Consider the following 47,796-nt stretch of genomic DNA (forward strand, 5'->3'; position numbering starts at 1 on the left):
GTAGTCGGTGATGGTGTCGCCGGCGCGCGTGACGCGCTTGCCGTTGCTTTCCATGTCGAGCTGCTGCAGGTAGGCCGGGAAGCGGTTCAGGTCCTGGTGGTAGGGGGCGATCGAGACCGAGGCGCAGTCGAGGAACTCGCGGTTCCAGAAGCCGACCAGGGCCAGGATCATCGGCAGGTTCTGCTCGATCGGGGCGCTGCGGAAGTGCTCGTCCATGGCGTGGGCGCCGGCCAGGAAATCGCTGAAGTAGCCGAAGCCCACGCACAGCGCGACCGGCAGGCCGATCGCCGACCACACCGAGTAACGGCCGCCGACCCAGTCCCAGAACGGGAACATGTTGGCCGGGTCGATGCCGAAGGTCTTGATGGCTTCGACGTTGGTCGACACCGCCACGAAGTGCTTTGCCAGCGCTTGTTCAGCCGACTGAGCCGGCGCGTTCTGCAGGAACCAGGCGCGGGCCGTGTTCGCGTTCATCATGGTCTCGGCCGTGGTGAAAGTCTTCGAGGCGATGATGAAGAGGGTGGTTTCCGGGTTCACGCGCGACAGCGCCGCGTCCATGTCGTGGCCGTCGACGTTGGAGACGAAGTGCATGCTCAGGCGCGGATGGGCGAACTGGCGCAGCGCCAGGCAGACCATCTTCGGGCCGAGGTCGGAGCCGCCGATGCCGATGTTGACGACGTCGGTGATCTCCTTGCCGGTGTAGCCCTTCCACGAACCGTTGCGCACGCTGTCGCTGAAGGTCCGGATATGGTCCAGCACGGCGTGCACGTCGCCGGTCACGTCCTGGCCGTCCAGCGTGAAAGGCTTGTTGCGCGGCGCGCGCAGGGCGGTGTGGAGGACGGCGCGGTTTTCCGTCAGGTTGATCTTCTCGCCGGCAAACATGGCGTCGCGCAAACGCTCGACGCCGCGCTCGCGCGCGAGTTGCGCCAGCAGTTCAAGCGTGCGCCCGTCCAGACGGTTTTTTGAATAGTCTAGGAACAGCCCGGCGGCCTCGCAGGAGAGGCGTTCGAAGCGCTGCGGATCCTGTGCGAACAGCTCGCGCATCTGCCACTCCCGGGCCTGGGAAGCATGGTTACGGAGCGACTGGTAGCTGGTGGTGCTGGTGAGAAGAGGTTGGCGCATAGGTAGTGGTGACGACGGACGGTATGATGTCATTTTGTGCAGGTTATCGAATCATACAGGAAGTGGGCGTAAAATCACTACAAATTGTGTTCGAAGTTGCGTGAACGTGGTGCTCACCCTACGGCAGGGTGGGCACACCGTGCCCGCGATCAACACCCGAATTCCCGAAGGCTGCAATTGAAAGCGGGGCGCCAGCATGCGCCCGCTCGCATTTTGTAGTAAAATTTCAGAAATCCAATTCATAAGGAACGATCATGGCGGTGCATCCCATAGTAGAGAAGGTGACCCAACGCATCATCCAGCGTAGCCGGCCCTCGCGCCAGGCTTACCTGGCGCACCTGGACGCGGCGCGCGTCAAAGGTGTCCAGCGCGGGACGCTGGCGTGCACGAACCTGGCGCACGGCTTTGCGGCATTCCCGGCCAGCGACAAGCTCAAGCTGCGCGAGCAGAAGCAGCCGTCGGTGGCCATCGTTTCCTCGTACAACGACATGCTGTCGGCCCACCAGCCCTTCGAGTACTTCCCGAAAGTGATCAAGGACGCGGTGCGCGACGTCGGCGCGGTGGCCCAGTTCGCCGGCGGCGTGCCCGCCATGTGCGACGGCATCACGCAAGGCCAGCCGGGCATGGAACTGTCGCTGTTCTCGCGCGATACCATCGCGATGTCGACCGCCATCGCGCTGTCGCACAATATGTTCGACGCCTCGCTCTACCTGGGCATCTGCGACAAGATCGTGCCGGGCCTGCTGATCGGCGCGCTGCACTTCGGCCACATCCCGGGCATCTTCGTGCCGGGCGGCCCGATGACCACCGGTATCTCGAACAAGGAAAAGGCGGCGATCCGCCAGCGCTATGCGAAAGGCCAGGCCACCCGCGAAGAGCTGCTGGAAGGCGAATCCGCGGCCTACCACGGCGCCGGCACCTGCACCTTCTACGGCACCGCCAACAGCAATCAGATGCTGATGGAGATGATGGGCCTGCACCTGCCGGGCGCCGCCTTCATCACCCCGGGCACCCCGCTGCGCGATGCGCTGACCCGCGCCGCTGCCCAGCGCGCCGTCAAGATCTCCCAGCAGGGCGGCGAGTACATGCCGATCGGCCACATCGTCGACGAGAAGAGCATCGTCAACGCGATCGCCGCGCTGCACGCGACCGGCGGCTCGACCAACCACACCATGCACCTGATCGCGATCGCGCGCGCAGCCGGCATCGTGGTCGACTGGAACGATTTCGACGAGCTGTCGAAGGTGGTGCCGCTGCTGGCGCGCGTCTACCCGAACGGCGATGCCGACGTGAACCACTTCCAGGCCGCCGGCGGACCGACCTTCGTGATGCGCGAACTGCTGGATGCCGGCCTGGCCCACGACGACGTCAACACCATCCTCGGCCGCGGCTTGCGCGCCCACTGCAAGGAACCCTTCCTGGACGGCGACCAGGTGGTCTGGAAAGACCTGCCGGAACAGAGCGGCGACGAGGCCGTGCTGCGCAAGCACACCAACCCGTTCAGCCCCGATGGCGGCCTGATCCTCGTGCAGGGCAACCTGGGCCGTGCCGTGATGAAGGTCTCGGCCGTCAAGAAGGAACACCACATCGTCGAGGCGCCGGCCAAGACCTTCGATTCGCAGGAAGACTTCATGCATGCGTACAAGGCCGGCCATCTGAACACCGACTTCGTCGCCGTGATCCGCTTCCAGGGCCCGCGCGCCAACGGCATGCCGGAACTGCATGCGCTGACCCCGGCGCTGTCGAACCTGCAGGACGCCGGCTACCACGTGGCGATGGTCACCGACGGCCGCATGTCGGGCGCGTCCGGCAAGGTGCCGGCGGCGATCCACGTGTCGCCGGAAATCCTGGCCGGCGGTCCGCTGGGCCTGGTGCGCGACGGTGATATCATCCGGGTCGATGCGACCGCCGGCACGCTCGAGGCGCTGGTGCCGGCCGACGTGTGGGCATCGCGCAAGATGGCCACGGCCGACCTCAGCAGGAGCCACATCGGCATGGGCCGCGAGCTGTTCGAGGTGTTCCGCAAATCCGTCACCGCAGCCGAGGAGGGCGCCGCCCACTTCCCGCTGCCGTCGCTGATCGACACCACCGTCCCTCTGCACGAAGGCACCGACAGCGGTGAAATCATGCCGGGTTCCGACGAAGATTTCCTGTTCCGCAAATCCACCGCCAAGTGAAAGCAAACGATGAGTACTGATATGAGCCTGCTCGACATCATGAAGTCGGCCGTCGTGATCCCGGTGATCGCGATCGACGATCCGGACCACGCCGTTCCCCTCGCCAAGGCGCTGGTCGCCGGCGGCATCCGCGTGCTCGAGGTAACCCTGCGCACCAGGCACGGCCTGGAGGCGATCCGCGCGATGGCCCAGGTCGAAGGCGCGATCGTCGGCGTCGGCACCCTGACCCAGCCGGAAGAATTCGCCGCTTCGCGCGATGCCGGTGCAGTGTTCGGCGTGTCGCCGGGCCTGACCCCGGCCCTAATCGATGCAGCGAAGAAGAGCGGCCTGCCGCTGCTGCCGGGCTGCATGACGCCGTCCGAAGTGATGGTGGCGCGCGAAGCCGGCTTCAAGCAGCTGAAGCTGTTCCCGGCGGTGCCGGCGGGCGGCGTCGGCATGCTGAAGGCGATCGGCGGCCCGCTGCCGGACGTGAGCTTCTGCCCGACCGGCGGCATCTCGATCGAAACCGCGCCGCAGTTCCTGGCGCTGAAGAACGTGGCCTGCGTGGGCGGCTCCTGGCTGACCCCGGCGGACGCGATGAAGGCTGGCGACTGGGACCTGATCACCGACCTGGCCAAGTCCGCGTCGAGCCTGCGCGCCGCTGCTTAAGGTCCGGTCCGGGTCCGCATGGCGCGCGGGTTGACCCCGGGCGAGATCGCGATGGCGTCGCTGCTGTTCGGCGGCGCCATCGACTACGGCCGCGTGCGGGTCCACGACCGCCGCTACCTGCCGCTGCAGCCGAAGAACTGCGCGATGTCCCCCAACGGCAGCATCTACTTCCACCGTTCCTGCTTCCTGCCCGACTACAGCCTGGGCAATCCCACCGTCATCCACTGGTTCATGCATGAGATGGTGCACGTGTGGCAGCACCAGCTCGGCTACCCGGTCCGCCTGCGCGGCGCGATCCGCCTGGGCCTGTCCTACCACTACGAACTGCGCGATGGCGCCAGCCTGGCCGACTACAATATGGAAGCCCAGGGCGAGCTGCTGGCCGATTATTTCGCACTGAAATTCCTGCAACTGCCGCGCATTGTGCGCCAGCGCAGGCATGCGCATCAGCTGGGGTTGTACGAACATGTGCTGGCCGGATTCCTGTCCAACCCGAGGGACCGCGATAACCTCCCAAAGGGCCGGGCCCGCAAGTTCATACGTCGTCCCCGCGAAGGAGGGGATCCAAGTTCATAGCGCCGCCACCAGCCCAGGCAAACCCCACTTGTGCCCAATCAACCCCCAGGCGAGCCCGCCAACGTAGGCTTTCCCGCGTACGTTCGTTCCCAGGCGAGACCGTCATGCGATTCCCACCCCTTCTCTGCGTGCTGTGTATCCTCGTGCCGGCTGCGGACGCCGCGGCCCGCATCGGCGCGGCCGAGGTGCGTGAGGGCCCGCGCGGCGGTCCGTGCTTCACCATCAGTCCGCGCGAAGACCGCGAAGGAACGCCGGACTTCCACTCCGTCACCGTTTCGGACGGCCAGCGCCCGCTGTGGAAGATGACCATGCCGCCCGAACGCACCTTCCCGCTCCGTTTCTCGATGTGCGTGCCCTACGGCGGGCAGGTCGCGTCCCTGCCGCGCACCAGGGCGGCCACGCTGGAGCCGGGCAAAGTCTATTACCTGCGCATCGAGGCCAGGCCCGGCAAGCTCCGCGGCACCGTCCAGGCCTACGAGGCGCGCTTTTGCCTGGCAAAGCAGCGCGACGGCAGCGCCGCCGTGCACCAGATCTGGGATGGCGAGCGGCCGGGCAAGCGCCTGTTCGGCTGTCTGCCGCCGGAGTAGTGACTAGTCTTCGGTACGTCCGTCCGGGCGGTCGTATTCGTAATGCCTGGCGAGGGGAAAAGGCGGCAGCCAGGATTCGCGGCTGACGGTCCACAGTTCGTAGGTCGGCCTGAACTGGTCCGGCTTGTCCAGCGCCCTCAGGTAGACCTCGATTTCTTCCCCGCTTTTCGCGAACACCAAAGAGCCGCAGTGCGGGCGGAAATGCCTGCCGCCATAGGCGCGCTTCGCCTTCGATGTCCACCGCCTGTTCCGGGAAGATCGCGGATGCGTGAAAGACGGCGCCGTGATGCTTGCGGCAGTCGAGGCAGTGGCAGAGGCCGACACGGTAGGGGCAGCCGCCGGTGAACTGGTCCACGATGTGTCTCCTGTATCTCGCCCGATCCCTCAGGGGCTTCAGGGCTTCCGGACTTCCTCGTAGGTGCTTAAACGGATCTGGAGGAAAGCCAGGATGAGGACGATCGTCATCTCCCAGAAAATATCCAGGTCAATATGGATATGAAAGAGCAATCCCATCAAGCTCCGGCTCATGAAATAGGCCGGCAGGATGAAGTTGGTCAGCTTGATTTTCACCTTCAGCTCGGCAGCGCAGGTGGGGCATTTGACCCGGCCATCGAATGGCGGAGACAATTGCGTCGCACCCGAGATCGACAGGTCGCCGCAGTGCGGACAGCGATACATGGTATCTCCCTTGGTGGGTTTTCAGGGAACCGGCTCCCATCCGGTTTTCGTCCAGCGCAGCAGCTCCGGCGAGAGCGGCGCCGGCACCTTTTTCATGACGTCGTTTACCAGGGCGCGCAGGGCGTCGATGGCTTGCGGCGACTCTTCACCGACATAAAAAATAACATCCCGCGCGGGCGCCGCAACGATCAGGGTGCCGCCCTGCGCTTCCGCCAGCGGCGCCTAGCTGTCGTGCAAGGCCAGGCGGCTGGATTCGTAGGCGTCGCCGGTGAGGTCGCCGATCTGGCCGTGTTTCGCCACGCGCGCCTGCGTCATCAGGGGCGCGAGGGTCCGGACCAGATTGTCTCGTCCGAGCTGGAGGACCTGCTCCGCGCTCAGCCCCAGTTTCTTGAAGTCGTCCTCGTTCAGGGAACGGGTGGTGCGGGGCGAATCCAGCACGGGCATGACCACCAGGCCGCCGCTCAGGGGCCAGCTCCGCACGTTTTTTCCGGTGGCCGCGGCCGACTGCTGCAGGTACGAGCTCGGGCGAACGGCAAGGCGCACGTCTTCCTTGCGGGGCGGCGCATTCATATCCTTGATGACTTGCGCGACGCCCTGCACGTAGCGGTCGATCTCGCCCTGGCAGGCTGCGGCATTCGCGCCGCAGAAACCGAAAACCCGGTCCAGATTGGCCTGCAGATCCCCTACCTTCAGGGTCAGCGGGCCTTTGATCGTGACCGCCTGGCCGGCCAGGGGCTGCAGGCGCACTTGCGCGGCGACGTATTCCGTGAACGCGGCTTCAGCGGTCGGGATTTGCTGTGCAAACGCATTCGCCGTCGCCGCCAGCGCGGCCAGCAGGATCGCGGGTTTCCAGTTTCCGATCATGAGCAGCTCCAGTCGGCCTGCCTCAGCCCCGCCGCGCCGCCTCGATGGCCGCGACATCGATCTTCACCATGCCCATCATCGCTTCGAAGGCCCGCTTGGCCGCCGCCGGGTCCGGGTCGACGATGGCTTCGGACAGCACGCGCGGCGTGATCTGCCACGACAGGCCCCATTTGTCCTTGCACCAGCCGCAGGCGATTTCCTGGCCGCCGTTGCCGACGATGGCATTCCACAGGCGATCGGTTTCTTCCTGGTCTTCGGTGGCGATCTGGAAGGAAAAGGCGTCCGTGTGCGGGTGGCCCGGACCGCCGTTCAGGCCGAGGCAGGGAATGCCGGCCACCGTGAACTCGACCGTCAGCACATTGCCCTGTTTGCCGGCAGGGTAGTCGCCCGGCGCGTGATGGACCGCCGTGACCGCGCTGTCCGGAAAGGTGGCGGCGTAGAACTGCGCCGCTTCCAGTGCATCCTTGTCGAACCACAGGCAAATCGTGTTCTTGCTGATCATCCTCGTCTCCTCAGGGGTGAAAAATGCCGGCTGGGTAGGGTGCTTCTTGTGTTATTGTTGGCAACAATTCATGGCACGCCAGTCTAGCAGTCTTCTGTCCGGCAAGGCACTGTAAGTTCTTGCAGGCCGGCGTGTTCGAGGTATCACGGTTCCCTTACCTGGAGAGCAGGGTGGCGCAGCAGTTCGGCATGGATGGACATCAGGATTGGCTGCACGGCCTGGCGGAAGCGCGCAGCGAGGCCGCCTTGCTGGACCTGCTGGCAAAGGCGGCCGGGGAACTCGGCTTCGATTACTGCGCGTTCGGCATGCGCCTGCCGCTGCCGTTCTCGAACCCGCGCACCATCATGGTGAACAATTACCCGCAAGCCTGGCAGCTGAGATACCAGTCCGAGCATTACATGAAGGACGATCCCACCGTGGCCCACGGCATGACGTCGACCCGGTCCCTGCTGTGGTCGGAGGCGCTGTTCGCGTCCAGCCGCGCGCTGTGGGAAGATGCGCGCGCCCATGGATTGCAGATCGGCTGGGCCCAGCCGACGCACGACCTCAAGGGTGTCGCCAGCCTGCTGACGCTTGCCCGTTCGGGCGAACCCATCGCGCACAGCGAATACCAGGCGAACTCGCAGAAGATGCACTGGCTGGCCCAGGCGGCGCATGCGGCGCTGTCGAACATCCTGGCCGCCAGGCCGGATGGCGCGGCCTCGATCAGGCTGACCGAGCGCGAGGTCGAGGTGCTGCGCTGGGCCGCGGACGGCAAGACGGCCTCGGAGTCCGCCGAGATCCTGGCGATCTCGGAGCGCACCGTAATCTTCCACATCGATAACGCGCTGCGCAAGCTGGGCGCGGCCAACAAGACGGCGGGTGTGCTGAAGGCGGCGATGCTGCGGCTGATCTGAGCTTCGCCCGCATCCGGTAGAATGGCGGCATTTCTCACCTACCAACAACACCATCATGACTCAGGACGAACTCAAGCAGGCGGTAGCCCGCGCCGCCATCGACTATGTGGTCGACGGCGAAATCATCGGCGTCGGCACCGGCTCGACCGCCAATTACTTCATCGACGAACTCGGCAAGATCAAGCACCGCATCAAGGGCGCGGTCGCGTCTTCGGAAGCCACCGCCGCCCGCCTGCGCAGCCACGGCATCGAAGTGCGTGACCTGAACGAGGTCGACTCGATCTCCGTCTACGTCGACGGCGCCGACGAGATCGACGCCTCCGGCGCCATGATCAAGGGCGGCGGCGCGGCCCTGACGCGCGAGAAGATCGTCGCCTCCGTCTCGAAGAGCTTCGTGTGCATCGCCGACGGCTCCAAGCTGGTCCAGACCCTGGGCAAGTTCCCGCTGCCGGTCGAAGTCGTGCCGATGGCGCGCGCGTCGGTGATGCGCAAGCTGGCGGCCCTCGGCGGCCAGCCTCGCCTGCGCACCAAGGCGGGCAGCGATGAAGCCTTCGTCACCGACAACGGCGGCCACATCATCGACGTGGCCGGCCTGTCGATTACCGATCCGGTGGCGCTGGAAACGGAAATCAACCAGATCGTCGGCGTGATCGCCGTCGGCCTGTTTGCCCAGCGCGGCGCCAACGTCTGCCTGCTGGGCATGGCGGAAGGCGTCAAGACCCTGAGCTTCTGATCCGGAGCGCGGCATGAAGCGTCTGCCATGCATGATCTTCCTTGCCGCGCTGCTGGGCGGCTGCTCGATGTTCCACAAACCGATGCCGCCCGTATCCGCGGCGGCGGCGGTGCCGGCCAGGCCTGCCGGGCCGGTCGACGCGGACGGCACGCCGATCCAGAAGCTGCCGTTCCGCCTGGGCGTCTCGTCGAACACCGTCGAGAAGCTGGCCAGGCAGCAGGCCTGCACGGGCGGGCAGGGCGCGGCCCTGGTTACCGAGCCGGGGCCGGTCGAGGTCTACCGCATGCAATGCGATAACGGCAAGGTGTTCATGGCGCGTTGCGAAATGCGCCAGTGCCGCCAACTGTGAGGCGAGAGGGTTCGCCGCGCCTGGCCTTCGCCATCCAGCTGGCGCTGATCCTGCTGGTCCTGCTGGTGTCGAAGCCGGACAAGGCGGGAGATTTCTTCGAATACGGCGTGACCACCGTCGCGATCGCCAGCCACGGCACGCCCGAGCTGCGTGTGGAGGATGCCGCGCTGGCCGCCGCCTTGTCGCCCGAGCCCGGCTATCGCGCGCTGTTCCTGTCGATGCGTGACAAGATCGCGCGCGGCGAGCAGATACCCATGCCCGGCCTCTACCGCGGCAGGGATGGCATCTACACCATCCACTTCTTCGCCTACCCGGTGCTCGCCGCCCTGCCTTTCCGGATGTTGCTGGAAGCCGGCGCCGCCAATCCCTTCAAGGCATTCCAGATCGTTAATTTCGGTGCCCTGTGGCTGCTGGGCATCGTGATGTTCCATTTCTTCGGCTCCGGCAGGCGCGCCTTCGCGGCCCTGGGGCTGGTGCTGCTCAGCGGCGGCATCTTGTACGGCAACTGGTGCAGCCCCGAGATGGTCACGGCGGCGGCCCTGCTGGCGGGCATGATGTTGTTCGTCCAGGGGCGCCCGCTTGCCGGCGGCCTGCTGGCCGGCATGGCGGCCATGCAGAATCCTTCGCTGGCTTTCTTTTCCGTATTCGCGCCCTTGTTCGCCCTGCTGGTTGCGCGCGGCGCGGAGAGGGACGTCCAGGCGCCGCACTGGGGGCGTTTGCTGGCTGGTGCCGTCCTGCAGGGCGGCCTGGCCCTGCTGCCTTTCGCCTTTGGGCAATGGCAATGGGGAACGCCCAGCGTCATCGCCCTGTATTCCACCGACCGCCATCTGGTCGGGCTGGCGCGCCTCTGCTCGTATTTCTTCGATCTCAACCAGGGCATGATCCTCGCCATCCCCGGCATGCTGGTCCTGCTGGCGGGCGCCTTCCCGCGGCGCCGGCGCGGACTGGCACTGGCGGCGGGGATGCTCACGGCGCTGTTCATGCTGGCGCTGGCATTTCCGGCGCTGTCGGCGGTGAACTGGAACGCCGGCGGACAGGGCGTCCTGCGCTACGCCTTCTGGGGTGCGATGCCGCTGCTGTTCCTGGCCTTCTGGTGGCTGCGCGGCCGCGCTCACTGGCCGCGTGCGCTGCTGGGCATGGTCTTCCTGCTGCAGGCCGGCGCCATGGTCCACGCCAAGAAATACGCGTACACGCAATTCAGCCCGCTGGCGCGCCATGTGCTCGACCACGCTCCCGCTCTCTACAATCCCGATCCGGAGATTTTCTTTGAACGCAGCCGCAACGTGGACGGCGGCATGGACCTGCAGGCAACTGCCGTCTATCCACAGACCGGCCAGCCGCGCAAGGTGCTGTTCAATGCCGGCAGCGACAGCGTCGACCGCCTGCTGTGCCCCGCGGGCCAGCGCCTGGCGCCAGGCCTGCCCGTGGTGGAGCTGCGCGGCGGCTGGCGTTACCTGAACGCCGCCCCCGCCTGCCTGCCGCGCTGACGCTGCGGCGTCATTCCGCGTTTGTGCGGGCGCCGTCGCGCGCTCGGCGCTTTTGTGTGCTTTTCGTTCATCCAATCGTGCGCATGCATGCTTGCGCAGTGCACCATGCTATCGTCTTGACATAAATTTACCAATTCTTACAGTTCATTTGCATTTCGCATGGCTGATTCCCCATAGAATTTCCGCATCGTCTTCAGTGCAAGGTCGGAATATGAAACCAGCAGGTGAGCAATCCATCGGGCTCGATACCTGGCGCAAGCATGCCGCCAAGCCCGCTTTCGCCGGGCCTTATGTTGTGCCGCAACCATCGGGATTCGATGCCGTCCGTCCTTTTCCTCCGGCCATGCAGGCCCCGCTGGTCGCTCCCGCACTGCTGCGGCAAGCCGACAAGATCCTGTTCATCGCCCACCTGGCCATCGGCGACTTCACTTACCTGCAGGCCTGCTTCCAGGCCTTCGCCCAGGCCCATCCCCACCTGAAGATCCACCTGTGGGTCGACGAGCGCCGCCGCACCTCCCGTTCTTCGGAATGGGAGCAGCTCCGCAAGTATGCCTTGTACGACTGGCTGGCCGAATGCTCCTGCATCCACAAGGTCTACGACGAAACCTACAGCCCCCGGCTCTACCGCGAATCGCTGGAAGCGGCGCGCCGGGAAGACTATCCGGTCGTGGTCTCGCTCGCCGTGCTGGAGCGCCACAAGTACGCCAGCCTGGCGCGCAGCATCAGCCCGCAGGGCTTCGTGGTCGGGCAGAAGAAACGGGTGCGGCCCTACGACCTGCCCAAGCGCCTCATCTACCGCAAGCTGGATGCCTTCATTCCGGCCTACACGGCGGCTTCCCATGCCGGGCAGCACATCAGCGACATCTACGCCGGCTGGTTCACCCAGCTGTTCGGCATGGAGATCCCGCCGTCCGCGCGCTTCCCGGTGCTCCAGGTGGCGGACAAGTGGATGGCCTATGCGCGCAGGCAGTTCGCGGACTGGGGCTTCATGGGCGTCGACGGCAAGCCGTCCCGCGTGGTTTTCGTCAACGCGTTTTCCAAGTCGGTGGAACGCAGCTGGCCGCTCGAACGGGTCATCGGGCTGATCCGGACCATGCGCTGCGAGGCGGACTGGCGCGACGCCGGCTTCGTCGTCAACGTGGTGCCCGAGGAACTGGGGCGGGCCCGCGAGCTGTTCGCCGCGGCCGGGCTGGAGCGGACCTGGCTGTTCAGTGCGGAAGACAACTTCTTCCAGCTGCCGGCCGTGTTGAGCCTGTGCGAGCTGGTCATCTCGGTGGAAACGGCCGTGATGCACCTGGCGAATGCCGTCCACGTGCCGGTGATCGCCCTGATGCGGCAGAACAATCCGGAATGGGCGCCGATCGATCGGGCCAACAGCACCGTGATCACCGCCCCCCAGCGCGGCGACTGGGTCGACAGGATAGTCGTGCAGGATGTGATGGCGGTGCTCAAGGCTTGAGCTCACCCTGAGCGCTTCGTCTTGCGGAAACGACAACGGCGCCAGATCTGGCGCCGTTTTGCTTTGCTGCGATGCGGACGATCAGGCCGTCGGCGGCACGTAACCGGCCGCCTCATCGGCGCCTTCGCCAAAGAAATGGCGCTCCATCTGGGTCGCCAGGTATTTGCGGGCGCGGGCGTCGGCCATGTTCAGGCGGTTTTCGTTGATCAGCATGGTCTGGTGCTTGAGCCAGCCCTGCCACGCTTCCTTCGACACGCTTTCATAGATCCGCTTGCCCAGTTCGCCCGGGTAGGGCGGGAAGTCCAGGCCTTCGGCTTCCTTGTTCAGTTTGATGCAGTGGACGGTGCGCGCCATGTTCTTGCTCCTGGTTCGAAATTCGAAAGCGACAATTATAAGGTCTTGATGAAAATCTGCGACCGGCGCTGCCAGTTATACATGTGGGCGCGGTCCTTCGGCAGGTCGTCCACGGTGGCCGGCACGAAGCCGCGCTTCTTGAACCAGTGCGCGGTGCGGGTGGTCAGCACGAACAGCCTGGTCAGGCCGGCGGCCCTGGCGCGGTTTTCGATGTTCTTCAGGATGCGTTCGCCGTCGCCCTGGGTCTGGGCGTCCGGGCTCACGGTCAGGCAGGCCATCTCGCCCATCTTCTCGCCGGGGAAGGGGTAGAGCGCGGCGCAGCCGAAGATCACGCCGTCGTGCTCGATGACGGAGAAATGGTCGATCTCGCGTTCGATCAGCTCGCGCGGACGCTTGACCAGGGTGCCGTCGGCTTCCAGCGGCTCGATGAGCTTGATAATTCCGCCGACGTCCTCAATTGTGGCCTGGCGCAGGCTCTCCAGGTTCTCGTGGCTGATCATGGTGCCCACGCCGTCGTGGGTGAACAGTTCGAGCAGGGCCGAGCCGTCCAGTTGGAAGGGCACGATGTGGGAGCGGTCGACGCCGCTGTTGCAGGCCTTGATCGCATGCTGCAGGTAGAACGAGGCGTCGTTCGGCAGGAAACCCGCCTGCAGCACGGCTTCGGCCTGGTGCGAGGACAGTTCGCGGATCTCGGCGCCGGCGGCGTCGAGCATCATCGGCGTTTCCGTGATGAAGATGAGCTTTTCGGCATGCAGGGCAATCGCCGCCTGCGAGGCCACGTCTTCCATGGTCAGGTTGAACACCTCGCCGGTCGGCGAGAAGCCGAGCGGCGACAGCAGCACGATATTGTCCTCGGTCTGCAGGATCGGGTGGATCTTCTCGGCCGCGATCTTGCGGGTGACGCCGGTCAGTTCGAAGTCGATGCCGTCGATCACGCCCAGCGGACGCGCGGTCACGAAGTTGCCGGAGACGATGCTGATGTGGGCATTCGACATCGGCGTGTTCGGCAAACCCTGGCTGAAGGCAGCCTCGATGTCCAGGCGCAGTTCGCCGGCCGCTTCCTTCGCGCATTCCATCGCCGCGCCGTCGGTGATGCGCACGCCGTTGTGGAAGCGTCCCTCGACGTTACGCAGGGCGAGCTGCTCGGCGACCTGGGGCCGCGAGCCGTGCACCAGCACCACGCGGATGCCGAGGCCGACCAGCAGGGACAGATCCTGGGCCAGCACGGGCAGGGCGCCGGCGGCGACCAGCTCACCTGGGAAGGCGACGACGAAAGTCTTGCCGCCGAACGCGTGAATATACGGTGCGACCGAGCGCAGCCACTGGACGAATTGGGTAGGGTTTTCCATTTGCCGCATTATAATTGGCTGCGCGACTTGCGCACCAAATACCTTGTAAAAATCAATGTCAGAACAGAGTAACAAGCCTTCGCCGAGCCCGGCGCGCGCCGCTTCCACCGACCGCAATCCAAGCCCGTCCCGCCAGGACGCGGGCGGCGCCGACACGCGCGCGCCGCTGACGAAGACGCCGGACCTGCAGGCCAAGCCGGAACGCGTGCACCGCGAGGCCGGCGAGCGCCGTGGTGGCGATGGCCGCCAAGGTGGGGGCCAGCGAGGTGGACGCGATGGTGCGCTGGCGAATGCGCTCGCGCAGGCGAAAGCGCGTGCGCCCGCAGCGACGCCGCAAGACGGCGAACGTGCGCAGCCACGCAAGGAGCCGGGACGCAGCGAGCAGCCGCGCGCCGAACGCAAGCCGCCGATGCGCACGCCGCTGCCCGTCATCACCTTCCCCGAAGACCTGCCGGTCTCCGGCCGCCGCCGCGAGATCGCCGAAGCCCTGCAGAAGCACCAGGTCATCATCGTCTCCGGCGAAACCGGTTCCGGCAAGACGACCCAGCTGCCGAAGATCTGCCTGGAACTGGGCCGCGGCGAGAAGGGCATGATCGGCCACACCCAGCCGCGCCGTATCGCGGCTTCAAGCACCGCCAAGCGCATCGCCCACGAACTGGGCACGCCGCTGGGCGAGCACGTGGGCTACAAGGTGCGCTTCAACGACACCCTGCAGCCTGGCGCCTGGGTCAAGCTGATGACCGACGGTATCCTGCTGGCCGAGACCCAGACCGACCCGCTGCTCAAGGCCTACGACACCATCATCATCGACGAGGCCCACGAGCGCAGCCTGAACATCGACTTCCTGCTGGGCTACCTGAAGCAGATCCTGCCGCGTCGCCCGGACCTGAAGGTGATCATCACCTCGGCGACCATCGACGCCGAGCGCTTCGCGCGCCATTTCGGCAGCGAGACCAAGCCGGTGCCGGTCATCGAAGTCTCCGGCCGCCTGTACAAGGTCGAGGTGCGCTACCGCCCGGTCGACCGCGACCCGGTCACGGCCGGCGCGCCCGCAGAGGGCAGGCAAGATGCGGGCAAGTCGGTGTCGAAGGCCCAGGCCGCGCGCGACAAGCGCGACCTGATCGACGCCGTGGTCGACGGCGTGGATGAGCTTTGCCGCCTGGGACAGGGCGACGTGCTGGTCTTCCTGCCCGGCGAGCGCGAGATCCGCGACTGCGCCGAAGCCTTGCGCAAGCAGCATCCGCCGCACGTCGAGATCCTGCCGCTGTTCGCCCGCCTGTCGGTGGAGGAGCAGGATCGCGTCTTCAAGACCACCAATGCGCGCCGCATCGTGCTGGCGACCAACGTGGCCGAGACCTCGCTGACCGTGCCCGGCATCCGCTACGTGGTCGACTCCGGCCTGGCGCGCGTGAAGCGCTACAGCTACCGCAACAAGGTCGAGCAACTGCAGGTCGAGCCGATCGCGCAGTCGGCGGCCAACCAGCGTGCCGGCCGCTGCGGCCGCGTGGCCGACGGCGTCTGCATCCGCCTGTATGAAGAACAGGATTTCCTGCAGCGCCCGAAATTCACGGAGCCGGAGATCCTGCGTTCCTCGCTGGCGGCCGTCATCCTGCGCATGAAGTCGCTGCACCTGACGGACGTGGAGACCTTCCCGTTCGTGGAGTCGCCGCAGGGCCGCGCGATCGCCGACGGTTACCAGCTGTTGCAGGAGCTGGGCGCGGTCGACGATGCCAACGAACTCACCCCCATGGGGCGCAAGCTGGCCAAGCTGCCGCTCGACCCGCGCGTGGGCCGCATGATCCTGGCCGCCGTCGACAACAACTGCCTGACCGAGATGCTGATCATCGCGTCGGCGCTGTCGGTGCAGGACCCGCGCGACCGGCCGATGGAATACCAGCAGCAGGCCGACGAGAAGCACAAGAAATTCGCCGACGAGAAGAGCGAGTTCCTCAGCTACGTGAAGATCTGGCGCTGGTTCGAGCAGGCCATCGAGCACAAGAAAACCAACCGCCAGCTGCAGGAGAACTGCCGCGAGAACTTCCTCTCGCAGGTCCGCCTGCGCGAGTGGCGCGACGTGCATTCCCAGCTGCTTACCATCGTCAGGGAGCAGGGCTGGCGCATGAACGAAGCCCCGGCCACCTACGATCAGCTGCACATGGCGCTGCTGACCGGCCTGCTGGGGAACATCGGCTACAAGATGGAAGACGACTCCGGGGCTTACCTCGGTGCGCGCGGCATCAAGTTCCACATCTGGCCCGGTTCCTACCTCGGCAAGAAGGCGGGCAAGTGGGTGATGGCGGCCGAACTGGTCGAGACCACGCGCCTGTACGCGCGCACCCTGGCCCAGATCCAGCCCGAGTGGGTCGAGAAGATCGGCGGCCACCTGCTGAAAAAATCGTGGGGCGAACCGCGCTGGGAGAAGCGCAGCGCCCAGGTGACGGCCAGCGAGCGCGCGACCCTGTACGGCATCGTCGTCTACAGTCAGCGCCGCATCAACTACGCCAACATCAATCCGGCCGAATCGCGCGAGATCCTGATCCGCGACGCGCTGGTGGCGGGCGACTACGACACCCGTGCGCCCTTCTTCGCCCACAACCACAAGCTGATCCGTGAAATCGAGAACCTCGAGCACAAGTCGCGGCGCCTCGACGTGCTGGTCGACGACCAGCTGATCGCGGCCTTCTACGACAAGGAGATCCCGGGCGACATCGTCAACGGCGCCGGCTTCGAGAAGTGGTACAAGGACGCGTCGCGCGACAACCCGAAGCTGCTCTTCCTGAACAAGGAGGAGTTGATGCGCCACGAGGCGGCCGGCGTCACCACCGAGCTGTTCCCGAAGACGATGAACGTCACCGGCATCGAGATGTCGCTGAGCTACCACTTCGAGCCGGGCAGCCCGCGCGATGGCGTCACGCTCACCGTGCCGCTGTTCGCGCTGAACCAGATCCCCTCAGCGCGTCCGGGCTGGCTGGTGCCCGGCATGCTGAAGGAAAAAGTGCAGCTGCTGCTGAAGTCCCTGCCGCAGAAGCTGCGCCGCCACTGCGTGCCGCTGCCGGACTACGCGGCCGGCTTCTTCGAGCGCAACCAGGACCCGGTGCGCTTCGGCAGAGGAGATCTCATCGATGCGCTGATCGCCGACATCCACCAGCACACCAGTGCGCGCGTGCTGACCACCGACTTCAAGCTGGAGACCCTGCCGGCCCACCTGTTCATGAACTTCAAGGTGGTCGACGAGCATGGCCGCCAGCTCGACATGGGCCGCAGCCTGGCAACCCTGCAGGCGGAACTGGGCAGCCAGGCGCGCCAGAGTTTCCAGCGCATGGCGGAATCCACGCCGGCGGCCGTGGCCAGCGGCCAGGCGAAGGCGCAGGCGGCGTTCGGCAAGCCCGCTGCGGCATCCGGCTCGGCGTCCGGCACGGCTTCCGCTCCTGCTGCCGCTGCGAATGCGCCGGCGGCGAAAGGCAAGGAAGCGGCAGCGGCACCGGCCAGCACCCCGGCGTCGGCCACTACCAACATCACCAGCTGGACCTTCGGCGAGCTGCCGGAACTCCTGGAGATCAACCAGGGCAAGCTGACCCTGATCGGCTTCCCGGCCCTCGTCGACAAGGGCACGCACTGCGACCTGGAGGTCTTCGACGACCCCAACGTGGCCGCGCGCACCCACCGCATCGGCCTGCGCCGCCTGTTCGCGCTGCAGTTCAAGGACCAGCTCAAGTTCGCCGAGAAGAACATTCCCGGCCTGCAGCAGATGGGCATGCAGTTCATGTCGGTCGGTTCGTCCGACGACCTGCGTGAGCAGATCGTCAACAAGGCCATCGACATCGCCTGTCTGCAGGATCCGCTGCCGATTGATGCCGCGTCCTTTAACAAGCGCAAGGACGAGGGCAAGGGCCGCATCGGCCTCCTGATCAACGAGATCGCGCGCCTGGTGGGACAGGTGCTGGCCGAGTTCCACGGCATGCCCAAGCGCCTGCAGAACCTGCCGCAGGCGGTGGCCGCCGACATGCAGGCGCAACTGAAGGAACTGGTGCACAAGCGCTTCATCGCCGACACCGAGTACAGCCAGCTGGCCCACTTCCCGCGCTACCTGAAGGCGATGAACGTGCGCCTCGAAAAGCTGCGCACCAATACGGCGCGCGACGCCCAGCTGATGGCGGAATGGCAGACGGCGGCGACCCAGTTCCAGCGCACCATCAAGAACCAGCCGCTGAAGAACCTCGATCCGCGCATGACGGACTTCCGCTGGATGCTGGAAGAGCTGCGCGTCTCGCTGTTCGCGCAGGAGCTGAGGACGCCGATGCCGGTGTCCAGCAAGCGCCTGCAGAAGGTGTGGGAGTCGATGCTGCGCTGAGCCGCGCGGCTATGCCGCCGACGCGGATGCCGCGGCCTGCGCCGCCCGCGCCTGGATTTTTCGCACGGTGAACAGCATCGTGACCGGCGCGGCCGCGTGCAGCACGATCAGCCACCACAGGCTCCTGGTGAGCGCATAGCCGATCGCGAAGGCGAAGGAGGCCGCGATCGAGCCGGCGAACTGGCGCGGATTCTTGTAGCCATGCGCCGCGCCGTAGGCGATGGCGGCCAGCGCGAGCGCCACGGGCAGGCCGGTGAACGGCGGTACCACGAGCAGCAGGTAGCCCCGGAACAGGATCTCCCAGGCCGCGGTCATGAGAACGGAGGTGGCCAGGTAGGCCGCGGTCTCGAGCGCCGTGCGCGGCATCACGAAGGGCAGCTGCTGCAGCCGTGCTTCCTGCGCCGCGAGCTGCGCCGGCGTCATCCTGCGCTCCATCCGCTTGCCGGCCAGGTGCAGGGCCAGCAGCACGCCGCAAGCGATGGCCAGGCCCCAGGCCGCGGCAGACGTCCGCGGGAAGGCCAGCCCCAGGTTTGCCGCCGAATGCCCGCCGGTCCACATGACCGCAGCCAGCGCGGCAAGCAGTACCAGCACGAAGCGGGCCTGTTTCCAGTAGGTCCGCAGCGGCGGCAGCGGCGGCTTGCGCGGCGCCGGATGCAGGCTGCGCCACAGGCGTTGAAGAGGGAAGACGAGCAGCAGATACAGCGTCAGAAGCAGGTCGGGCAAGGGAAAAAAGTGGATACTGTTGGCCATGCTGGACAATAGCAGCCGCGGGTGCCCAACAAATCCACGCTTTGTCACAATCATAAGAAAGAATGAGCATGCCAATGTCACGTATCACTTCCGCCGTCTTCGCGATCTGCCTGTCGATCGGCTGCTGGAACGCCGCGGTGGCGGCGCCGGCAGTCGCGTCCGCAGCCGCGCCGCTGTCCATCGGCGACACCTGGACCATCCAGTCCGCCGCGCTCGGCGAGACCCGGCGCATCAATGTTTACGTCCCGGCCGGCATCCCCGCCGGCACGCCGCTGCCGGTGCTGTACATGCCGGACGGCGGCATGCTGGAAGACTTCCTGCACGTGGCCGGCCTGCTGCAGGTCGGCGCCGGCAACGGCACCGTGCGGCCCTTCCTGCTGGTGGGAATCGAAAACACCCAGCGCCGGCGCGACCTCACCGGCCCTACCGAGGTTGCGAAGGACCGCAGCATCGCACCCCAGGTCGGCGGCTCCCAGGCCTACCGCAACTTCATCCGCACCGAGCTGATGCCGGAAGTGGAAAAGCGCTACCGCGTCACGCGGGAGCGGGCGATCGTCGGCGAATCGCTGGCCGGGCTGTTCGTGGTCGAGACCCTGGCATTGGAGCCCGACCTGTTCGACACCTATATCGCCATCGACCCCAGCCTGTGGTGGAACGACCGCCGGCTGGCCCAGCGCCTGCGCACGCAGCCGCCGTCCGGCGCGGCGAAGAAGACCCTCTACATCGCGGCCAGCGCCGACGGCCTGCCCGACATGGATGCCGCGCTGAAGAACAGTCTGGAAAAGGCGCCGGGCCTCGGCTTCAGTTATGAAGCCTGGCCCGGCGAGACGCATGCCACCATCTATCATCCGGCTGCGTTGAAGGCATTCCGTGCGGTGCTCAAGCCGCGCTGATCGCGCACGGCGGCGACATCAAGCGCCAGGCGGCCCAGGAAGCAGCCGTTGAAGACGCCGAACAGGGCGCACACGCCGGCTGCCACCAGCGCATCCTGGCGCGCATGCGGCAGCACCGCCAGCAGCACCGAGGCCGCGTACTTGGTGAAGAAGATCGCCATCATCATCGCCAGCGGTACCCAGCTGCCGCGCACGATCACGCTGCCGGGGCCCGAGCCGGGCGCCGTGCGGCTGCGGCCGGATTTCCACACCAGCAGCGCGCTGATTGCCGCCGCGGCGGCCCAGACGGCGTAGGCCAGGCCGCTCGAGCCGAATTTGCTGCCGACGTCCTGCAGCGACAGCGCCAGCATCACGGCCGGGACGATGAACAGGCTGCGGACCTTCATCTCGCGGTCGCGCAGGGCGGCCGTGCCGCGCCAGACCAGCACGGCCAGGATGGCCCAGACGTAGACGGGGGTGTGGATCAGGATCTGCTGCAGCATGATGGGCTCCTTCGGGTTCGTTGGGTAAAGTGCATCGGGTGAGCACACTTTGCCCTGGCCGTGGAGAAGGCGGGACGGCATGCGACGAATTGCGGCGAACCGGCGCGAAATGCAGCCTGGCGGCGCGAGTTGCAGCGCCTCCGTGGCCTGTCTAGCCGCCGAAGCGCTCCCGGAACCAGGCCGCCGTCTCCGGATCCGCCGGAAAGAAGGACTCCAGCCGCAGCTCGTGCACCGTCACGTCGTGCGGCGTGCCGAGCGTGGTGATGGTGGTGAACAGGTTCAGGCAGATGTCGTCGCGGGCGATCTGCAGGGGCAGGAAGGGCAGCGCCCTCCGCTCCAGGTTGGGCAGGTGGCCGGCCGAGGGCATGCCGGGCAGGATGGAGAGTTCCGCCAGCAGGGCGGTCGCTTCGCTGCCCGGGCCGTCGGCCATGGCTTCGCGCTGGATCCACAGCAGGCTGTCGGCGCACACCGCTTCCCAGTTGAGGAGGTGGCGGCGCAGGCCGTCGGGGCTCAGCATCAGGCGCAGCACGTTGACCGAACCGTCGCGCGGGATGACCGCTTCTTCCGGCATGCCGAGCAGCCACTTCATCATGCCGGCGGCGGGCTCGTTGAACATCACGAGGTTCCACAGGCGGTCGACCACCAGCGCCGGAAAGGGGGCCTGCTGGCGCAGCATGAATTCGAGGGCCTGCATCACGCTCGCCAGCTCGGGGTCGGACAGGCTGCGTTCCTGGTAGGCCGGCGCGAAACCGGCGGCCAGCAGCATTGCATTGCGCTGCCGGAGCGGGACGTCGAGCGCGATGCCGAGCTTCAGGATCAGGTCGCGGCTGGGCTGGGAGCGGCCGCTCTCCAGGAAACTCAGGTGGCGCTGCGAGACCCCGCTGTCGGTCGACAGCCGCAGCTGGCTGACGCCGCGCCGGGTGCGCCAGTAGCGCAGCGCGGACGCGAAGTCGCTGAAGTATGTCGACTCCGCCCCGGTGCCGGCGCCTTCGATGTTTGCTGTGGCTGTGCTCATCCTCGCTCCTGTCGGTCGCGCCCAATGTAACCGGGCTCGGAAATGAACTCAAGCAGATCGGTGTTCACCCGCTCGACATGGGTCACGAACATGCCGTGGGCCGCGCCTTCGATCACCCGCAGGCGCACGTCCGGGACCAGGGCGGCGCTGCGGCGCGCGGTCAGGTCGAGCGGCGCCGAGACGTCCCGATCTCCCGCAATGATCAGCACCGGCACGTCGATGGCGCGCAGCTCGTCCACCATGTCGGCGCCCTGGACCGCGGCGTGGCAGTCGTGCAGGGCCTGCAGCGAATTATCGAGGGCCATCGCGGCCAGCCAGGCCCTGGTCGTCGCGTTCGCGCCCGGCACGAAAGGCTCGATGTTCTCCTCGATCCACAACGGGTAGTCGCGCAGCAGCTGCCGGCTGCGGAACTGCTCGAGCAGCGCCGGATCGACCCCGCCCGTGGCCGCGGCGGTCGAAGGCGACGCAGCGCAGGCCGCGGCGCTGCAGGGCCATCATCTGGTAGCCCCAGGAGCTTGATGCCATCGACCAGCCGCCGACGAAGAGGACGGGCTGGGCTTGCGCGCGGCTGCCGGGCCAGTCGCGGTAGAACAGCTGGACCCCATCCGCGGTGGCGATGGTGTTGGGGCCGGCAATGCGTGCATGGGGGCTCATGGTGGTCTCCTCAGACGGCGTCGAGGAAGCCGGTGACCTTGAGCAGGCGGCCGCGCCCGTCGATGTAGGCGACGTCGCTGCCCCTGGCCACCGGCGCGGCGCCGTCGGCGGCCAGCGTCCACGAGAAGCGCACCACGTTGTCGTGGCCGTCCGGCGCGCCGTGCAGGCTGAAACGCAGGCCGGGGAACTGGCGCTGGGCGGTGGCGATCATGCTGTCGATGCCGTCGATGCCGCTGCCGTGCATCATCGGGTCGGCATAGGTGGCGTCGGCGGCGAACAGCTGGGCGACGCGGGCGCGGCGGGTGATGTCGTCGCGTTCGTTCCAGACGGCGAGGTAGCGGTCGGCGATGATGGTGGCCTGGGTGGCTGCGTGGTTCATGGCGATCTCCTTGTGGCGGGTGGTTGATGGAGACCAGTGTGCCGGGCAGCGTGCCGCGTGGCGATTACCTCCCAGGTAATGGCGGACCCGCATCCGGGGACGGCGGCGGCGGGGCGGCCAGTTGCTGCGCAGGGGCGACAGCGTACACCTTGCCGGCTTCCACGCCGGAGTCCTGGCGGCGCGCGCGCAGGTCGCGGTAGACGGCGGCGCGCATCAGCATCATCGAGACCACCGGCGCCGTCATCAAGAGGAAGGCGGCGATGATCAGTTCGTGCATCACCAGGCGCGATTGCGCGGCCGTGAAGTACAGCATCGACGCCAGCAGCACGGAGCCGGCGCCGAGCGTGATCGTGATCGCCGGCCCGTGGATGCGCTGGTAGAAGGTGCGCAGGCGCAGCAGGCCGAGGGCGCCGATCAGGGTGATGCTGGCGCCCAGGACCAGCAGCAGCGCGGCGCCCGCCAGTGCCCAGGAAGGGGGCTGTTCCAGGCCGCTCATTCGATGATCTCCCCGCGCATCAGGAACTTGGCCAGGGCGACGGTCGAGACGAAGCCCAGCAGCGCGATCAGCATCGCCGCTTCGAAGTACACCTGGGAGCCGTAGCGGATGCCGAGCACCAGCGCCAGCAGCATCCCGCACATCCACAAGGTGTCGAGCGCCAGCGCGCGGTCGTGGGCCGAGGGACCGGCCAGCAGGCGCACGGTACACAGCAGCATGGCCGCCAGCACGCACACGAGCGCATAGCCGACCGCCAGTTCAAACAGGGTCGCCACGGGAAGCCTCCGTTTCAAAGATGTCGATCAGGGGTTGTTCGTAACGGGTCTTGATGGTGGCTATCCACCATTGCGTGTCCTTCAGGTCGAACACGTGCAGCGCGAGTTCGTGGCGCTCGGGCAGGATCTCGACCCAGACCGTACCGGGCGTCATGTTGATCAGGCAGGACAGGGCCGCCAGGCCGTAGGGATCGCGCAGGGTCAGCTGCACCCGGATGAACTGCGAATTGACCCGCGTGTAATCGGCGAACAGGATGATCCGGCACACCGCGAAGCAGGAGCGCACCACTTCCACCGAAGCCATGGCCAGCAGGCGCACCAGGGATCGCCACTGCGCCGCCGTGCGCATGCGCGGGTAGCCGAGTGGCTGCAGCTTGCGGCTCAGGAGCGGCGCGGCGATGCCGATGGCGGCACCCAGCAAAAGGTGGGCCGGGTGCACGGTCTGGTTCAGCAGCAGCCACAGGGCGCACAGGGCCAGCGAGACGAAGGGGAAGGGCAGCCAGCGCCTCATTTCGCCTCCACCGCGGATGCCACCGGCGGCTGGCCCAGCACCCGGGCGATGTAGTCCGCCGGCCGGTGGATGCCTTCGCTGGTGCGGCCCAGGTAGCCGAAGATCGGTCCGGCTTCGACCGTCATGAAGACCGTCAGCCCGAGCAGGAAGACCACCGGCAGGACTTCCGAGCGCTGCAGCCTGGGCGGCGCATCGACCCTGCTGGCCCAGAAGGTGCGTACGCCGAAGCGCATCATCGAGAGCACCGCCACCAGGCCGGCCGCGATGATCAGGGTCATCAGCGCCCAGCCGGCGGCCGGAATGGGGCCGTCCGGTGGATTCAGCAGCGCGTGGAAGAGGCTGAACTTGGCGACGAAGCCGGACAGCGGCGGCAGGCCGGCGATCACCAGCGCGCAGGCGGCGAAGGAGAGCCCCAGGAAGGCCATCGCGGCCGGCACGCCGCGCCCCTCCGGCTCGTCCGGCTTGTCCTCGACCGCCCAGACCTCCATCGTCAATGCCAGCATCGCCGCGCGCGGGGTGCGGATCCGTTCGATCAGTTCGATCAGCAGCAGGAAGGCGGCGATCGCGAGCGTCGAGCCGGCCAGGTAGTACAGCCCGGTCGCCACCAGCGAGGCCTGGCCGTAGCCGATCACCGCCAGCAGCGTCCCCGACGAGACGATGGCGCCATAGCCGGCCAGGCGCCCGGCGCTGTCCGTGGACAGCATGCCGGCGGCGCCGAACACGATGGTGGCCATGCCGCCCCACAGCAGCGCAGGGTAGCCGAAATTCGAGCCGAAGCCGGCCGCCGCGCCTTCGGCTATCGGGAACAGCAGCAGCCACAGGCGCAGGATGGCGTAGGCGCCGACCTTGGTCATCAGCACCAGCATCGCCGCCACCGGGGGCGAGGCGGCGGCATAGGTGGTCGGCAGCCAGAAGCCGAGCGGCCACATCGCGCTCTTGATCAGGAAGGCCAGCGCCAGCACGGTTGCCCCGAGCTCGAGCAGGCCGCGGTCCGCGGGCGGCATGGCGGCCACGCGGGCGGCCAGGTCGGCCATGTTCAGGGTGCCGGCGGCGGCATAGATCAGCGCTGCGCCGAGCAGGAACAGCAGCGAGGCGGCCAGGTTGACGGCGATGTACTGCATGCTGGCGCGCAGCCGTTCGGCGTTATACCCGTGCAGCACCAGGCCGTAGGACGCCGCCAGCATCACCTCGAAGAACACGAAGAGGTTGAACAGGTCGTGCGTCAGGAAGGCGCCGTTGATCCCCATCAGCAGGAACTGGAACAGCGTATGGAAGTGCGCTCCGATCCGGCCCCAGCGCTGCCTGGCGAAGTGCAGGGCGGCGAGGCCCAGCAACGCGGTGAGCAGCAGCATCAGCGCAGCCAGGCGGTCGGCCACCAGGGCGATCCCGAACGGCGCCGCCCAGTTGGCGGCCAGGTAGACGCCGATGCCGTCCTCCCAGTAGCCGCCGTCGGCCAACGCGGCCAGCGCCAGCGCCGTCGCCAGCATGCCCAGCACCGAAGCGTAGCCGAGCGCGAACTTGAGCCGGTGCCAGCCCTGGGTCAGCGGCGTCAGCACCGCGCCGCACAGCAGCGGCAGCAGGATCGGCACCAGCAGCAGGTGGTCCAGCGCCTTCATGGCTCGGGCTCCCTGCCGTCGACGTGGTCGGTGCCGGTCAGGCCGCGCGAACCGATCATCACCACCAGGTAGAGCGCGGTGGTGGCGAAGCCGATCACGATCGCGGTCAGCACCAGGGCCTGGGGCAGCGGGTCGGCCAGCGCGGCCGGATCGGGCGCGCTGCCTGCTGGCAGATCGGAAGGAATGAGCGGCGGGCGGTCGATCCACAGCCGGCCCATGACGAAGATGAACAGGTTGACGGCATAGGACATCAGCATCAGCCCGCACAGCACCTGGAAGCTGCGCGGCCGCAGCACCAGCCAGATGCCCGCGCCGAAGACGATGCCGATCGCCAGCGAGATGACGGCTTCCATTACTGGATCTCCTTGGCCGGCGGCAGCGCCGACGGTGCCGCGGCGCGTGCGGCGCCGGGCGGGAGCCGGTGGCTGCGCAGCGACTGGTGGGCCAGCGCCACCAGGATCAGCATGGTCGAGCCGACCACCACCAGGAACACGCCGAGGTCGAACACGAAGGCGCTCGGCACGTGGATCTCGCCCAGCACCGGCAGCGCCAGGTGGGCGGTATGGCTGGTCAGGAAGGGGTAGCCGAGCAGCCAGGCGCCCAGGCCGGTGCCGCAGGCGGTTGCCAGGCCCCAGGCGATCCAGCGGTGCGGACGCAGGCGCAGGTGGGCCTCGACCCATTCGGTGCCGGCCACCATGTACTGCACGATCAGGGCGGTGGCGAAGATCAGGCCGGCGACGAAGCCGCCGCCCGGCAGGCTGTGGCCGCGCATGAAGAAATAGGCGGCGATGGTGCCCATCACCGGCAGCAGCAGCCGCATGTAGACGGCGGGGATCATCAGGTAGCCGCCGGCGGCCTGCAGCGCCGGCGGCTGGCGCACCGCCGGGTCGGCGTCGTTGGCCTGCTGCAGCGGGATCGCCACGCTCTCGGGCGCCGGCCGGAAGCGCCGCAGCAGCGCGTACACGGTCAGCGCCACCGCGCCCAGCACGGTGATCTCGCCCATCGTGTCGAAGCCGCGGAAGTCGACCAGCAGCACGTTCACCACGTTGGCCCCGCCGCCTTCCGGCAGCGCGCGCAGCACGTAGAAATCGCTGATGCTGCGGCCGCCGGGGCGGGTCAGCACGAGGTGGCTGAGGGCCGCCAGTCCGAGGCCGCCGGCCAGCGCCAGCAGCAGGTCGCGCGCGCGGCGGAACTGGGTGGAGGCCGGCGGCCGCGCCAGCAGGCCGGGCGGGGCCCGGCGCAGCGGCAGCCAGCGCAGGCCGAGCAGGATCAGCACCGTGGTGACGGTTTCCACCATCAGCTGGGTCAGCGCCAGGTCCGGCGCCGACAGCCACAGGAAGCTGATGCTGGTGGCGATGCCGGTGCCGCCGACCATGATCAGTGCCGCCAGCCGGTGGTACTTGGCCTTCCAGGCCGCCGCCACCGCGCAGGCGGCGCCGATCAGCCACAGCAGCGAGAAGCGCGGGTCGAAGTCGCCCAGGTCCGGCGGGTTCCAGGCCGGCAGCGGCCGGGCCAGCAGCAGCGGCGCGGCCACCAGCATGAACACGATGACCCGGAACTGCGGCTGCAGGCGGCGGGTGGCGGTCCAGCGGATCAGCCAGGCGGCCGCAAGGCTGAGCCACTGCATGATGTTCTCGTAGGCCTGGGCGCCCTTCAGGTGGTGCAGCACCGGCACGTCGGTGCGCTGGCGCAGGTTGGCGCGGCGGCGCAGGAAGACGTAGAATACGCAGCCCCCGGCCAGGGCGACAAAGCTCATCAGCAGCGGCAGGTTGAAGCCATGCCAGATGGCGAGGTCGTATTCCGGCATGTTCGGCCCCAGCACCGCGCGGGTGGCCACCGCCAGCACGGCGCCGACCGTGCGCGCCGGCAGCACGCCGACGGCAATGCACAGCAGGACCAGGCACTCGACCGGGAAACGCATCCAGCGCGGCGGCTCGTGGATCTGGTGGGCCGGGCGGTTCGGGATGTCATGCGCGAGCGGGCCGAAGAACACGCCGATGAAACGCAGCGAGTAGGCGACGCTGAAGATCCCCATCAGGGTGGCCGCCACCGCCATCGACCAGTCCTCGGTGCCGCCGGCCAGCGCCGCCTCGGCAAAGAACATCTCCTTCGACAGGAAGCCGTTCAGCAGCGGCACCCCGGCCATGGCGGCGCTGGCGACCACGGCCAGCGCTGCCGTGAACGGCATGACCTTCCCGAGCCCGCGCAGGATGCGCATGTCGCGGGTGCCGGTCTCGTGGTCGATGATGCCGACCGCCATGAACAGCGACGCCTTGAACACCGCATGGTTCATGGTGTGGAAGATCGCCGCCACCACCGACAGCTGGGTGCCGATGCCCAGCAGGACGGTGATCAGGCCCAGGTGGCTGATGGTCGAATACGCCAGCAGGCCTTTCATGTCGTGCTGGAAGATGGCGTAGAAGGCCCCCAGCAGCAGGGTGCAGACGCCGGCGCCGCCGACGATCCAGGTCCATTCCTGGGTGCCCGAGAGTACCGGCCACAGGCGCATCAGCAGGAACACGCCGGCCTTGACCATGGTCGCGGAATGCAGGTAGGCCGAGACCGGGGTCGGCGCGGCCATCGCGTGCGGCAGCCAGAAATGGAAGGGGAACTGCGCGCTCTTGGTCAGCGCGCCGAGCGCGATCAGCACCAGCGCGGTCGGGTAGAGACGGTGGGCCTGGATCCGGTCGGCCGCCTTCAGCACCGCATCGAGCTCGTAGCTGCCGGCCATGTGGCCGAGCGTCAGCATGCCGGCCAGCAGGCACAGCCCGCCCGCCGTGGTCACGGTAAAGGCCATGCGGGCGCCGCGCCGCGCATCGTTACGCTGGTGCCAGTAGCCGATCAGGAGGAAGGACGTGAGGCTGGTCAGCTCCCAGAACACGACCAGCTGGATGATATTGCCGGACAAGACCACGCCCAGCATCGAGCCCATGAAGGCCAGCATGTAGGCGAAGAAGCGGCCCAGCGGATCGCTGCGCGACATGTAGTAGCGCGCATAGACCAGCACCAGCAGGCCGACGCCCAGCACGATCACGCTGAACAGCCAGGCCAGCCCGTCCATCCGCCAGACGAGGTCGAGGCCGGCCTCGGGCAGCCAGGCGGCGCGCGCACGCAGGACCTCGCCGGTGCGGACTTGCCCGAACCGGGAAACGGCCAGCAGCAGCGCGGCCAGGGTCGCCAGCCCGGCCACCGCCGCCGGGCGCGTGCGCGAGCCTTCCGGCATGCACACGGCCACGAAGGCGCCGATGAACGGAAGCAGGACCAGGAGGGACAGCGGCCACATCGGCATCAGCGCTGGCCCGGCAAGTTGTGATGGTTGAAGTCGTCTCGCATTCCGTTTCGCAAAGTGGCTCCTGACGACGGGCCTCAGCCGATATTGCTGCCGCGGATGTGGCTCAGGTCGTCGTCGCCGCCCTGATTGCCGGCGCGCGGATCGGTGCTGATGCCGCTGCCCGAGCCGAGGTCGCCGCCACCCGCGCCGCCGCCCACGCCCGAGGCCACGCCCGCGCCGGTCTGGACGCCGCCCGCATGGCCGGCGCCCAGGCCGCCCATGCCCGCGCCCATGCCGGACACCGAGCCGGCGCCGCCCGGCATGCCGCGCATCGCCACGTCAGGACCCATGCTCGGCGGGCCGCCGCGGTCCGGGTCGGTGCCGTAGAAGCTGTGGACCTGGCTGGCCCACTGGACGTCGGCCATGTCGGGCCAGGCATCCTTGTCGAAGCCCGGGGCGGTTTTCAGGCGCTCCTTCTCGACGTCGAGCACGAAGCGGTGGTTGACGGTGTCCAGGTGCAGGGCCTGCCAGGGCACGGCGAACAGCTTCTCGCCCATGCCGAGGAAGCCGCCGAAGGCCAGCACGGCGTAGGCGACCTGGCCGGTGTTCATGTCGAGCATGATCTCCTTGATGTCGCCCAGATCCTCGTTGGCGCCGTTGACGACGCCGTCGCCGAGCAGGGTGTCCGCCCCCATCAGGGCGGGGCCGGGACCGGCGTGGCCGGTGTCCTTGTACATGCCGTATTTGTCGCGGTCTGCATAACTCATGACGGTTCTCCTGCTGGTATTGGGTTGGTGTCGGTGCAACCCGGTCAGGGTAAAAGGCGCGTACCCCGCGCGTTTGATGACGATCAATTGTGCCGGCTGCTCTCCTCTGGCGGTCAGGGATTCCCCGCGCCGCCGGCCACCCCGTACACCTGGCCGGTGGTGTAGCTGGCGTCGGCGGCAGCCAGCGCGACATAGGCCGGCGCCAGTTCGGCCGGCTGGGCCGGACGCTTCATCGGCGAATCGTCGCCGAACTTCTCCAGCTTGCCCTGGGTCTGGCCGCCGCTCACCTGCAGCGGCGTCCAGACCGGCCCGGGCGCCACCGCGTTCACGCGGATGCCCTTGTCCGCCAGCTGCTTGGCCAGCGATTTCGTGAAGGCCACCCGGGCCGCCTTGGTTTGCGAATAGGCCAGCAGGTTGGGCGAGGGGTCGTAAGCCTGCACCGACGCCGTGGTGATGATGCTGGCGCCCGGCGGCAGGTGCGGCAGCGCCGCCCTGGTGATCCGGAACAGGGCGTACAGATTGGTCTTGAAATGCCAGTCCAGCTCCATCGTGGTGAGCTCGAGGATGGAATCGATCGACTGCTGGCGCGCCGCATTGTCGACCAGGATGTCGAGCCCGCCCAGCTGGTGCACGGCCTGCTCCACCATCTTCTTGCAGAAGGCTTCGTCGCGGATGTCGCCCGGCAGCGCGACGGCATTGCGGCCGGCCAGGCCGGGCCAGTCCTGCTTCTGGCGCGGGAAGGGCGGACCGGGATAGGGAGGCGGCGTCAGGGAACGGGCAGCGACCGGCGCTGCCTGGGCGCCGGGCTGGGCCTGGGCCAGTGCCGGCGCCGCGGCGAGGCCGGCGGCCATGGTGCCTACGAAGCGGCGGCGCGAGGGCTGGACCCCGCGCCCGTCCTTGCGGTCGGAATCGTCCATGAGGGTTCGTCCATGCGGCTGGAAACTGAACAGATACTAGCCGCAAACGGCCTCGAGGCGCGTCCGATAGACCTCAGGCAAGAAATCAGTCGAGATCGGCGGCGTCGTGGCGCTCGGCCACCTGTTCCTCGGGCTTGCCGCGCACGCGGTTGACCTTGCGGCCGCGGATCACGGCCGGGCGCGCGCCGACCTCGTCGGCCCAGCGCCGCACCTGCTGGTAGTTGTGCACGGACAGGAATTCGGCCGCCTCGTACAGCTCGCCCATCACCATGCCGCCATACCAGGGCCAGATCGCCATGTCGGCAATCGTGTACTCGTCGCCGGCGACGAAGCGGCGCTCGGCCAGCAGGCGGTCGAGCACGTCGAGCTGGCGCTTGGTTTCCATCGCATAGCGGTTGATCGGATACTCCAGCTTTTCCGGCGCATAGGCGTAGAAGTGGCCGAAGCCGCCGCCCACGAAAGGCGCGGAACCCATCTGCCACATCAGCCAGTTGAAGGTCTCGGCGCGGGCCGGCAATTCCTTCGGCAGGAAGGCGTCGAATTTTTCCGCCAGGTAGACCAGGATTGAGCCGGATTCGAACACGCGCACGGGTTTGTCGCCGCTGCGGTCGACCAGGGCCGGGATCTTCGAGTTCGGGTTGATCTCGACGAAGCCGCTGCCGAACTGGGCGCCCTCGTTGATCTTGATGAGCCAGGCGTCGTATTCGGCGCCGGCGTGGCCGGCGGCCAGCAGCTCCTCGAGCATGATCGTGACCTTCTGGCCGTTCGGCGTACCCAGCGAATACAGCTGCAGCGGATGCTTGCCGACCGGCAGCTCCTGCTCATGGGTGGCGCCGGCGATCGGGCGGTTGATGTTGGCGAAGGCGCCGCCCGATTGTGTGGCGGGCGACCAGACCCGTGGCGGGACGTAGGTCGAGAAGGGGTTCGAGCTGCTGGTCATCGATTTCTCCTTGTTTGCGTGCTATCGAGGAGGACGATGATGCCGCAAATCGGGCGAGTTTGCCGACAATGGCTACGGTGCGGGACCGGAGCCGTCCGCGCCCGTCAGGATGGCGATCATGGCGCGGGTGGCGGCCGACTGGCGCCGGTGCGGCGCGTACACGACCGAGAAGGGACGGGAGCGGCCGCGCAGTTGCGGCAGCAGTTCCACCAGGCGTCCGCTCTCCAGGTGCGGGGCCACGATGAAGTCATAGCTCTGGGCGATGCCGATGCCCGCCACCGCCAGCGACACCACGCCCAGCACGTCGTCCGACACCGCGATGGTGGACGGCGCCGTCCACTCGATGTCCCGGCCGCCATCCCTGAACACCCATGGCGCGATGCGGCCGGTGCGCGGCAGGATGAAGGGCAGGCAGGCGTGCCCTTGCAGCGCGCCCAGGGTCTGGGGCGTCCCCGCGCGGCGCAGGTAGTCCGGCGAGGCTACCAGGCATAGCGGCTCGTCCGCCAGCTTGCGCGCCACCAGGCCGCTGTCCGGCAGGTGGCCGAGCCGGATCGCCAGGTCGAAGCCCTCGGCGACCAGGTCCACATTGCGGTTCGTGATGTTCAGCTCGACCCGCACCTGCGGATAGGCGCGCGTGAAACGGGCCAGCAGCGCCGGCAGGCGGTGATGGCCCCAGGTGGTGGGCACGCTCATGCGCACCCGGCCCGTCATGGCGTCGGCCTGGCCCTGGATCTCGCGCTCGGCGTCGCCCAGCAACGTGAAGGCGGCGCGCGCCTGCTCCAGGTATTGGCGGCCGGCCTCGGTCAAGGTCACCTTGCGGGTCGAGCGGCGCAGCAGCTGTCCGCCGAGCCGGTGTTCCAGCCGCGTCACGGCACGGCTCAGTACCGAGGCCGTGGTCGACAGGGCCACGGCGCCGGCCGTGAACGAGCCGTGATCGGCCACCGCGAGAAAGGCTTCGAGGTCGTCCAGGTAATCGAATTGGCGGCTGATTTTATCCTCCTGAGAACAAATACTTTGCTTTTTGCGTAGTTTATCTCGCCTACGGGTGGGAATAAAGTGGTGGACCTGAACACAGCATTGGAGAAGCACATGGATCTGCAATTGAATGGCAAGACCGCTCTCGTGACGGGAGCGACCGCCGGTATCGGCCTGGCCATTGCCCGCACGCTGGCGAAGGAAGGGGTGAAGGTCAGCATAACCGGACGCAGCCAGGACAAGCTCGATGCCGCGGCGGCGCAGATCGGCGCCGCCGCACCCGGCGCCACGGTCACGACCCTGGTGGCCGATCTCGCTACCGCCGAGGGCGTGCTGGCATTGACTGCCGCCCTGCCGGACACCGACATCCTGGTCAACAACCTCGGCTATTACGAAGCCAAACCCTTCGCCGAGATCCGCGACGTGGACTGGGAGCGCATGCTCGACCTGAACCTGATGTCGGGCGTGCGCCTGGCACGGCACTACTTCCCGCGCCTGTTGGAAAAGAATTGGGGCAGGGTGATCTTCATCTCGAGTGAAGTAGGCGCCTTCACGCCGCCGGACATGATCCATTACGGCGTCAGCAAGTCGGCCCAGTTGGCGGTGTCGCGCGGCCTGGCCGAACTCACGCGCGGCAGCGGCGTGACCGTGAACAGCGTGCTGCCCGCGGCCACCCGCTCGGACGGCATCGTCGAGTACCTGCGCCAGACCGCGCCGCGTCCCGGCATGAGCGATGCCGAGATCGAAACCCACTTCTTCGATACCTATCGCCCGAGCTCCCTGATCGCACGCATGATCGAGGCCGACGAGGTCGCCGCCATGGTGGCCCTGCTGGCCAGCCCGCTCGGCGCCGCAACGAATGGCGCCGCCGTGCGCGTCGAAGGCGGCAGCTTCCGTTCCATCCTCTAATTCGCAGGAGTCGCCATCATGAAAGCGCATCGCTTTTTCCTGGCCGCCTATGCCGCGGCCACCACCCTGTTCCTGTCCGGCGCCGCAAGCGCGGCCGACCGGCCCGCACTCGAGCGCTGGCGCAGCTACGCCGGCGTGAGCTGGGACGCCGCCGCGGGCGGCCGCGACCGCGCTCCCTTCGCCGGTTCGGTCGGCGCCCCCATCGCCGGCATCCATTTCGACGCACACGGACGCGCTTTCGTCAGCACGCCGCGCCTGGTATCGGCCGACAGCCCGGCCACCCTGAGCATCCTGGATACGGGCGCCGCCACCGGGCCGGCGCGGCTGACGGCCTTCCCCTCGGCCGCGGCGAATGCGGTATCCGGTGCGCCCGACAGTCACTTGCGTAACGTGCTCGGCTTTTACATCGATAAACGCAATGGCTGGCTGTGGGCGCTCGACCAGGGCTTCGTCGCCGGCGAGGCGAGCGCACCCAAGGGTGGGCAGAAGATCATGGTGTTCGAGCTATATACCGGGAAGCTCGTCAAGACCATTACGCTGGACGCGGTGGCGGACCGCAAAGGCAGCTTCCTGAACGACATCGTGGTCGATGAAGCGCGCAGGATCGCCTACGTCTCGGACAGCGGCCTGCGCAGCGCGCCGGCCAACCAGGCCGGCCTGATCGTCGTCGACTTCGGCACTGGCCGCGCGCGCCGCCTGCTCGACCGGCATGCCAGCCTGATGCCGCAGCCCGGCGTGAAGGTGATGTCGCATGGCGAAGAGGTATGGCCCGGCAAGCCCCTGGTGCTGGGAGTGAACGGCATCGCGCTGTCGCCGGACGGGCAGACCCTGTACTGGACCGTCACCACCGGCACCCATGCCTACGCCATGCCGACCGCCCTGTTGCGCGACCCGCGCGCCGGCAAGGCCGCGCTGGCCAGGGCGATACGCGACCTGGGCGAGGTCGGCGGCAATACCGACGGCATCGTCACCGACGCCGAGGGCCGGTTGTGCATCACGGACGTCAGCCGCAACGGCATCGTCGAATACGATCCGCGCACCGGATCGATGGAACTGCTGGCTGCGGACGAGGGCGTGCACTGGCCGGACACGCCGGCGATCGGTCCCGACGGCAGGCTGGTCTTCACCTCCAGCAACCTGAACCGGCATTTCGCCGGCCAGGTCAAGCCGGGCGAGGAGCGCTACGAGCTGTGGCGCGTCAGCCGCAAATAAGGGAACCCGCTCAGCCGGCGACCGCCGTCCTGGCCGGCTTTTTCTTCGGCTTCGGCAGCGGCATCAGCGCCGCCGTTTCCTCGATCAGGCGGCGCAGCAGATCCGGATCGTCGAGCAGCTCGTCGGCGATCGGATAGTCCTTTGTGCCCGGGTAGGGTGGCCCCTGCGGCAGGTCTGGCGCCAGCCTGCCCACAGCCTGCGAAGGCTTGATGAAGAGGCTGTTGTCGCAGGCGAAGGCGACGACTTTCTCGTCCAGGTAGAGCGCGTATTCGCCGAACATCTTCCGGTACGTCATGCGGCTGCCCAGCCTGACGGTTTCGAGAACGTATTCGACGAAGCTCAGCTCAGTTGCCATGTGTACCCTCAAGGATGTCGATACCATGGAGGGTAGCAGATGTTCGATACTAGGTCCTCGCTTTCCGCGGCGGCAGCGGCGCCTCGGGCGGCACCAGCCCCTCGGCGCGCAGCGCTTCCCAGAACGCGGCCGGAATCTCGATGTGCATGAGCGTGGCATTGCGCCGCAGGTGCTCCGGGCTGCTGGCGCCGGGGATGGTCGCAGCCACCACCGGATGGGCGACGCCGAACTGCAGCGCGGCCGCCGGCAGGTCGACGTGATGGCGGCTGGCCACCTGGCGCAGGCGTTCGCGGTGCGCATGCTGCTCCGGCCTGGCCGGCTGGTAGTCGTAATGCTCGCCGCCGGCCAGGAAGCCCGAGTTGAAAGGGCCGCCCAGCACCACGTGGGCGCCGCGCCTGGCGCACAGCGGGAACAGCTCTTGCAACGGCGTGGTTTCCATCAGCGTGTAGCGGCCGGCCAGCAGGAAGATGTCGGGATCGGAATCGCGCAGCGCGCGCAGGCAGGGATCGACCGTGTTCACGCCCAGGCCCCAGGCCTTGATCGAGCCTTCCTCGCGCAGCTTGAGCATGCCTTCGAAGGCGCCGCCCTTGCCGGCGGCGATCCGGTAGTAATGCTCGAATTCTTTCCCGAACATGTCGGGCGAAAGGTCGTGCACGTAGGCGATGTCGATGTGGCCGAGGGCCAGGCGCTGCAGGCTGTCTTCGACCGCACGGCGCACGCCGTCGGCCGTGTAGTCGATCACGCGCTTGAAGGGCAGGGCGCCGACGAAGGGCGCTTCGATTTCGCCGGGCATGTGCGGCGCCAGCAGGCGCCCGACCTTGGTCGACAGCGTGTACTCATGGCGGGGCCGCTTGCGCAGCGCCTGGCCGAAGCGGTGCTCGGACAGGCCGGCGCCGTAGTGGGGCGCGGTGTCGAAGTAGCGGATGCCGGCTTCCCAGGCGGCATCGACGGTGGCGATGGCTGCCGCGTCGCTGGTGGTGTGGTACATGTCGCCCAGCCCGGTGCCGCCCAGGCCCAGGCGCGTGATCGGTTGGTAGCGCTGGTTCACGGTGGATCCTTTCTCATGCTCGGTTGCGGAACATGCTACACCGTGGGGGAGGGCGCACGGTTGAAGAACCGGACTATGCGCGCCGGCGCCGCCACGCCAGGCTGCCGATCTTCGCCACCAGCAACCAGAACAGGCTCGTGAGCCCCAGTCGTGGCCACAGGATGTCATCCTCGCCGGTCAACAGGGACAAGGGATCCCGGGCCACCGAGCCGACCGGCGACACTGCCTGGCTGTCCGCGAGGAAGGGCAGCGGAAAGCCATAGGCGAGCACTGGACAATAGCTTGGGGTGACGACATTGGAACACACCGCGCTGACCCGTCCCGGCACCGCCAGCGAGGAGTAGGTCAGGGTAGCTGCGATCGCGCATGTCGCTGCGACGGTCTTGAAGTGCGAAGCCATTTGTTCGACTCAGCGCAGCAGCTTCAGGCCCGGCGGCAGCGCATCGCCGAACATGCGCGTGGTGCTGGCCTGGTCGAGTTCCACGACCTCGCGCACCATGGCGGCCCAGCTGGCCGGCGCGCCGCTGGCGGCCAGCTTGTGCAGTACCTGCTGGCGCAAGGCCTCGCCAATGTCGCGCGAGCGGTCGCCGGTCTTGCGCGCGATGTGGGCGGCGGCGAAGCCGGCCGGTTCGATGCGCTTCCAGTCGAGCTGCAACAGGATCTCCAGCCAGCGCTCGGCCGCTTCGATGGTCGCGACTTCGTGGGCGCTGGATTGCAACGACTGGCGCGCGCCGACCCTGGCCAGGGCCCAGAGATAGCGCGCATAGGTGGCGGCGGTTTTCGCATCCGGCTTGGGTGCCGGCGGAATCGCCGTGATTCTCCCCAGCATCCAGTCGCCGATCTCGACCTTGTAGGCGGAGGGGATGCGCTCGAGCGAGGCGCCCAGGCGCAGCATGTCGTCCTCGCTGCCGTCGACCAGGGTGACGGGGCGCCTGGCGCGGTCCGCCGGCTCGGCCTGCAGGTTGAAGGCGAAGTCGTCGAGCAGGCGCAGCTGCGCATCAAGGGAGAGTCCGCCGGCGACGCGGCGCCACAAGGTCCACCACTCGGCGCGCACCTGGCTGTCCTTGTGATACTGGACGCCGGTCTCGAACAGGGCCCACAGCTGCTCGATGCGCCATTCGTCGAGCGGGTGGCCGAAGCCGGGACGCAGGCACCAGCCGGCCAGGTTGAGCCAGACCCGTTCGTGTTCGCTTGATCTGCGCCGGCCCTTCGCGCGCTCCATCAGGGCGTCGAACAGGCGGCGCAGCAGCGGCGTCTCCCAGCGTTCGCGGCCGCCCAGCAGGTGTTCGAGGCTGCCGCGCAGCTGGCGTACTTCGCGGCTCTCGACCTGCTGGTTGCGGGCGCCGAAGATGCGGTCGATGCGCTGGATGGCTTCATCGAGTCGCGGCGGCAGGTCGCCGTCCGCGCTGTCGTCGCGGGCCTCGTCTTCCTGCCCGCGCAGCTGGAACTCGAGCTTCCAGCGCTGGCCGCTGCCATCTTCGGCGACGCAATGCACTTCCAGCGTGCCGACCTCCGACAGCGAAGCCGCCAGCTGGACCGGCATCTCAGTCTTCGCGCCCGCGTCCCTTGCGCGCAGCACGGTGGCGATGGCCGGCAGGCGCACGACCTCGAGCGGATCCAGTTCGAGCAGCTCGCCCGGCTGCGGCCGGCTGCCTTGCGGATCGGCGATCGCCGACACCAGGTGGAAGCGCACCGGCCGTCCCAGGCGCAGGCCGAAGCTGCGATCGAGCAGGCGCACTTCGACGCCGGGCTTTTCGCCGCGCGGCAGCAGGCAGACGGCTTTCAATGCGCCGCCGGCCTGGGCACGGGTTTGCAAGTCTTCCAGCAGCAGGAAGTAGCTGCGCGCCGAACCGCTTTCGATGCCCGGGGCCAGGCCCTGGCGCGCCAGCGAATAGGCGACCGCGCCGCGCGCCACGGCGACGTCGGGGTCGGCGTTGTGCAGCACGCGGATGCCGGCGCCGCGCCAGGTGGACAGGGTGTCGGCCAGCCGCCGTGCGAGTGCGGCGCCGCGGAATACGCCGCCGTTCAGCAGCAGCGTGTCCGGGACCGGCATGTCCCGGACCGGCAGGCTGCCGTCGTCGCCGATGCCGAGGGCTTCGCGCGCTGCCCTGGCGTGCTGGCGCAGGAAGTCGGCCAGGTGGCGCGTGATGGCCGCATCGCTGGCATAGGGCAGGCCGAATTCGACGATGCCGGCGCGTGCCCGGTGCGCGCCTTCCCGCGCCTCGTTGAGCGGGAAGAAGCCGTCCAGCACGATGCGCTCGACGTCCTCGCGCGTGAGCGGGGCGCTGCGGCTGGCGCCGATCAGGCGGGCGCCGGCGCCCAGCAGGGTCACGCTCACCTGGTCCGGCGCATCGGGGGCCAGCAACTGTTCCTTGGCCGCGCGGCAGCGTTCGGTCAGCTGGGCCAGGCGGGCGGCGGACAGGCGTGCAGGCTGGCCTTGCTGGCCATCCTGCGCCGCCAGCCTCGATTCGATCAGGTGGGCGAGGGCGAGGTCCATATTGTCCCCGCCCAGGATCAGGTGGTTGCCGACGCCGATACGGGTCAGCCTGGGCGTTCCATCCTCCAGCGCCACCTTGACCAGGCTGAAGTCGGTGGTGCCGCCGCCGACGTCGGCCACCAGCACCAGGCGCGTGTCCGCCAGTTCGGCGGCCAGGGTATCGCGGTGGCGGTGCAGCCAGTCGTACAGGGCGGCCTGCGGCTCTTCCAGCAGGCGCAAGGAGGGCAGGCCGGCCAGGCGCGCCGCTTCCAGCGTGAGCGCGCGCGCGCCCTCGTCGAAGGAGGCGGGTACGGTCAGGACCAGGTCCTGGTTTTCCAGCGGCTGCCGGGGATGGCGTGTATTCCAGGCCGCGCGCAGGTAGGCGAGGTAGCCGGCACTGGCCGCCAAAGGGGAGACCTTGGGCACTTCGTCCGGCGCGCCCCAGGGCAGGATGGGCGCGGTGCGATCGACGCCTTGGTGGGACAGCCAGCTCTTCGCAGATGCAACTAACCGACCAGGAGTGTGGGCGCCCAGCAGGCGGGCAAGCCGGCCGACCACGGCATCCGGCACCCCGGCCGGGTCGGCGGCCTGCCAGGGCAGTTGCAGGGCGCCGGCCGGCAGTTCGCCCGCGGCCGGGTGGTAGCGGCTTGATGCCAGCAGCGGCGCCGCGGCGACTTCGCCCGGCGCCACCAACTGGTCGATGGCAAAGGTGTCGACCTGCTGCGTTCCAGGTGCCGCATAGGCCAGCACCGTATTGGTGGTCCCCAGGTCGATGCCGACCAGCCAGGCCGGCGCTGCCGCCGATGTGCCCACGGCGCCGTTCACACTCACCTTTTACTGCTGCTCGGTGGCGCGGACGTCGAACTCGACCTTCCAGCGCTGGCCTTCGCGCGACACCGCGATCAACTCCAGCGTGCCGGCCTCGGTAGCGAGCGCGTGCAGCTTGACCTGGGCGACGTCGCCCGGCGTACGGCCTTCCGCCGGCAGCTCGGCCTGGATCTCGTTCAGCTCCTGCAGCTCGTCCGGACCCCAGAACTCGAGCACTTCGCCGATACGGTCCTGGCGGCGCACCGTCGAACCGAAGAAGCGGAAGTGCACCGGCTCGCCCACCACCAGGCCGAACTCCTGGCCCGGCAGTTCCAGCTCGCTGCCTTCTTCCATGCCGAAGGGCGCCACGCACAGGGCCGTGATCGGCGGCTCCATGCCGGGGATGGCCGGCATCGAGGATTCCACGCCCACGTAGTAGGAACGGGCCGTGCCGCCGCGGATGCGCACGCCGCCGCCGCGCCGCGCGTAGCCGTAGTAGGCCGCGCCGCGGGCGACCGCCAGGTCGAGGTCGGCGCCTTCCAGCATGCGCGCCGGTTCCGCGCCTTCCATGTACAGCCAGTCGTTGATGGTGTCCATCACGCGCTGGGACAGGATCTCGGACTTGAACACGCCGCCATTGAACAGCACCGCGGTCGGGTGCAGGAAGCTATGTTCCGGGTTGACCTGTCCGTTGAAGCCTTCCAGCTCCGCGGTGGCGCCGGCCTGGCGGGCCAGGAAGGCGGCCAGGTGGCGGGTCACCGCGGCGTCCTGCGCATACGGCAGGCCGATCTGGGTCAGGCCGGCGCGGGCGCGGGTGGCCGGTCTGCTTGATGCTTCGACCTTCGGGAAGAAGCCGTCGGTGATGAAGGTGGTGACTTCGTCGCGCGTGAGTTCGGTGCGGATCGAACCGCCGATCAGCTTCGAACCGCGGCTCGGCACCACGATCGGCCAGGTGGTGGCATTCGCATCGGCCAGCAAATGTTCCTTGGCGCCGCGGCAGGCGTAGGTGAGGGCGCGCATCTGCCAGGCGTCGAGCTGGGTGCCGTTCGCCTGCAGCTTGCGCGCCACCAGGTGCGCCAGCGCGAGGTCCATATTGTCGCCGCCCAGCAGGATGTGGTCGCCGACCGCGACGCGGTGCGGCTCCAGGTTGCCGTCGCGCTCGAGGATGGCGATCAGCGAGAAGTCGCTGGTGCCGCCGCCGACGTCGACCACCAGCACGATGTCGCCGGCTTTCACCTGCTTGCGCCAGCGTCCGCCGCTGCCTTCGATCCAGCTGTACAGGGCCGCCTGCGGCTCTTCCAGCAGGGTCGGGCTGCCGTAGCCGGCATGGCGCGCGGCTTCCGCGGTCAGCTCGCGCGCGCCGGGATCGAAGGAGGCCGGGATCGTCACGGTGACGGCCTGCTGGTCGAAGGGCGCTTCCGGATGCGCGGCATTCCAGGCATTGCGGATGTGTTCCAGGTAGCGGGTCGAGGCCGCCAGCGGCGACACGCGCCCGACTTCTTCCGGGGCATCCGTCGGCAGGATGGCGGCGCGGCGGTCCACGCCCGGGTGGCTCAGCCAGCTCTTGGCCGAGGAGACCAGGCGGATCGGGGTGCCGGCGCCGCGACTACGGGCCATTTCGCCGATGATGGATAAAGAAGCGGGCGCGGCCTGGCCATCGGTCCAGGGCAGGGCCAGCTCGCCCGGCGCCAGTTCGTCCGGGTGCGGCAGGTACATGAAGGAGGGCAGCAGCGGCAGCGCCTCGACGGTGCCGGGACCGCTCAGCTGCGGGATCGGCAGCACGCCCTGGTCGGCCTTTTCGCCGTCGCTGGCCTGCAGGTCGACCCAGGACAGGGCGCTGTGGGTGGTGCCGAGGTCGATGCCGATGGCATAGCGCGCGGTTTCCATGTTGGCGCTCACAGTTCCACCTCCGCCGGAGCGATGATGCTGGCGTCGTGCTTGTCGGCCAGTTGCGGCAGAGTCACCTTGGCGGCGCGCCAGCCGCGGTGGCTCAGGGTACCGGTGAACGGCGCCTTGCCGACCACGTTGCCGGTCAGGCGCACGCTGGCGGCGTCGAAGCCTTCCTGCAGGGTGACGCGCGCGCCTTCCAGCTCGCTGCGCACTGGTTCGATCGTGAAGTGCTCGCGCAGCACGCGGGCGCAGCCTTCGTGCACGACGCGGGAGGCGGCGCCGATGTCGGCGTCGCTGTAGACGGTGATGTTCTCGTTGGCGAAGTCGATCAGGCGCGCCTCGCGCTGCAGCAGGGACAGCAGTTGCAGGGCGGCGTCGGGCGTGGCCACGCGCAGCGGTGCGGCGGCCGGTGCCGGTGCGGGCGCAGGCGCAGGCGCAGGCGTCGGTGCGGCGATCGGGCCGATCTGGTCATCGCGCACGCGCGCGGCGAATTCGGCGTCGCCCAGGGTCTTGAAGAAAGCGCCGAAGGCGAGGGAAAGCCGGCTCCAGAAGGAGGGCAGGTTGGTCGGTTGGCTCATGTTCTTGTGTTGTCCGGTCCATGAAAGCGCGCATGATACCAGTTAGCCAAAAAATGGATGGCCAGGCGCGGCAGAGTCAGAGGGCGGAATTGCCCGTGGTTGGCGGCGGCGCGGCGGGTTCCGGCGTGCCGGCGGCCCTGCCGAGCAGGGCGCTCGCATAGGCGTCGAAATCGTCGAGTCCGCGCTTGATGATGGTGACCAGGGCCGGCAGCGGTGCCGCCTGGTAGTCCCATTCGGCGCGGCAGAATTCGCCGGTGCGCTTCAGGTCCTCGCCCAGGGCGGGATCGATCCAGCCCCCTTGTTCCAGCAGCGAGATCACTTCGCGTTCGTCCCGCGGCGTGCCGAGGCCGTAATGGGCGAGCACGTAGTCGCCCATCTCCACCGCCGCTTCCCAGGCGCGGATCACGTTCAGCGTGGCGGCGTCCTGGCGCGTGATGTCGCCGACAAAGGTCGTCGGGTCCTTCTCGTACTCGTCGCGGGCACGCTTGATGCAGCGCTCGATGGTGCCCGTCTTGCTGACCATCAGATCGTTGTCCATCGCTTTTCCTTGTTGTCCGAAGCTTTACGTTACAACAAGAACATGATGGCCGCCGCACAGGTGGGACCGAGGGCGCCCAGGAACAGCCAGACCGCGCCGATCGACTCGTCGGCGAAGCCGTGGCGCAGCAGGGCGGCGCCGGCCGGATTCGGGGCGTTGGCGATCACCGTCAGGCCGCCGCCGCCCACCGCGCCGGCCACCAGCATGTATTTTTCGTGATCGGACAGGCCGGTGATCAGCGAGCCGAGGTAGGTCAGGGCGGCGTTGTCGGTGACGGCCGTCAGGCCCAGGGCGCCGAAGAACAGGGCGGTCGGGCCGAGGCTGGCGACGGCCGGCTGCAGCCACCACTGCTGCATGCCGCCCAGCACTACCAGGCCCGCCAGGAAAAAACCGACCAGCAAGCCTTCCTTCAGGATCAGCGGCGACTGGTAGCGGTTATAGGCCTGGGTAAAACCGAGGAAGAGCAGGAACAGGCCCATGAACAGCACCGGATGGTGGGCCAGCAGCACCACCGCGGCCAGGAAGGCCAGGTGGATCAGCGAGACCAGCGGCGGTACCGGCGCCGTTTCGCCGTCGACGGAGGTATCGAGCTGGCGCAGGTGGGACCGCAGCAGGAAGGTGATGACGGTGGCGTTGAACACCACCGCGACCAGGGCGCGCCAGCCGATGTGGGTCAGCATCCAGGCGCTGTCCCAGCCCCAGGTGCCGGCCACCATCAGCACCGGCGGCGCCGCGTACGAGGTCAGGGTGCCGCCGATCGAGACGTTCACGAACAGCACGCCCAGCGCGCCGTACTTGAGCCATTCGGGCATGCCCTGGCGGAACACGGCCGGGGCCAGCATCAGGGCGGCCAGGGTCATCGCGGCCGGCTCGGTGATCAGGGAGCCGCACAGCGGCACCAGGGCCAGGGCCAGCCAGGCCTGGGCCACCTCTTTGCGCACCGGCGCCAAGGAAGAGATTAAACCCGCGAGGATGCGCAGCAAAGCGCGCGCCGCTTCCAGCACGGGACGCGAGGCGGCCACCACCATCACGACGAACACGAACAGCGGCTCGCTGTAGTGGCGCGACTCGGCATAGTCGACCGCCGCCGTGCGGCCCTCGACCAGGGCCATGAAACCCATCAGCACGAAGGCCCAGAAGCCGAACACGACCTCGACTTCGCCCAGCAGGTGGAACAGCCCGGCATGGCGCGGATGGCGGTGCGCCAGCACTTCGAACATGTGGGTGGAGAAGGTGTGCAGCAGGGCCACGACGAACAGGACCAGGCCGATGGTTTGCATGGTCGTGGTCATCGTGGCACTCCGGTGAAGCATGCGGTAGCGGGCATTGTGCAGCTTGATTGAAATGGCAATGCCGCCATTATTTCATTTTTTGCAGCCAGGGCCCGGATGGCCGGCCGTGCGGGCCTACTTTGCCTGTTTTGCCGGCCCGCCGGCGCCGATGGCCATGGTGGCGGCGTCGAACTTGGGCACCTGCTTCAGGAACTTGCGCTGGAATTCTTCCTGCGCCGCGATGCAGGCCTTGCCGAAATGGTCGCGCGCGCAGATCTCGTTGATCTTCCGGGTCTCGTCCAGCATTGCCTTGTACACCGCCCGGTTCGAGGCTGCGTCGGCGCTGCCGGCGGGTTGCGGGCTTGCCTGCCTGGGCGCGGTGGCTTGCGCGGCGGGGGCGGGCGAGGCGGCGCCGAAGGCGAGGAAGGCGGCAATCAGGAGCTTGATCAGGATGGTCATGGCGGATCCGGTCGGCTGCACAAAGGGAAGGCGAAAGTCTAGTGAGCACGCCCAACGCCGTGCAGCCCCACCGATGGGGGAACGAGAGACAAGGTGCAATTTGTGACCAAAAATGCCACACAAAGATGTAACTGATTCGCGTTCAATTGACACCAAAATACGCCGGTGCTTTGATGGATCGGCCTGACTGCCGGGGAAAAAGAAGAAGGCCGCTAGCCAGGTACTCGACGAATTCCTATCACGGAGACCTATTCTCATGGCTACATCGCATTCGGCTTTCCTGCAAAAGCCGCTTACCCTTGCGGTTCGTTTTGCCCTGGCCAGCCTGGCGGCCATTCCGCTGGCTGCCATCGCCCAGGATTCCACCACCTCGACCACGACCGACACGACCAAAACGCCGGCCGCCAACCAGCAGGTTCAGCGCGTGGAGGTGACGGGCTCGCGCATCCGCCGCACCGACGTCGAAACGCCCAGCCCGGTCCAGATCATCAGCGCCAAGGAGCTCAAGCAGACTGGCTACACCTCCGTTTCCGAGGTGCTGCGCAACATCACCGCCAACGGCCAGGGCACGCTGTCGCAATCTTTCAGCGGCGCCTTCGCGGCCGGCGCCTCCGGCATCTCCCTGCGCGGCCTGACGGTCGGCGCGACCCTGGTGCTGATCGACGGCCAGCGCATGGCGCCCTATGCGCTGTCGGACGACGGCCAGCGCAGCTTCGTCGACATCAGCCAGATCCCGATGGAGGCGATCGATCGCATCGAGGTGCTGAAGGACGGCGCTTCCTCGATCTACGGTTCGGATGCGGTGGCCGGCGTGGTCAACGTGATCCTGAAGAAGCAATACTCGGGCAGCGAGCTGACCGCCGAGGCCGGCCAGGCCTGGCGCGGCGACGGCGTCACCGCCCACGCCTCGGGCATCCACGGCTGGGGCGATCTCGACCGCGACGGCCACAGCGCGTACATCGCGCTCGAATACCGCCACCAGAACGAGATCCTGGCGAGCAACCGCAACCGGGCGTTCACGAATACCGACTGGACGGCCTTCGGCGGCAAGAACCTGACCCGCGGCGTGCCGACCGCCGCCAATGGCTTCCAGCCGGCCAGCATTACCGGCTACCTGATCGATCCGGACACCGGCGCCGTCACCAACCTGCCGGGCTGCACCAGCGCCCAGTTCAATGCCGGCCAGTGCGCCTACCGCGACCGCGGCCTGCAGCTGCAACCGAGCACCAAGAACATCAACCTGCTCGGTTCCTATGTCCAGAAACTGGGCAGCGACTGGCAAGTGAACCTGAAGGGCTCGTATTTCCGCTCGGAGGCGGAGCAGGTGAACCGCTATGCAAGCACGCTCGGGCTGGCCGGACTGTCGGCGCTGGCCTATGGGCCGGGCATTCCTCCGGAGGCAACGCCGCCGGGCGCGCCGGTCCTGATCACGGTACCCGCCACCTATCCCGGCAACACGACCGGGCGGCCCCAGGTCCTGCAATACAACTTTCCCGAACTGGGCGGCAGCCGCGCCGGCGTGAAGTCCGATACCTGGCGCCTGGGCGCCGACCTGGCCGGCAGCCTTGCCGGCTGGGATCTGACGGCCGCGCTCGGCGCCAGCGAGAGCAAGGTCCGGCAGGACATCAACAACGGCTTCAACATCACCAACCTGCAAGCGGCCTTCAACGATCCTGTCCATCCCTACCTGATCGGGGACGCCGCCAGCGGCAATACTCAGGCCCAGCGCGACTTCATCGCCCCGATGCAGCATGCGAAGGCCACCAGCAAGCTGCAGTTCGTGCGCGTGTCCGCCGGCCACGAGCTGATGACGCTGAAGGGCGGCGCGCTGGCCCTGAACCTGGGCCTCGAATATACGCACCGCGCCCTCGACGCCCAGGCGCCGCCCACCGTTGCCAACGGCACCCAGATCGGCAATAACGCCTGGGCCATCGGCACCCAGAACATTGCCGCCGGCTATGGCGAGATCGTGGCGCCGATCCTGAAGAACCTCGAGCTCGATGCCTCGGTGCGCTACGACAAGGTGATGGGCATCGACAAGGCCGTCACGCCCAAGGCGGGCTTCAAATGGTCGCCGCTCAGCCAGGTGACGTTGCGCGGCACCTATACCGAGGGCTTCCGTGCGCCGAATCCGGCCGAGATCGGCAACACCGGCAACTATTTCTTCGCGAATACCCAGCCGGATCCGGTCCTGTGCGCGAACACGGGCGCCGATCCCACCACGACGCCCGGCAACTTCCCGCAGCAATGCAATGTGTCGATCGCGGGCGTCCAGACCCCGGGCAAGAACCTGAAATCGGAAAAATCGAAGTCCTATACCTTCGGCCTGATCCTGGAGCCGGTCCGCAACCTGAATGTGTCGCTGGACTACTACCACATCCGCATCGACAACCAGATCATCAGTGCGATCAACGACCCGGCCTACGACGCGACGCCCTTCCTGGTGCGCGGCGTGCCGATCGCCCAGCCCTTCGTGAACCCGGACGGCAGCCTCTCGACCGTCACGCCGCCGGTCGGCAATGCGCTGTTCGCACCGTATCCCTACGAGAATGCGCTGTACACGATGACCAACGGCATCGACCTCGACGCGCGCATGAACTGGCCGCTGGCGGGCGGCAAACTCAGCGCCCAGCTGACCGCGACCCACATGATCTCGTACAAGCAGGGTACCACCGGCGCCGAGGCGATCCAGCTGGCCGGCACCCACGGCCCGTCGGCCACCTCCGGCGATACCGGCAACCCGCGCGACCGGGCCCAGCTCAAGATCGGCTGGGACAAGGGCCCGCTGACCGTGTCGACCACGGTGAACTGGGTCAGCAGCTTCTCCGTGACCGACCCCTCGTCGACCAATGCCGCCACCTGCGCGGACGCGATCTCCTTCGTGTTCGCGACGCCGAATACGGAATTCTGCCGTATCCGTGCGTTCACCTCGGTCGACGTCTATGGCGAGTACCGCCTGTCGCAGAAGCTCAGCCTGCACGCCTCGGTGCTGAACCTGTTCAACAGCCCGCCGCCGCTGGACTTCCAGACCTACGGCAGCTCGCCGTCGACCTTCTACAACCCGGCGCTGCACCAGGCGGGAGCGGTCGGGCGTTTCGTGAATGTCGGGCTGAACTACAAGTTCTGAGCGGGGGGCGAACAGGGCTGGCGATGGCGCTGTTGCAAAGCATGTAAGTATCTGTCAGCAGCGTAAGCGTTTGTAAAGTAGGTCAACACCTAGGGCAGAGGCTGCGTTTTACGAGCACATCGACCAACAAACAGCTGAGGATCTTTATCATGAAAAAAACCATTGCCGCTGTGATCTCCGCCCTGTTCGCCACCGCGGCGTTTGCCCAGACACCGGCCCCGGCCTCCAAGCAGGCCGTACTGGTCAACAATGCCGACCTGAAGGCATCGAAAGCCGCCACCAAGCCGGTGCATGTGGAAGCACAGGCAGCGCAAGCCAACGCGAAAGAGGCACATGACGATGCGAAGGCGGCCAAGGCGCATGCCAAGGAGGCGAAGACCAGCGCCAAACATGCAAAGAGCAAGGCCAAGCATGTCGCGAAGACCGACACGATGAAGGACAAGCAGGAGACCGCTGTCACGACGCCGGCGTCGGCTGCTCCTGCCGCACCGGACGCGGCAGCGGCTACCGCTCCCGCTCCTGTTGAAACCCCGGCTCCGGCTGCAAGCACGACGCCGGTACAGGACGCCACTCCGGCGCCTGCCGTCACCCCGGCGCCTGCCGCTCCGATTACTCAGTAAAGCTGCCGTTTCGATTCCAGCGAAGCCCGCGCAATGCGGGCTTTTTTTCGAACAAAAAAAAAGCCGGCAGACAAGTCCACCGGCGAACGTGGGAGAGTGAGAACCGAATGTTCCCTGTCAGGCCTAGCTGACATCGACATGTTATCGAATGACGCCACGCGCATTATTAAATCTTGTCCATCTTTCTCACGTGGCACAGGCGATCAAGCAGAGGTAGCCGTATAGCTCGATGAAATCTGCCGATTCAGCGCCGTAAAAGCGGGCATCGGGCGCACTACGAATTGATTGGCGCTGTTCGCGCCAAGTGTGGAATCTTTTCTGCAAGCCTGCGGTCCAATGTCGACCTGAACCGTTGACGGAGGCAGCATGCAAGCACGGCAGTTCGAACAGTTCCTGCAACGCCTGTCCTCTCTAACGCGGCGCCAGCGCGACC

The 47,796-nt window shown here is 67.6% G+C and carries 48 protein-coding genes and 1 pseudogene (1 of these 49 cut by a window edge); 15 read left to right on the plus strand and 34 right to left on the minus strand.

Annotated features, from left to right (window positions below; translation table 11 throughout):
• On the minus strand, positions 1-1,122 hold the 5' portion of the coding sequence (gene pgi, locus AB4Z32_RS13875) for a glucose-6-phosphate isomerase (protein ID WP_442122437.1). Its footprint begins 531 nt before the window's first position; 1,122 of the gene's 1,653 nt are visible here — the first part of the coding sequence; its start codon is at positions 1,120-1,122; the stop codon falls past the left edge of the window.
• 254 nt (positions 1,123-1,376) lie between these two features.
• Between pgi and edd the strand changes: the two genes are divergently transcribed.
• From edd to AB4Z32_RS13895, 4 genes are all read left to right on the plus strand, one after another.
• On the plus strand, positions 1,377-3,299 hold the full coding sequence (gene edd / locus AB4Z32_RS13880) for a phosphogluconate dehydratase (protein ID WP_442122438.1): 1,923 nt from the start codon (positions 1,377-1,379) through the stop codon (positions 3,297-3,299).
• A 21-nt stretch (positions 3,300-3,320) separates the two neighbouring features.
• Positions 3,321-3,947 (plus strand): bifunctional 4-hydroxy-2-oxoglutarate aldolase/2-dehydro-3-deoxy-phosphogluconate aldolase, encoded by a 627-nt coding sequence (eda, locus tag AB4Z32_RS13885; RefSeq protein ID WP_442122482.1) that lies wholly within the window; start codon positions 3,321-3,323, stop codon positions 3,945-3,947.
• Positions 3,948-3,965: 18 nt separating this feature from the next.
• Entirely contained in the window at positions 3,966-4,523 is a 558-nt protein-coding gene (locus tag AB4Z32_RS13890) for a Rhs element Vgr protein (RefSeq protein WP_442122439.1), read from the plus strand.
• A gap of 104 nt (positions 4,524-4,627) precedes the next feature.
• The gene (locus tag AB4Z32_RS13895) at positions 4,628-5,110 is read left to right on the plus strand and encodes a hypothetical protein (RefSeq protein WP_442122440.1); all 483 of its coding nucleotides are present in this window, start codon (positions 4,628-4,630) and stop codon (positions 5,108-5,110) included.
• Between the two features lie 3 nt (positions 5,111-5,113).
• On the opposite strand, the gene AB4Z32_RS13900 is transcribed toward AB4Z32_RS13895, so the two are convergent.
• The 5 genes and pseudogenes from AB4Z32_RS13900 to AB4Z32_RS13920 all read right to left on the minus strand — a co-directional run bounded on the left by AB4Z32_RS13900 (position 5,114) and on the right by AB4Z32_RS13920 (position 7,154).
• The gene (locus AB4Z32_RS13900; protein WP_442122441.1) at positions 5,114-5,287 is read right to left on the minus strand and encodes a hypothetical protein; all 174 of its coding nucleotides are present in this window, start codon (positions 5,285-5,287) and stop codon (positions 5,114-5,116) included.
• Between the two features lie 88 nt (positions 5,288-5,375).
• Positions 5,376-5,465: pseudogene (locus AB4Z32_RS13905) on the minus strand (GFA family protein); the annotation flags it as partial.
• Between the two features lie 38 nt (positions 5,466-5,503).
• Positions 5,504-5,788, minus strand: coding sequence for a hypothetical protein (locus tag AB4Z32_RS13910; protein ID WP_442122442.1), 285 nt, complete (start codon positions 5,786-5,788; stop codon positions 5,504-5,506).
• Positions 5,789-6,010: 222 nt separating this feature from the next.
• Positions 6,011-6,652, minus strand: coding sequence for a hypothetical protein (locus AB4Z32_RS13915; RefSeq protein WP_442122443.1), 642 nt, complete (start codon positions 6,650-6,652; stop codon positions 6,011-6,013).
• 22 nt (positions 6,653-6,674) lie between these two features.
• Positions 6,675-7,154 (minus strand): VOC family protein, encoded by a 480-nt coding sequence (locus AB4Z32_RS13920; RefSeq protein WP_442122444.1) that lies wholly within the window; start codon positions 7,152-7,154, stop codon positions 6,675-6,677.
• Positions 7,155-7,285: 131 nt separating this feature from the next.
• Here AB4Z32_RS13920 and AB4Z32_RS13925 point away from each other — a divergent pair, with 131 nt between their 5' ends.
• The 5 genes from AB4Z32_RS13925 to AB4Z32_RS13945 all read left to right on the plus strand — a co-directional run bounded on the left by AB4Z32_RS13925 (position 7,286) and on the right by AB4Z32_RS13945 (position 12,078).
• On the plus strand, positions 7,286-8,050 hold the full coding sequence (locus AB4Z32_RS13925) for an autoinducer binding domain-containing protein (protein ID WP_442122445.1): 765 nt from the start codon (positions 7,286-7,288) through the stop codon (positions 8,048-8,050).
• Between the two features lie 55 nt (positions 8,051-8,105).
• Positions 8,106-8,783: a ribose-5-phosphate isomerase RpiA gene (gene rpiA, locus AB4Z32_RS13930; RefSeq protein ID WP_442122446.1), complete on the plus strand. Its 678-nt coding sequence runs from the start codon at positions 8,106-8,108 to the stop codon at positions 8,781-8,783.
• Between the two features lie 13 nt (positions 8,784-8,796).
• Positions 8,797-9,132 carry a hypothetical protein gene (locus AB4Z32_RS13935; RefSeq protein WP_442122447.1) on the plus strand — a complete coding sequence of 112 codons (336 nt, stop codon included), beginning with the start codon at positions 8,797-8,799 and terminating at the stop codon, positions 9,130-9,132.
• The gene (locus AB4Z32_RS13940; RefSeq protein WP_442122448.1) at positions 9,129-10,619 is read left to right on the plus strand and encodes a hypothetical protein; all 1,491 of its coding nucleotides are present in this window, start codon (positions 9,129-9,131) and stop codon (positions 10,617-10,619) included. The genes AB4Z32_RS13935 and AB4Z32_RS13940 overlap by 4 nt, the downstream gene beginning before the upstream one ends.
• 211 nt (positions 10,620-10,830) lie before the next feature.
• The gene (locus tag AB4Z32_RS13945) at positions 10,831-12,078 is read left to right on the plus strand and encodes a glycosyltransferase family 9 protein (RefSeq protein WP_442122449.1); all 1,248 of its coding nucleotides are present in this window, start codon (positions 10,831-10,833) and stop codon (positions 12,076-12,078) included.
• A gap of 81 nt (positions 12,079-12,159) precedes the next feature.
• Here AB4Z32_RS13945 and AB4Z32_RS13950 read toward each other — a convergent pair whose 3' ends face one another.
• The gene (locus AB4Z32_RS13950; RefSeq protein WP_047823576.1) at positions 12,160-12,432 is read right to left on the minus strand and encodes an oxidative damage protection protein; all 273 of its coding nucleotides are present in this window, start codon (positions 12,430-12,432) and stop codon (positions 12,160-12,162) included.
• Positions 12,433-12,467: 35 nt separating this feature from the next.
• The gene (argA, locus tag AB4Z32_RS13955) at positions 12,468-13,790 is read right to left on the minus strand and encodes an amino-acid N-acetyltransferase (RefSeq protein ID WP_442122450.1); all 1,323 of its coding nucleotides are present in this window, start codon (positions 13,788-13,790) and stop codon (positions 12,468-12,470) included.
• 46 nt (positions 13,791-13,836) lie between these two features.
• Between argA and hrpA the strand changes: the two genes are divergently transcribed.
• A complete protein-coding gene (gene hrpA, locus AB4Z32_RS13960; RefSeq protein WP_442122451.1) occupies positions 13,837-18,132 on the plus strand; it encodes an ATP-dependent RNA helicase HrpA in 4,296 nt (1,431 codons plus the stop codon).
• A gap of 9 nt (positions 18,133-18,141) precedes the next feature.
• On the opposite strand, the gene AB4Z32_RS13965 is transcribed toward hrpA, so the two are convergent.
• Positions 18,142-18,855: a CPBP family intramembrane glutamic endopeptidase gene (locus AB4Z32_RS13965; protein WP_442122452.1), complete on the minus strand. Its 714-nt coding sequence runs from the start codon at positions 18,853-18,855 to the stop codon at positions 18,142-18,144.
• A gap of 101 nt (positions 18,856-18,956) precedes the next feature.
• On the opposite strand from AB4Z32_RS13965, the gene AB4Z32_RS13970 reads away from it, so the two are divergent.
• Entirely contained in the window at positions 18,957-19,775 is an 819-nt protein-coding gene (locus AB4Z32_RS13970) for an alpha/beta hydrolase (RefSeq protein ID WP_442122453.1), read from the plus strand.
• Here AB4Z32_RS13970 and AB4Z32_RS13975 read toward each other — a convergent pair.
• The 15 genes from AB4Z32_RS13975 to AB4Z32_RS14045 form a co-directional block, all read right to left on the minus strand.
• The gene (locus AB4Z32_RS13975; RefSeq protein ID WP_442122454.1) at positions 19,727-20,257 is read right to left on the minus strand and encodes a DUF6622 family protein; all 531 of its coding nucleotides are present in this window, start codon (positions 20,255-20,257) and stop codon (positions 19,727-19,729) included. The genes AB4Z32_RS13970 and AB4Z32_RS13975 overlap by 49 nt on opposite strands.
• A gap of 151 nt (positions 20,258-20,408) precedes the next feature.
• Entirely contained in the window at positions 20,409-21,272 is an 864-nt protein-coding gene (locus AB4Z32_RS13980; protein WP_442122455.1) for a helix-turn-helix domain-containing protein, read from the minus strand.
• On the minus strand, positions 21,269-21,577 hold the full coding sequence (locus AB4Z32_RS13985) for an alpha/beta fold hydrolase (RefSeq protein WP_442122456.1): 309 nt from the start codon (positions 21,575-21,577) through the stop codon (positions 21,269-21,271). Before AB4Z32_RS13985 ends, AB4Z32_RS13980 begins: the two co-directional genes overlap by 4 nt.
• Complete coding sequence (locus tag AB4Z32_RS13990; protein WP_442122457.1) at positions 21,564-21,926, minus strand: alpha/beta fold hydrolase; 363 nt, start codon at positions 21,924-21,926, stop codon at positions 21,564-21,566. Before AB4Z32_RS13990 ends, AB4Z32_RS13985 begins: the two co-directional genes overlap by 14 nt.
• A 10-nt stretch (positions 21,927-21,936) precedes the next feature.
• Positions 21,937-22,305: a nuclear transport factor 2 family protein gene (locus tag AB4Z32_RS13995; protein WP_442122458.1), complete on the minus strand. Its 369-nt coding sequence runs from the start codon at positions 22,303-22,305 to the stop codon at positions 21,937-21,939.
• A 64-nt stretch (positions 22,306-22,369) separates the two neighbouring features.
• Positions 22,370-22,801, minus strand: a complete 432-nt coding sequence (gene mnhG / locus AB4Z32_RS14000) for a monovalent cation/H(+) antiporter subunit G (protein WP_442122459.1) — start codon at positions 22,799-22,801, stop codon at positions 22,370-22,372.
• Positions 22,798-23,076: a K+/H+ antiporter subunit F gene (locus tag AB4Z32_RS14005; RefSeq protein ID WP_442122460.1), complete on the minus strand. Its 279-nt coding sequence runs from the start codon at positions 23,074-23,076 to the stop codon at positions 22,798-22,800. Before AB4Z32_RS14005 ends, mnhG begins: the two co-directional genes overlap by 4 nt.
• Positions 23,060-23,587, minus strand: a complete 528-nt coding sequence (locus AB4Z32_RS14010; protein WP_442122461.1) for a Na+/H+ antiporter subunit E — start codon at positions 23,585-23,587, stop codon at positions 23,060-23,062. The genes AB4Z32_RS14005 and AB4Z32_RS14010 overlap by 17 nt, the downstream gene beginning before the upstream one ends.
• A complete protein-coding gene (locus tag AB4Z32_RS14015) occupies positions 23,584-25,203 on the minus strand; it encodes a monovalent cation/H+ antiporter subunit D (RefSeq protein WP_442122462.1) in 1,620 nt (539 codons plus the stop codon). The genes AB4Z32_RS14010 and AB4Z32_RS14015 overlap by 4 nt, the downstream gene beginning before the upstream one ends.
• Positions 25,200-25,556 carry a Na+/H+ antiporter subunit C gene (locus AB4Z32_RS14020; protein WP_442122463.1) on the minus strand — a complete coding sequence of 119 codons (357 nt, stop codon included), beginning with the start codon at positions 25,554-25,556 and terminating at the stop codon, positions 25,200-25,202. The genes AB4Z32_RS14015 and AB4Z32_RS14020 overlap by 4 nt, the downstream gene beginning before the upstream one ends.
• Positions 25,556-28,492 (minus strand): monovalent cation/H+ antiporter subunit A, encoded by a 2,937-nt coding sequence (locus tag AB4Z32_RS14025; protein WP_442122464.1) that lies wholly within the window; start codon positions 28,490-28,492, stop codon positions 25,556-25,558. The genes AB4Z32_RS14020 and AB4Z32_RS14025 overlap by 1 nt, the downstream gene beginning before the upstream one ends.
• 77 nt (positions 28,493-28,569) lie before the next feature.
• On the minus strand, positions 28,570-29,241 hold the full coding sequence (locus AB4Z32_RS14030) for a PRC-barrel domain-containing protein (RefSeq protein ID WP_442122465.1): 672 nt from the start codon (positions 29,239-29,241) through the stop codon (positions 28,570-28,572).
• 113 nt (positions 29,242-29,354) lie between these two features.
• Positions 29,355-30,158 carry an SDR family oxidoreductase gene (locus tag AB4Z32_RS14035; RefSeq protein WP_442122466.1) on the minus strand — a complete coding sequence of 268 codons (804 nt, stop codon included), beginning with the start codon at positions 30,156-30,158 and terminating at the stop codon, positions 29,355-29,357.
• A gap of 85 nt (positions 30,159-30,243) precedes the next feature.
• Positions 30,244-31,098, minus strand: coding sequence for a glutathione-dependent disulfide-bond oxidoreductase (gene yghU, locus AB4Z32_RS14040; RefSeq protein ID WP_442122467.1), 855 nt, complete (start codon positions 31,096-31,098; stop codon positions 30,244-30,246).
• Between the two features lie 72 nt (positions 31,099-31,170).
• Complete coding sequence (locus tag AB4Z32_RS14045; protein WP_442122483.1) at positions 31,171-32,088, minus strand: LysR substrate-binding domain-containing protein; 918 nt, start codon at positions 32,086-32,088, stop codon at positions 31,171-31,173.
• A gap of 99 nt (positions 32,089-32,187) precedes the next feature.
• Here AB4Z32_RS14045 and AB4Z32_RS14050 point away from each other — a divergent pair, with 99 nt between their 5' ends.
• Both AB4Z32_RS14050 and AB4Z32_RS14055 read left to right on the plus strand, forming a co-directional pair.
• A complete protein-coding gene (locus AB4Z32_RS14050; protein WP_442122468.1) occupies positions 32,188-32,982 on the plus strand; it encodes an SDR family NAD(P)-dependent oxidoreductase in 795 nt (264 codons plus the stop codon).
• 18 nt (positions 32,983-33,000) lie between these two features.
• Positions 33,001-34,194, plus strand: coding sequence for an L-dopachrome tautomerase-related protein (locus AB4Z32_RS14055; protein WP_442122469.1), 1,194 nt, complete (start codon positions 33,001-33,003; stop codon positions 34,192-34,194).
• A 10-nt stretch (positions 34,195-34,204) separates the two neighbouring features.
• Here AB4Z32_RS14055 and AB4Z32_RS14060 read toward each other — a convergent pair whose 3' ends face one another.
• The 9 genes from AB4Z32_RS14060 to AB4Z32_RS14100 form a co-directional block, all read right to left on the minus strand.
• Positions 34,205-34,549, minus strand: coding sequence for a TfoX/Sxy family protein (locus AB4Z32_RS14060; RefSeq protein WP_442122470.1), 345 nt, complete (start codon positions 34,547-34,549; stop codon positions 34,205-34,207).
• Between the two features lie 49 nt (positions 34,550-34,598).
• Complete coding sequence (locus AB4Z32_RS14065) at positions 34,599-35,597, minus strand: aldo/keto reductase (RefSeq protein WP_442122471.1); 999 nt, start codon at positions 35,595-35,597, stop codon at positions 34,599-34,601.
• A 73-nt stretch (positions 35,598-35,670) separates the two neighbouring features.
• Positions 35,671-35,997, minus strand: a complete 327-nt coding sequence (locus tag AB4Z32_RS14070; protein ID WP_442122472.1) for a hypothetical protein — start codon at positions 35,995-35,997, stop codon at positions 35,671-35,673.
• 9 nt (positions 35,998-36,006) lie between these two features.
• Entirely contained in the window at positions 36,007-38,904 is a 2,898-nt protein-coding gene (locus AB4Z32_RS14075) for an Hsp70 family protein (RefSeq protein WP_442122473.1), read from the minus strand.
• A 3-nt stretch (positions 38,905-38,907) separates the two neighbouring features.
• Positions 38,908-40,767, minus strand: coding sequence for an Hsp70 family protein (locus AB4Z32_RS14080; RefSeq protein ID WP_442122484.1), 1,860 nt, complete (start codon positions 40,765-40,767; stop codon positions 38,908-38,910).
• Between the two features lie 8 nt (positions 40,768-40,775).
• Positions 40,776-41,348, minus strand: coding sequence for a DUF2760 domain-containing protein (locus AB4Z32_RS14085; RefSeq protein WP_442122474.1), 573 nt, complete (start codon positions 41,346-41,348; stop codon positions 40,776-40,778).
• 76 nt (positions 41,349-41,424) lie between these two features.
• Positions 41,425-41,886 carry a type VII toxin-antitoxin system HepT family RNase toxin gene (gene hepT / locus AB4Z32_RS14090; RefSeq protein ID WP_442122475.1) on the minus strand — a complete coding sequence of 154 codons (462 nt, stop codon included), beginning with the start codon at positions 41,884-41,886 and terminating at the stop codon, positions 41,425-41,427.
• Positions 41,887-41,915: 29 nt separating this feature from the next.
• Positions 41,916-43,178 carry a putative Na+/H+ antiporter gene (locus tag AB4Z32_RS14095; protein ID WP_442122476.1) on the minus strand — a complete coding sequence of 421 codons (1,263 nt, stop codon included), beginning with the start codon at positions 43,176-43,178 and terminating at the stop codon, positions 41,916-41,918.
• 114 nt (positions 43,179-43,292) lie between these two features.
• Positions 43,293-43,616 carry a hypothetical protein gene (locus AB4Z32_RS14100; protein WP_442122477.1) on the minus strand — a complete coding sequence of 108 codons (324 nt, stop codon included), beginning with the start codon at positions 43,614-43,616 and terminating at the stop codon, positions 43,293-43,295.
• A gap of 256 nt (positions 43,617-43,872) precedes the next feature.
• Between AB4Z32_RS14100 and AB4Z32_RS14105 the strand changes: the two genes are divergently transcribed.
• Positions 43,873-46,743: a TonB-dependent receptor gene (locus AB4Z32_RS14105; protein WP_442122478.1), complete on the plus strand. Its 2,871-nt coding sequence runs from the start codon at positions 43,873-43,875 to the stop codon at positions 46,741-46,743.
• A 149-nt stretch (positions 46,744-46,892) separates the two neighbouring features.
• A complete protein-coding gene (locus tag AB4Z32_RS14110; protein ID WP_442122479.1) occupies positions 46,893-47,363 on the plus strand; it encodes a hypothetical protein in 471 nt (156 codons plus the stop codon).
• Between the two features lie 186 nt (positions 47,364-47,549).
• Here the strand turns inward: AB4Z32_RS14110 and AB4Z32_RS14115 are convergent, their stop codons facing one another.
• Entirely contained in the window at positions 47,550-47,762 is a 213-nt protein-coding gene (locus AB4Z32_RS14115; protein ID WP_442122480.1) for a hypothetical protein, read from the minus strand.
• Between the last annotated feature and the right edge of the window lie 34 nt (positions 47,763-47,796).

This window comes from Massilia sp. 2TAF26 (assembly GCF_052115005.1).
In the GTDB taxonomy this organism is placed as follows: Bacteria; Pseudomonadota; Gammaproteobacteria; order Burkholderiales; family Burkholderiaceae_D; genus Telluria.

Bases quoted from the DNA above. Each gene is read 5' to 3' on its own strand.
- edd (WP_442122438.1), top strand. From the start codon at position 1,377: ATGGCGGTGCATCCCATAGTAGAGAAGGTGACCCAACGCATCATCCAG.
- eda (WP_442122482.1), top strand. From the start codon at position 3,321: ATGAGCCTGCTCGACATCATGAAGTCGGCCGTCGTGATCCCGGTGATC.
- AB4Z32_RS13890 (WP_442122439.1), top strand. From the start codon at position 3,966: ATGGCGCGCGGGTTGACCCCGGGCGAGATCGCGATGGCGTCGCTGCTG.
- AB4Z32_RS13895 (WP_442122440.1), top strand. From the start codon at position 4,628: ATGCGATTCCCACCCCTTCTCTGCGTGCTGTGTATCCTCGTGCCGGCT.
- AB4Z32_RS13910 (WP_442122442.1), bottom strand. From the start codon at position 5,788: ATGTATCGCTGTCCGCACTGCGGCGACCTGTCGATCTCGGGTGCGACG.
- AB4Z32_RS13915 (WP_442122443.1), bottom strand. From the start codon at position 6,652: ATGATCGGAAACTGGAAACCCGCGATCCTGCTGGCCGCGCTGGCGGCG.
- AB4Z32_RS13920 (WP_442122444.1), bottom strand. From the start codon at position 7,154: ATGATCAGCAAGAACACGATTTGCCTGTGGTTCGACAAGGATGCACTG.
- rpiA (WP_442122446.1), top strand. From the start codon at position 8,106: ATGACTCAGGACGAACTCAAGCAGGCGGTAGCCCGCGCCGCCATCGAC.
- AB4Z32_RS13935 (WP_442122447.1), top strand. From the start codon at position 8,797: ATGAAGCGTCTGCCATGCATGATCTTCCTTGCCGCGCTGCTGGGCGGC.
- AB4Z32_RS13945 (WP_442122449.1), top strand. From the start codon at position 10,831: ATGAAACCAGCAGGTGAGCAATCCATCGGGCTCGATACCTGGCGCAAG.
- AB4Z32_RS13950 (WP_047823576.1), bottom strand. From the start codon at position 12,432: ATGGCGCGCACCGTCCACTGCATCAAACTGAACAAGGAAGCCGAAGGC.
- argA (WP_442122450.1), bottom strand. From the start codon at position 13,790: ATGCGGCAAATGGAAAACCCTACCCAATTCGTCCAGTGGCTGCGCTCG.
- hrpA (WP_442122451.1), top strand. From the start codon at position 13,837: ATGTCAGAACAGAGTAACAAGCCTTCGCCGAGCCCGGCGCGCGCCGCT.
- AB4Z32_RS13970 (WP_442122453.1), top strand. From the start codon at position 18,957: ATGTCACGTATCACTTCCGCCGTCTTCGCGATCTGCCTGTCGATCGGC.
- AB4Z32_RS13975 (WP_442122454.1), bottom strand. From the start codon at position 20,257: ATGCTGCAGCAGATCCTGATCCACACCCCCGTCTACGTCTGGGCCATC.
- AB4Z32_RS13980 (WP_442122455.1), bottom strand. From the start codon at position 21,272: ATGAGCACAGCCACAGCAAACATCGAAGGCGCCGGCACCGGGGCGGAG.
- AB4Z32_RS13985 (WP_442122456.1), bottom strand. From the start codon at position 21,577: ATGGCCCTCGATAATTCGCTGCAGGCCCTGCACGACTGCCACGCCGCG.
- AB4Z32_RS13990 (WP_442122457.1), bottom strand. From the start codon at position 21,926: ATGAGCCCCCATGCACGCATTGCCGGCCCCAACACCATCGCCACCGCG.
- AB4Z32_RS13995 (WP_442122458.1), bottom strand. From the start codon at position 22,305: ATGAACCACGCAGCCACCCAGGCCACCATCATCGCCGACCGCTACCTC.
- mnhG (WP_442122459.1), bottom strand. From the start codon at position 22,801: ATGAGCGGCCTGGAACAGCCCCCTTCCTGGGCACTGGCGGGCGCCGCG.
- AB4Z32_RS14010 (WP_442122461.1), bottom strand. From the start codon at position 23,587: ATGAGGCGCTGGCTGCCCTTCCCCTTCGTCTCGCTGGCCCTGTGCGCC.
- AB4Z32_RS14015 (WP_442122462.1), bottom strand. From the start codon at position 25,203: ATGAAGGCGCTGGACCACCTGCTGCTGGTGCCGATCCTGCTGCCGCTG.
- AB4Z32_RS14020 (WP_442122463.1), bottom strand. From the start codon at position 25,556: ATGGAAGCCGTCATCTCGCTGGCGATCGGCATCGTCTTCGGCGCGGGC.
- AB4Z32_RS14025 (WP_442122464.1), bottom strand. From the start codon at position 28,492: ATGCCGATGTGGCCGCTGTCCCTCCTGGTCCTGCTTCCGTTCATCGGC.
- AB4Z32_RS14030 (WP_442122465.1), bottom strand. From the start codon at position 29,241: ATGAGTTATGCAGACCGCGACAAATACGGCATGTACAAGGACACCGGC.
- AB4Z32_RS14035 (WP_442122466.1), bottom strand. From the start codon at position 30,158: ATGGACGATTCCGACCGCAAGGACGGGCGCGGGGTCCAGCCCTCGCGC.
- yghU (WP_442122467.1), bottom strand. From the start codon at position 31,098: ATGACCAGCAGCTCGAACCCCTTCTCGACCTACGTCCCGCCACGGGTC.
- AB4Z32_RS14050 (WP_442122468.1), top strand. From the start codon at position 32,188: ATGGATCTGCAATTGAATGGCAAGACCGCTCTCGTGACGGGAGCGACC.
- AB4Z32_RS14055 (WP_442122469.1), top strand. From the start codon at position 33,001: ATGAAAGCGCATCGCTTTTTCCTGGCCGCCTATGCCGCGGCCACCACC.
- AB4Z32_RS14060 (WP_442122470.1), bottom strand. From the start codon at position 34,549: ATGGCAACTGAGCTGAGCTTCGTCGAATACGTTCTCGAAACCGTCAGG.
- AB4Z32_RS14070 (WP_442122472.1), bottom strand. From the start codon at position 35,997: ATGGCTTCGCACTTCAAGACCGTCGCAGCGACATGCGCGATCGCAGCT.
- AB4Z32_RS14080 (WP_442122484.1), bottom strand. From the start codon at position 40,767: ATGGAAACCGCGCGCTATGCCATCGGCATCGACCTCGGCACCACCCAC.
- AB4Z32_RS14085 (WP_442122474.1), bottom strand. From the start codon at position 41,348: ATGAGCCAACCGACCAACCTGCCCTCCTTCTGGAGCCGGCTTTCCCTC.
- hepT (WP_442122475.1), bottom strand. From the start codon at position 41,886: ATGGACAACGATCTGATGGTCAGCAAGACGGGCACCATCGAGCGCTGC.
- AB4Z32_RS14095 (WP_442122476.1), bottom strand. From the start codon at position 43,178: ATGACCACGACCATGCAAACCATCGGCCTGGTCCTGTTCGTCGTGGCC.
- AB4Z32_RS14100 (WP_442122477.1), bottom strand. From the start codon at position 43,616: ATGACCATCCTGATCAAGCTCCTGATTGCCGCCTTCCTCGCCTTCGGC.
- AB4Z32_RS14105 (WP_442122478.1), top strand. From the start codon at position 43,873: ATGGCTACATCGCATTCGGCTTTCCTGCAAAAGCCGCTTACCCTTGCG.
- AB4Z32_RS14110 (WP_442122479.1), top strand. From the start codon at position 46,893: ATGAAAAAAACCATTGCCGCTGTGATCTCCGCCCTGTTCGCCACCGCG.